Here is a 57,671-nt window from a genome sequence, read left to right as displayed (position 1 = left end):
GGTCGTTCCCGCCAAGAACGCGATGCTCCGTCAATTTCTTCAGATCTCAGCTTTGTGCAGCAATGCCGTCCTGTATCAGGAAGAGCTGGAGTCCTCGTCCTCCAAGAAGAAAAAAACCAAGGAGGAGCGACCGGATACGGTGTGGAGTATCAAGGGTGATCCTACGGAAGGGGCTTTGGTCGTGCTTGCGGCAAAAGCGGGCATGACTGCTGAAACGCTGGGTCCGCAATTTCAGCGGGTAGCGGAATTTCCTTTTGATTCCGATAGAAAAATGATGTCCGTCGTCGTTAACCACGCGGGACGCCGGCTGGTCCTAACCAAAGGAGCACCGGATGTGCTCATGCAGAACTGCTCGTATATTTTGTGGGACGACAAAATTATTCCGTTCACTTCGACGCTCAAGGCCAAAGTTATGGCCGCTAATGAAGGAATGGCCCGCTCGGCTCTTCGTGTGCTCGGGACAGCTTACCGGGAGCTGAAGTCAACGGACAAGTGCGAAGAGCAGGAAGATGCCGAATGCGGCCTTGTATTCGTCGGACTCGGCGGCATGATTGATCCTCCTCGCCGGGAAGTGCGCGAAGCCATGGCTAAGTGCCGCAAAGCCGGTATCAAAACGGTGATGATCACAGGGGATCATCTCACAACTGCTGAAGCCATTGCCAAACAGTTGGGTATGCTCCCGGCTGGCGGTCTGTGCATCAGCGGACATCAATTGGCCGTTATGGATGATGAAGCGCTGGAGAACAGAGTGGACGAGATTTATGTCTACGCCCGGGTATCGCCGGAGCACAAACTGCGCATAGTCAAGGCGCTGCAGAAGAAAGGGCACGTCGTAGCCATGACCGGCGACGGCGTAAATGACGCCCCGGCGATCAAGGCGGCGGATATTGGAATTGCAATGGGCATCAGCGGAACGGATGTCTCCAAAGAAGCTTCCTCGCTCATACTCAGCGATGATAATTTTGCGACGATTGTAGCGGCTATCGAGGAAGGGCGGGGCATCTACGAGAACATCCGTAAATTTATCCGCTATCTGCTGGCCTCGAACGTCGGTGAGATTTTAACTATGTTCCTGGCTATGATGGCTGGCCTGCCGATGCCTCTGATCCCGATTCAGATTTTGTGGGTTAATCTGGTGACGGATGGTCTTCCCGCCATGGCCCTTGGGGTTGATCCCGCCGAGAAGGATCTTATGCAGCACAAACCTCGTTCGGCCAAGGAAAACATATTCGCACGAAGGCTCGGGTGGAAAATTATTTCCAGAGGATTTTTGATCGGCATTTGTACGTTGGGAGCTTTCTGGCTTGTCCTGCGGCAAAACCCGGGAGATGCCGAACATCTTGTCAAGGCGCAGAGCGTAGCTTTTGCGACGCTGGTTATGGCGCAGCTTATTCATGTATTCGACTGCCGCAGCTCACGCTCGATTTTTCACCGCAATCCGTTCCAGAACAAATACCTTGTGCTCGCTGTCTTATCCTCACTCGTTCTTATGCTGGGCGTGATGTATATCGAGCAGCTGCAGCCAATCTTCAAGACGGTTCCGCTCGGTCTGGAAGAATGGATTATCGTTCTGATTGCCGCAGGAATTCCGACATTCCTGATGGGCATCGGCAGCATTATGCAGTCCCCATCCAAGAAAAAAACGATGAAGTACAGCTCAAAACCAAGCTTACGTTAACCCGTTAAAATTCTGGAGAAGTTAGCGTGAGGAAAGAGATCAGTTTCAGAACTTTCCATGCTCGTTCTTAACATCCGTGTGCGGCGCCCCGGCGTCCTGCCGGGTGTTTTCTTTTTCAGCGGGCAAATTACGCTAGGCACCGATTTTCATTTACGCTATGATATGAACAATGACTATCTTAAGCAAGGTGTGTGGACACATATGGAATTTACGAAAATGAACGGACTCGGCAATGATTTTGTTGTGATATCGGGGTATAGCGAGCTTCCGGAGAATGCATCGCAGCTGGCAGTCCAGTGGTGCAACCGGTTTTTCGGCATCGGAGCGGATGGACTGGTCTTCATTCTTCCGTCCGACCGGGCCGATGTCCAGATGCGGATTATCAACTCCGACGGTACCGAAGCCGAGCAGTGCGGCAATGCGGTCCGCTGCGTAGCTAAATATGTGTATGACCGCGATGAGAATAAACGGGCTGCCATTACCGTGGAAACCCTTGGAGCGGGTGTGCAGGAAGTGCAGGTAGAAGGAGAGAGCGGCAAAGCGGCCGCCATTCGGGTGGATATGGGAGAGCCGGTCCTGCAAGGGCTTGAAGTGCCGACGACTATCGATGCTGACGTTGTCCTGAACGAGCCGGTGGAAGTCGATGGCGTAACTTTCCGTTTCACGGCCGTTTCTATGGGGAATCCGCACTGCATTATTTATGTGGAAGACGCTCCGAATTTCGATCTGGGTGAGTGGGGTCCTAAACTTGAGAAACATCCGCTGTTCCCGAATCGTACGAATGTTGAGTTCGTGACTGTCCGGTCCCGGGAGTATGCGGATATGCGCGTATGGGAACGGGGAGCGGGTCCTACGCTGGCCTGCGGGACGGGGGCATGTGCAACCCTTGTCGCTTCCGTGCTGAACGGCTACACAGAGCGCACAGCCGTCATTTCCCTAAAAGGCGGAGAGCTGGCTATCGAATGGAACGAAAGCAACAACCGGGTATATATGACGGGTCCTGCCGAAGAAGTGTACCGGGGAATAATTAGTCTTTAGATTTTACTTCTCCAATTGCAAGACATCCGGCTGTATACGAGATTATTTGCGTTCTTAGAATTGCCTTTAAGTTTGCAGGTGGTTTGTGTTAAAGTAAATGTACTATTTTGATGGGTGGGAAGAACATGAAACCGGAACTCCGCCAGGCGTTGAAACAGAATGTATTAATCGGGGACGGAGCGATGGGAACCTATTTGTATCAGCAGGGCTTCCCCGTCGGGATCTCCTATGAGGAGCTTAACCTAGTCCAATCCGAAGTAATTGCTGACGTGCACCGCCGATATTACGAAGCAGGCGCACGGATTATCGAAACGAATACTTTCTCCGCAAATAGGGAAAAATTATCCAAATACGGACTCGAGCAGGAAGTGGATTCCATTAACCGCGCAGGTGTAGAGCTTGCCCGCAGTTCCGTAGGCGAAGACGCTTATGTCGTAGGAGCAATCGGATCGATCCGTGCAGGCAAGCGGAAGAATGTGCGCACATCGGAAGTCGAAGTTGCGCTGCGGGAGCAGATTCTCGTGCTGCTGGATACACCTGTGGATGGGCTGCTCCTTGAGACGTTCTATGACCTCGATGAGCTGCTCATCGCACTGAAGCTGATTCGCCAGCTGAGTCCTTTGCCTGTTATCTGCCAGTTCGCAACGGAAGGCACGGATGCCACACAGGACGGTGTGCCGCTCCACGAAGCGTTCCTCCGTGTCCGGGACGAAGGAGCCGATGTGATCGGCTTTAACTGCCGGACCGGTCCCAACGGTATTCTTCGTTCGCTGCAGAACGTTGCGCCGCTCGTTGACATGCCGTTCTCGGTATTCCCTAATGCGGGAATACCGGATTACGTGGATGGCCGTTATTCGTATGCGGCCACCCCGGAATATTTTGCCGAGAGCGCACTGCGCTTCGCCAATCTCGGAGCCAGAATAATCGGCGGCTGCTGCGGCACCACGCCGGAGCACATTGCAGCTATGGCTAAAGTGCTGCAAGATTATACGCCTGCCGAAGAGGCGATCAACGAGCTCCGCGCCGCCGCGCAGGCGGTCGTGACCGAGAACGCGCCGCAGGGCAGCACGAGCCAGCCCGCAAGCGAGCCGAGCCTCGTAGACCTGGTCAAGAAGCGCCATACCGTCATTGTGGAGCTGGACCCGCCGAGAGATCTGGATATCGCGAAATTCATGGAGGGCAGCAAGGCGCTCCAGGATATGGGAGTTGACGCCATTACGATGGCGGACAATTCTCTTGCTGTGACGAGGATGAGCAACCTCGCTATGGGCATGCTGGTTAAAGAACAGCTGAAGGCCCGTCCGCTCATACACATTGCCTGCCGAGACCGCAACAGCATCGGTACCCAGTCTCATCTGATGGGACTGCACGCGCTGGGGATCGATCATGTCCTGGCGGTTACAGGCGATCCGGCCCGGTTCGGTGATTTGCCGGGATCGAGCTCCGTCTACGATCTGACATCGTTTGAAATGATCCGGATGATCAAGCAGTTGAATGAGGGGATTGCTTTCTCCGGGAAACCGCTCAAGAAGAAAGCGAACTTCATTATCGGTGCCGCCTTTAACCCGAATGTCAAACACCTGGACAAGGCTGTGCACCGGTTAGAGCGCAAAATCGAAGCGGGCGCCGATTATATTATGACGCAGCCGGTATACGATCCGCTTCTGATCGAGCGTATGTACGAAGCGACCAAGCATTTGAAAGCACCATTGTTTATAGGTATTATGCCGCTGGCAAGCGGACGGAATGCCGAATACCTTCATAATGAGGTGCCGGGCATTCAATTGTCGGATGAGGTGCGCGCGCGCATGGCGGGTCTCGAAGGAGAGGAAGGCCGGCGTGAAGGTGTGGCTATTTCTCAAGAGCTTCTGGATGCTGCCATGCCGCTCTTTAACGGCATCTATTTCATGACGCCATTCCTTTTCTATGATATGAGTGTCCAGTTGACCAAGTATGTATGGGAAAAAGCGGGGCGCCGGGATTTACTCTTGTCCCCCCTAGTAAAATGAATTACAATAGGTTAATGGATGTGAACCGATAATGATACGAAGTATGACCGGATTCGGACATGCCTCGCTTTCTTCGCATGGCTACCGGGTGTCGCTCGATATCAAGACTGTGAACCACAGATATTGCGACATCTCCGTTCGCATGCCGAAAGAATGGATGGCATATGAAGATACCGTCAAGAAAGCGGTGCTTCGCTACATTAAGCGTGGACGCGCGGATTGTTTTGTGACGATTGAACGGGAAACCGTATCGAATAAATCGGTGTCTGTGGATTGGGCACTTGTTGACGGATATATGCAGGCAGCTGAGCAGATTCAGAAGCGCCATGGCATTGCTGGCGGGCTGGTTGTGTCAGACCTGCTCAGATTGCCGGATCTGCTTTCCATATCGGAACAGCGGGCGGCTGCCGACGATGCGCTTGTTGACCTCCTGACTTCCTGCATGGAAGAGGCTTTGAAGAGCCTCAACGGCATGAGGGAAAGCGAGGGAGCCCACCTTGCTGGAGATTTGACCGCCAGACTGTCGTTAATTGATAGCTTGAACAACGAAATGATGCGGTATGCGCCTGAAGTTGTGCGGGACTATGCCGCTAAGCTGCGTCAGCGTATTCAGGATCTTTTATCTGATCAGATTCCCGCTGACGAACAGAGGCTTGCAGCAGAAATCGCGCTGTTTGCAGATCGTTCCAACGTTGACGAAGAGATGACACGGCTGCAAAGCCATATCAACCAATTCAGACAGCTGCTCGGTTCCCGGGAACCTGTCGGACGCAAGCTCGATTTTCTCATTCAAGAAATGAATCGTGAAGCAAACACCATCGGCTCCAAAGCTGGGCATATAGAAGTGTCCAATAGAGTAATCGAGCTGAAAGCCGAGTTAGAAAAAATGAGAGAACAAATACAGAATATCGAGTGAACCGCTGACGGTATCACGAGGAGGAAACGTAATGGCCATCAAACTAATCAACATCGGATTCGGAAATATCGTTTCGGCTAATCGCATCATTTCCATTGTTAGCCCCGAATCTGCTCCTATCAAAAGAATTATCCAGGAGGCGCGCGACCGTCACATGCTGATTGACGCGACGTATGGAAGAAGAACTCGTGCCGTCATCATTACCGACAGCGACCACGTGATCCTGTCTGCGGTTCAACCGGAGACTGTTGCACACCGACTTTCGAACAAGGACGATGATCATGACGAGTAGCACAAACACTTTGGAGCGGGATAGAGGAATTCTGATCGTACTTTCCGGCCCTTCAGGTGTCGGCAAAGGTACAGTATGTTCGGCGCTTCGCAAAATGTCGCCGGAACTGGTCTATTCCGTTTCAGCAACAACCCGTAAGCCTCGTGAAGGCGAAGTAGAGGGTCTTAATTATTTTTTCAAAACAAGGGAACAATTCGAACAATTGATCTCGGCTGACGAAATGCTGGAACATGCGGAGTATGTCGGTAATTATTATGGAACTCCACGCCGGTTTGTTGAAGAAACGCTTGCTTCGGGCAAGGATGTTATCCTTGAGATTGAAGTGCAGGGCGCGCTGAAGGTGAAAGAAAAATTCCCCGAAGCGACTTTTATTTTCCTGATCCCCCCTTCTTTGGCTGAGCTGGAGAATCGGATTGTAACCCGGGGTACAGAGACGAACGAGATCATACGCAGCCGGATGTCAGTAGCTCTCGATGAGATTCGTTTGATGCGGCACTACGATTATGGTATCGTCAATGACGAGGTACATAAAGCCTGCTACAAAATCCAGTCCATTCTTACTGCGGAACATTGCAAGTGCGATCGGATTTTACCTAGATTGGAACAATGGATCGGAGAGTGAAACAAACATGCTGTATCCTTCAATTGATAAACTGCTCGATAAAGTGGATAGTAAATATTCGCTGGTTGTGGCTGCTGCCAAACGTGCAAGAATGCTCAGAGATGGTACCCACACACAGCTTCATGATGCTAAATCCCATAAGCAAGTCGGGGTAGCGCTTGAGGAATTGTACGGGGATTATGTGAAGTACGAGAAGATCGAAAACAAAGAAGACGCTGAATAATCCGCAGGATTATTTGGCAGCGGCGGCAGTCCTTGTGACTGCCGCTGTTTATACAGCGGCATCCGGGAGGCCCTAAGCGGGAACTCTGGAACGCGAATAATCGGACAACCCTTAGTGGTTGTTATTTTTTTCTAATCTGGAGGGAAGCGCAGATGTTAACAGGGAAAACGGTTGTAGTGGGCGTGTGCGGCGGGATTGCCGCTTACAAGGCGGCAGCGCTCTGCAGTAAATTAAGTCAGGCTGGCGCTGATGTTCGCGTCATTATGACTAGGTCTGCAGCCCAGTTCATAACACCCTTGACTTTTCAATCCTTAACTCGTAAGCCTGTAGCTATAGATACGTTTGATGAAAAAGATGCGGCTGTAATCTCTCACATTGATCTGGCCGATCGTGCCGATCTGGTTGTCGTTGCACCGGCGACAGCTAATATGATAGGAAAAATGGCACATGGATTAGCGGATGATATGCTGAGCACTACCCTTCTGGCCACGACGGCTCCCGTGATGGTAGCTCCTGCCATGAATGTGCATATGTACACGCATCCTGCCGTTATCGATAATATGAATAAGCTCAGAGAACGCGGAGTCCGGTTCGTGGAGCCCGGTACGGGTCAATTGGCATGCGGATATGTAGGCCAAGGCCGGCTGGCGGAGCCGGAAGAAATTTTTGACCGGATTGCCGCTTTCTTCAAAGCGGATGCGCCTTTGCAAGGAAAGCGGGTGATCGTTACGGCCGGAGGCACGGTGGAGCGGATAGATCCCGTGCGGTACATCACCAATGATTCCTCCGGCAAAATGGGCTACGCCCTTGCGGAAGCCGCCCAAGCTTTAGGAGCGTCCGTTACGCTGATCAGCGGACCGACAGCTCTGCCGGTACCGGCTGGAGTAGAGCGGATAACGGTTATATCTGCCGAGGACATGCTTCAGGAAGTCATGGCCCGTTATGACACAATGGACTTCGTTTTTAAGGCCGCAGCCGTTGCGGATTACCGTCCTGCTCAGCAGCGGCCGCAGAAAATGAAGAAAACAGGGGAGACCCTTACGATCGACCTGGTTAAGAACCCGGATATCTTGCAAACGCTCGGCAAGATTAAAAAGCACCAGTTCCTCGTAGGATTCGCAGCGGAGACGGAGAAAGTCGATGAGTATGCGCTCGATAAGCTGATCCGTAAAAATTGCGACCTTCTCGTGGCGAACAATGTGTCGCTCGAAGGGGCCGGATTCGGGACGGATACCAATATCGTGCGGGTGTTTGACCGCGATGGGCTGGTAGAAGCACTGCCGGTTATGAGCAAGAGAGAAGTTGCCGAGTACATCGTGCGTCTTGCTGCCAGCCGTAAACAAGCCGCAGCCATTCCTGCATCCACTGAAAATGTTGAGGCAGCGGGAGTCGGCCAGGTTCCAGGAGCAAAGGAACATCAAGAGGAACATCAAGGGGACGCTTCATGTACGCAAAGGTAATAGTGGATGTCCCTGCCAAACAAACAAACCGGGCATTCGATTATTCGGTGCCTTCCTCTATGAAGGGATGGATTGAAGTAGGAAGCCGTGTAGGAGTGCCGTTCGGCCCCAGGGTTCTTCAGGGCTTCGTCGTGGAACTGCACGATACGACATCGGTGGATCCCAAACGGCTCAAGGCCGTACGGCATATTCTGGACCCTGCTCCGCCTCTGACAGAAGAGCTTGTCGAACTGGGACACTGGATGAGTGAAACCTATTTATGTCATGAAGTAACAGCGCTGCAGGCGATGCTTCCAGGTGCGTTGAAGGCTAAATATGAACGGTATGTTCAGGTTGCGGACATCGAAGCGGACGGAAGTCCTTCTATGCTGCTGTTGCTCCCTTCACAGGAACGGATAATAGACTATTTGCAACGTAAAACGAAAGTGAAAATGGAAGATTTGCTGGAAGCTTTTCCGGAAGACGGCGGATTAATCCGCGATATGCTCGAGGAAGGCCTTCTTCTTGAAAAGCAGGGTATGAAGGATCGCGGTTCAGCTAAGAAGGCTCTGACCGTCTTCCCACCGGGTATCAAAATAAAGCAGAATGAGGCAGCTTCCGTGTCCCACCACGAAGAAACCCGGAGCGAGGCCGGCAGTCCTGTGCCCGCAGCAGAGTCTCCCGCAGACTCTGCTGCTTCGCGGGAGCCTTTAAATCTCGCCCGGTTGGCGGACGAACTTCCTGCCCGCTCGCATAAGCAGAAAGAGGTGCTCCTCTACCTCAGTGAAAATTTGAAGCCGATCCGTTTGACCGAGCTGATGGATAAACTCCAGGTTGGGGCCAGTACCGTCAAAGGATTGGCTGACCGGGGTTGGATCGAACTTCGGGAAGTGGAGGTTATGCGGGATCCATACGCCAATCGGCATTTTGAGGAAACCAAACCGCTTCCTTTAACCGATGAGCAGCAGTCTGTATACGATACAATCGCGGCAACGCTCGACAGACGAGAGCATCAAGTGTATCTGCTTCAAGGAGTGACGGGAAGCGGCAAGACGGAAGTTTATTTGCAGGCGATCAGCCGGTGTCTGGAGCAGGGGCGTGAAGCGATTGTACTTGTGCCTGAAATTTCGCTTACTCCCCAAATGGTAGAGAGATTTAAGGGGCGGTTCGGGGACGAAGTAGCCGTTATGCACAGCCGTCTATCCGCCGGTGAACGCTACGATGAATGGCGCAAAATTATGCGCAGGCAGGTGCGCGTCGTTATTGGCGCCCGCTCGGCGGTGTTTGTACCGTTTCGTAAAATCGGCCTGATTATTATCGACGAAGAACACGAGTCTTCCTATAAACAGGAAGAAAGCCCGAAATATCATGCAAGAGATGTCGCTGCATGGAGAGCACGCTATCACGGTGCGGCTGTTGTGCTGGGCTCGGCGACCCCTTCGCTCGAGAGCATTCAGCGCACACGGCCTGCTGCGGGGGCCGGAAGCGAATATAAGCTTCTCATGATGCCCTCGCGCGTCGCGGGACGTCCGCTTCCTCCCGTGCATATCGTAGATATGCGGGAGGAGCTTAGGAGCGGCAACCGCTCTATGTTTAGCCGGGCTCTTCACCGGGGATTGGAGCAGCGGCTCCAAAAAGGGGAGCAGACGGTGCTGCTGCTCAACCGGCGCGGTTATGCCACGTTCGTTATGTGCAGGACGTGCGGCTTTGTGGCGGGTTGTCCGCACTGCGACATATCGCTCACGTACCATCAGGTATCGCGTACGCTCCGCTGCCATTACTGCGGCTATGCGGAGAGACAGATGGAGCTTTGTCCCGACTGCGGGTCCGAGCATATCCGGCATTTCGGAACCGGCACCCAGCGGGTAGAGGAAGAACTCGTGAAGCTCTTTCCCGGGATCCGGGTCATCCGCATGGATGTCGACACAACGACTGAGAAAGGCTCTCACGAGAAATGGCTCACCATGTTCCGCAACAAGCAAGCGGATGTCCTGCTGGGCACCCAAATGGTCGCCAAAGGGCTGGACTTCCCGGATGTGACACTGGTCGGTGTTATTGCAGCCGATACGGTGCTTAACCTTCCGGATTTCCGCTCGGCCGAGCGGACATTCCAGCTGCTGACACAGGTAGCGGGCCGGGCAGGCCGGCATACACTGCCGGGCGAAGTGTTCGTGCAGACGTATACGCCGGAGCATTACAGCGTCATCACAGCCAGCAGACATGATTATGACGCGTTTATAGCGGAGGAGCTGCCCCACCGCAGGCAGCTTGGATACCCGCCTTACTGCCGGCTGATCCTGGTGACGATTACCCATGAGCAGATTCCGCTTCTGGTCCGTACGGCTGAGGCCTTGACTATGCGCTTGCGGGAACTGGGCGCTATGGAGCAGGGGAGGGCCGCATCCTGCGGAGAAGATTTTTTCATGGATGTGCTGGGTCCCGTCGCTTCGCCCATTCCTCGGATCAAGGATAGATATCGGTTCCAATGCGTGGTAAAATATCGTGGAGAGGCATCAGCCTCCCGTATTGTAAGCCGTGTCCTGGATGAATTCGCCGAGCGAGCGGCAAAGGAAAAAATGCTCATCAGCGTAGATGTGGACCCTCAAATGCTGATGTAGCTTAAGCCGGAATACGTATATAGAAGGTGGCACTGACCCTTTCAAATAGAGGATAGGAATACTTTCCATCGACGTCACATAAGCAGAAATGGACTCTGATGATATCGGAAATGATGTCCGAGTCGACTTGAAGATTTTACTGCGTGTAAAGAGAGAAGCGGCACTTTCCGCTTATCGTTTTAATCTGGGGTGAACTTCTTGAGGAGTTTATTCCCTTAACTACAAAAAAAGGCAGGTAAATGGTATGGCCATTCGAATGATTGTAAAAGAAGGAGATTCAGTCCTGCGCGAAACCGCCAAGCAGGTGACGAAGTTCAATTCCAATCTGCATAAATTGCTGGATGATATGGCGGATACAATGTACGACGCTCCGGGCGTAGGTCTGGCTGCACCGCAGGTCGGCATTCTTAAGCGCGTGATTGTAATGGATGTAGGGGACGATAACGGCTTGATCGAGCTTGTGAATCCCGAAATCGTTGCGAAAAGCGGGGAGCAGATCGGACCGGAGGGCTGCCTGAGCATCCCGGGTCTGGAAGGGGAAGTGAAGCGCCCTCTGCATGTTACCATCAAAGGACAGGACCGCAACGGCGAGGAAGTGGTTTATGAGGGGGAAGGACTTCTTGCGCGCTGCATGATGCATGAAGTGGATCATTTGAACGGTGTTCTTTTCACTGATCTTGCTATCCGCCTATACCGGCCGGAGCTTGAAGAAAATGAAGGTAGCGGCAAGTGAAAATAGTTTTTATGGGAACGCCGGACTTTGCAGTGCTGCCGCTTCAAACATTGCTAGAGGGCGGGTACGAGGTAGCAGCCGTCATTACGCAGCCTGATCGTCCCAAAGGCCGTAAGCGTATTTTGACGCCTCCTCCCGTCAAGGTAGAAGCTGAAAAGCACGGAATTCCGGTATTTCAGCCCGAAAAGCTCCGTACATCCGATACCGTAGATGAAATCCGCCGGATTCAGCCCGATCTGATCGTAACAGCCGCTTACGGCCAAATTCTGCCCAAAGCCGTGCTGGATATTCCGCGTCTGGGCTGTATTAATATCCATGCATCTCTGCTGCCGAAATACCGGGGCGGAGCTCCGATCCATCATGCGATTATCCGAGGTGAACAGGTAACCGGCGTGACGATTATGTATATGGCGGTGGGCCTGGATACAGGAGATATGATTTCCAAGATCGAAGTTGCCATCGGTGACGAAGATACGACTGGCACCATGTTCGAGAAGCTTAGCCGGGCGGGTGCGGATCTGCTTAAGCGGACCCTTCCCGAACTGTCAGCGGGGACGGTTACCCCGGTCGTTCAGAACGAAGAGGAAGCGATCTATTCTCCGAACATCGGCCGTGAAGATGAGCGGATTGACTGGACGAAGCCTTCCAGGGCAATCTGGAATCAGGTAAGAGGCCTGAATCCGTTTCCGGGTGCGTACACGACATGGAACGGCGAAGTTCTCAAAGTGTGGTCCTGCGCGAAACCGGAAGACGGAGAAGCCGGGTCAGCAGCTGCAGCGGCGGGCACGATTATTCGTGCAGACGAGAACGGCATCGAAGTAGCAACGGGTGACGGCAGCGTGGTGCTGTTAACCGTACAGCCTTCCGGCAAAAAAGCGATGGACGTTGCGCAGCTCGTGCGGGGGACCTCTATTGCGCCCGGTACGAAGCTTGGTGAATAAGTCGACAATTAGCGATACGCAGGAATTTTCGGTGCTTGTACCGTCTGTTCCTGCGTTTTTCCGTGAAAAATAGATGGTAAGACCAGGATGAGATGAACCACTACTATACAGCAAAGGATGTGGCTGAACCTATGAAACGGGAGACCACAGAGAACGGCCAGAAATCTAAAGCAGACAGCCGCCGTGCTGCGAATAAAGCGGCTTACCCTGCTTCCAGGCCTGCCGGGACCCCTAAGCCGGCTTCGAAGAAACCGGGATTAGGGGGAAGCGGTTCCGCTTCCGGACGCGCTGCACTCAAACCTACGGCGCGCGATGCGGCGCTGAAAGTGCTGACTCATGTTGAGGAAGCGGGGGCTTACAGCAATCTTAAATTGAATCAGATATTGAAGGAAAGCGATTTGCCGCGTCAAGATGCCGCGCTGGCAACCGAGATTGTATACGGAACTATTCAAAGGCGGAATACAATTGACTATTATTTGGCGAAACTGGTAACAAAGGGGGACAAGGGCCTTAGTAAACTCCAGCCATGGGTGCTGAGCTTGCTCAGAATGAGTCTGTATCAGCTGCTCTACCTGGAAAGAGTCCCGGATCATGCGATTGTGAGCGAGGCTGTTAATATTGCCAAGCGCAAAGGCCATCAGGGAATATCGGGAATGGTGAACGGCGTATTGCGCAGCGCAATTAGACGCCGTGAGGAGCTCATTCTCCCGGAGGGATTAGATGATACTAAGCGTATCGCGCTGCAGTATTCCCATCCGGAGTGGCTGGTCCGCCGCTGGATCGCGCAGCACGGCGTGGATGCGTGTGAACGCATATGCGCCGCGAACAACGAGGCGCCTCACGTGAGCATACGCGCGAACGTCCTGCGCGGCGAAGCCGCCGGTCTGCTGGAGCAGCTGCGCGGAGAAGGACTGGACGCGCAGCTGTCGGCTCTGTCGCCGGCCGGGATCGTCGTCTCTTCGGGCGGCAACATGGCGCTTGCGGCAGGCTTCGCCAAGGGCGACTATTCCGTCCAGGACGAGAGCTCCATGCTCGTTGCGGAGGCCCTTGAACCGAAGCCGGGCATGAAGGTTCTGGACTGCTGCGCCGCGCCCGGCGGCAAAACGGCCCATATCGCCGAGAAGATGGGCGACACCGGCGAAGTGTGGGCCTGCGATCTGCATCCTCACAAGCAGAAGCTGATCGACGAGCAGGCTGAGCGTCTTGGCCTGGAGTCGGTCCGCACTTTCGTGAAGGATGCGAGGGAGCTGCGCGAGGAGTTCGCTCCGGAGTCATTTGACCGCATTCTGCTCGATGCCCCTTGCTCGGGATTCGGCGTTATCCGCCGCAAACCCGACTTGAAGTGGAGCAAGCAGGAATCGGACATCAAGGAGATCCGCAGTGTCCAGAAGAGCATTCTCGAAGCGGTGCACGGGCTGCTGAAGCCCGGCGGGATTCTCGTATACAGCACCTGCACGATTGAAAGAGAAGAGAACGAAGCGGCGGTCGAGCAGTTTCTAAAGGCTCACGCCGAATTCAAACTCGATCCGATTCCCGCAGAAAATTGGCCGGATTCCGGGCTGGGCGTGCAGGCACCATCCGGTATGATCCGGATTACACCGGATCAATATGGTACGGACGGCTTTTTTATTGCCCGTTTGAGAAAAGAATAAGGGTGCCGGGAATAGAAGCTGGCCTGCAGCGTGCCGCAGGCTAGCAAGTTCAGGCGGTTTGGAAGTGTCGTAGTTGTCAGGTCAGGCCCTGTTCATCTCTGCAAGGAGGTGGTCTTTATTATAGAGACAGGCCCTGCTTCTTAGGGCAGAAGGGCATGTATAGTGTGTTCCGCTTTTTTTTATGATAAAATAGGTAGGATTCGGATATAATTCGGATCTTCATTTGCATATAAGTTAGGTGTGAAACTATGAGAAACAAAACTTTACAGGTAGATAAACCTTTTGTTTACGACTATAGTCTTGAAGACTGGAAGCAGTGGACAGAGGAGAATAGAGAGCCGGCTTTCCGGGCCGGACAAATTTTTGATTGGCTGTATGTGAAACGTGTCACGGACTTTGAGGAGATGACGAATCTGTCCAAAGCGCTGCGCGAGAAATTGAAAGCCAGTTTTTCTTTCGTGACTTTGTCGGAAATCGCTAAGTATGAGTCCAAGGACGGAACAGTGAAATTCTTGTTCGAGCTTGCCGATAAGAATGCGATCGAAACGGTCATTATGAAACACAGTTACGGGAACAGCGTATGTGTGACTACACAGGTCGGCTGCCGGGTCGGCTGTACGTTCTGTGCATCTACACTGGGCGGGCTCAAACGCGACCTGCGTCCTGGCGAAATTGTCGCCCAGATCGTAAAAGCGCAGCAGCTGCTTGATGCCAAAGGCGAACGTGTAAGCTCAATCGTCATTATGGGAATCGGCGAGCCGTTTGAGAATTATGATGCGATGATGAAGTTCTTGAACATCATGATCCATCCGAAAGGGCTGAACATCGGTCAACGCCACATTACGGTTTCTACGAGCGGGATCGTCCCGAATATTTATCGTTTTGCGGATGAGGATACCCAGATTAACCTGGCCATCTCCATTCATGCGCCGAACAATGCTTTGCGTACGAAGCTGATGCCGGTTAACGTACGTTTTCCGTTTGAGGACCTGATTGAATCCTGCAAGTACTATATGGCCAAGACGGGCCGCCGTATTACGTTCGAATACGCCTTGATGGGCAATGTAAACGACCAGGCGGAACATGCCGAGGAACTGGCGCAGGTGCTTAAAGAAATGCCGATGTGCCACGTAAACTTGATTCCGGTCAATTATGTGCAGGAACGTAATTATGTCCGGACGACCCGTGACGATATTTTTAACTTTCAGCGCATTCTGGAACGCAACAAAATCAACGCGACCATACGCCGGGAACAAGGCAGCGACATTGCTGCAGCCTGCGGTCAACTGCGGGCAAAGCATATGGAAACGAAGTAACGGGGTGATTGCCGATGAGAATGGTAAGTGCAACCGATATCGGACGCGTCCGGTCGGTTAATGAAGATCGGGCCGTTTTTCAGCAGGGCATAGACGGCTTTTCCCTGGCTATAGTGGCTGACGGGATGGGAGGCCATCAGGCTGGCGACGTCGCCAGTCAGATGACGATCGATATGATCCTGGAAGAGCTTCAGTCTCTGAATGCGGCGATGTCGGTACAGGAATGCGAAGAAGCTGTGCAAGAGGCAATCCGCCAGACTAACCGCAAGGTGTTCGAGTATGCGTCCGGGAGCGATGATTTGCAGGGGATGGGTACCACTGCGGTTGTTCTGCTGGCTTCGCGGCAGATCGCTATTGTGGGCCATATCGGAGACAGCCGCGCCTACAAAATTAGCGGACCTTCCATCCTGCGTTTGACGGAGGATCATTCGCTTGTCAATGAACTGCTCAAGAACGGTCAATTGACTCCGGACGAAGCGGATCGTCATCCGCGGCGCAATGTAATTACAAGGGCGCTCGGTACCGAACCGGATGCACAACCGGACATTCAGCATTTGCTGTGGGAAGAAGGAGATATCATTCTTTTATGTTCGGATGGACTCAGCGGAATGGTCGATGATCAGACGATGCTGTCCATTATCCGCCAGGGGCCGGATCTGGAAACGATGGCGCAGGGGCTGCTGCAGGCTGCTCTGGATGCCGGCGGAGACGATAACATTACGCTCATTCTTATAGCCAATGAACCCGAGCCGGCTTCAGGGGGGGATGAGGCATGATCGGAACCAAACTTGGCGGCCGCTATGAAATTCTGGAACGAATCGGCGGCGGCGGAATGGCCCTTGTTTACAAAGGGCTCGATATTCTGCTGCACCGCAAAGTCGCCGTCAAAATGCTCCGCCAGCAGTATGTGAACGACGAAGAATTCATAAGAAGATTCCGCCGGGAGGCGCAGGCGGCTGCTTCCTTGTCTCACCCGAACGTAGTAAGTATTTATGACGTAGGGCAGGAAGGCGATGTTCATTACATCGTTATGGAATATGTAGAAGGCAGTACGCTCAATGAGCTGATCAAAGAGCGGGCACCGCTGCCTGTTGAGGAAGCGGTCCACTACGGCGCTCAAATTTCGGATGCGCTTGAGCACGCACACCAGAATGAAATTATTCATCGCGATATTAAACCGCACAATATTTTAATCGGCAAGAACGGGCGCGTGAAGGTGACGGATTTCGGAATCGCAAGAGCGGCGACTTCTTCGACGATTACACAAACCGGTTCGGTCGTCGGCTCGGTTCATTATTTTTCACCGGAGCATGCGAAAGGAACGAATACAGGAGAGAAATCAGACCTGTATTCTCTTGGCATCGTTCTCTATCAGATGCTTACCGGAGAACTGCCGTTTCACGGGGAAAGCCCGATCAGTGTTGCGCTCAAGCATCTGCAGGAAGATATACAGGATCCTCGGAATCTGAACCCGACTCTTCCTCAGAGCGTGGAGAATATCATTCTGAAGGCTGTGCGGAAGAAGCCGGAGGAGCGCTACCAGTCAGCCCGTCAGATGACGGAGGATCTGGAGACTTGCTTGCAGCCGAATCGCCGCAATGAGCCTAAAATCAGCTTTTATAACGACATTCATCATGACGATGATGAGAATACAATTGTCATCCCCGCTATCCGTCCTAACCAGAGCGTGCATGTTTTTGATGACGAAGACGATGAGGAAGAAAGCCGACAGGAGGTCCCCAAAGCGGCGGCCTCTTCCAGGACAGACTCATTGCCTAACAAAAAAAACAGTAAAAAAGCTGGGATATGGATCGGAATCCTGCTGGTTATCGCCGTCCTTCTCGGGGCCGCCATCTATTTTATTCAAGACAAAGCGGTTATTGCCGAGGTACCCGTGCCTGATGTGATTGGCAGTACGGTAGAACAGGCCAAAGCCAAATTGACGGCAGCCAAGCTTGGTTTCGAGGTGGAAGAGGTCTTTGACCCTAAAGCCGCAGGCACGGTGACGGACCAGACCCCGAGGGGCGACGGAATTAAGCTGAAAGAACAGTCCCAGGTACGGCTTAAAGTAAGCAAGGGGCCTGAGCTTAAGAAAATGCCGGCTTTGACGGGACTCAATGCGGAAGATGCGAAAGCGCAGCTGATGCAGGGATTCGGGCTTAAAGAAGAGCAAATTAAGATCACGTACGATTTCTCCGACAAGGCGGAGCCGAACACGGTCTTGGAGCAGACTCCGAAGGAGAATGAAGAGTTCGATGCGGCGGCAATATCCGTGAAGCTCGTAGCCAGTAAGGGCAAGGAAACAATCAAAATGCCTAACTTGGTCGGTCTTTCCAAAGAGGAAGCGGTCAGCCGGATCAGTGTAAGCAAACTCAAGGTCGGTGCTATCACGGAAGAGCCGAATTACAAGGTTGCCAAAGGCAAAGTAATCAAACAATTCCCATACGAAGCGGATAATGATGTGCCAATCGGTCAAACCATCGGTTTGATCGTCAGCTCCGGAATGCCGCAGGAAGCCGGGAAAATGGTCGTAAACCTGCCGCTTGTTCCTGCTGCTCCCGGCAAAACCTCTACGTTTAAGGTCATTGTTACGGATGCACAAAGGGACAATGAACAGTACCGGGCTGAAACGATCAGCCAGGCATTGGCTGTAGATGTCACGGTCATTGTCTCACCCGAGAAAAACGCCGTAATAACGGTTAAGGAAGATGACAAAATCGTTAGCGTTACAACAAAGACGTATCAGGATTATCTGAATCAACAGAACGGCAGTCCTTCTCCCACACCGTCCAGCAGCGCAACTTCTCAGCAGCCGCCCGGGAAGCTTGTAACGGAATCCGGCGGCAAGGACAAGGGAGACAAGAATAAGGACAAAGACAAGGACAAAGAAAAGGAAGACCATGACGAGTAATTGAAGGGGGATACAGATTTAATGCCTCAGGGATTGATCGTCAAAGCGCTCAGCGGATATTATTATGTGCTGCCGGAGGGCAGTAAACTGGGACAGGATGATCTTGTCCAGTGCCGGGCAAGAGGAGTTTTCAAAAAAAGAGGGATCTCTCCTCTAGTCGGTGACAGCGTGAAGTTCGAATTGACGGAGAACGGTGAAGGTACGGTAACGGAGATTGATAAACGTTCCTCCGAGATGATCCGGCCTCCGATTGCCAATGTAGATACGGCCATGCTCGTTTTCTCGATAGTGGAGCCGGTACTGAACTTACAGCTTCTGGATAAATTTCTCGTGCACATTGAGAATACCGGACTCGAAGCGGCCATCTGCCTGACCAAGGCCGATCTTATCAACGGAACGGCCGAAACCGGCAGCGAAGCGGATTCAGGGGATGACTCTCCTGAATCCTTAACAGCGGGCAAGGAAGACGAGGCGGCCCTGCTTGCTTCTATGCCAGAGTGGCTGCAGGAGGCGATCGGTTTGTACCGCCGCATCGGCTACCCTGTTCTCTTGACCAGCTCAAGACGGGCGGAAGGCGTGGAGCAGGTCGCGGAGTATCTCAACGGCAAAATCAGCGTATTCGCCGGTCAATCCGGCGTGGGCAAGTCTTCACTGCTCAATGCCATCGTCGCCGGCCTGGATCTCCAGACGAACGAGATCAGTCATAGACTCGGACGAGGTAAACATACCACCCGCCATGTTGAATTGATTCCTCTTGTCAAAGGCGGCTATGTAGCGGATACGCCGGGGTTCAGCCAGCTGGATTTTGTTGAACTGGAGGCTGAGTATCTCGGATCCTGTTTCCGTGAGTTCCAGCCTTTTGCAGAGAAATGCAAATTCCGTGGCTGCGTGCATCTCCATGAACCGGACTGCAAAGTACGCGAAGCAAGCGAGCGTGGGGAGATAGCTCTTACGCGCTATGAGCATTATCTGCTGTTTCTGAATGAAATGAAAGAAAAGAAAAGGAGGTACTGAGATGCTGCGAATAGCTCCATCCATCCTATCTGCCGATTTTGCCAAATTGGGTGAGGAAATACGGGAGGTAGAACAAGCGGGTGCAGATTGGATACATGTCGATGTGATGGACGGGCATTTCGTGCCCAACATTACGCTGGGACCGCCTATCGTATCGGCCATTCGTCCCCACACGTCTCTGCCTTTGGACGTTCATCTCATGATCGAGAAGCCTGAACGCTATATTGCGGATTTTGCAAAAGCGGGCGCCGATTATATCTCGGTTCATGCAGAAACCTGTCCACACCTGCACCGGACGCTGCATCAGATCAAGGAACAGGGGGTTAAGGCCGGGGTTGTACTGAATCCGGCGACTCCCCTGACTGCGATCGAGCACGTCCTGGAAGAAAGCCTGGATCTGGTATTGATTATGACGGTGAATCCGGGTTTTGGCGGCCAAGTATTCATTCCGGGCATGCTCGCCAAAATCCGTGCGCTCCGGAGCAGCCTGAGTGAACGGGGGCTGAATCATGTTGTGATTGAAGTGGACGGCGGCATTAATGTCCAGACCGCTCCTCTGGTCCATGAGGCGGGCGCTACGATGGCTGTAGCGGGCAATGCGGTGTTCGGTCGTCCGGACCGTACCGAAGCCATACGCGCAATCCGGGAAGCTTCTGAAGCCTGATTCGCGCAGGTCTTCCCTTTCGTCCGTGACGGCAACAATGCGCCGAAGCGTCATATAACTCCGAGTAGGAGCATACACTGGGTTACGAGAATTCAAGAATTCTTGTAGCCCTTTTTTTGTCGGGTTATAAGAAGGAAGTGGTGCCGATGCAGCAAGGAACGGAGCAGCATATTCGTTCTTGGCCAAGCACGTTTTTGCCCATGTGCGAATATACTAGAGATGATGACGAGACACGGCTTGCTGGCAAACATGAAGGAGGGGTAGAGGATGAAATTCTACACAGTCAAACTGCCGAAATTTCTGGGCGGATTTGTCAAAGCGATACTAAACACCTTCAGCAAGAACTAATATGAAGCTTCCGTTCCAGCTCTATGAAGGCACGAAAAAAAGCACCCCTCAAGGTGCTTTTTGTCTTTGATGAGCAATCGATTATACGCGCTCCACTTTGCCGGATTTCAGGGCACGGGTGCTAACGTAAACGCGCTTTGGTTTACCGTCCACCAGGATGCGTACTTTTTGTACGTTAACGCCCCATGTACGCTTGTTCTTGTTGTTTGCGTGAGAAACATGGTTTCCGGTCTTCGGGGATTTGCCAGTAATAAAGCATTTGCGAGACATGAATGACACCTCCTTATAAGTATACGAAACCGCCAGCATGGTAAGCATAAGCCTAGTACAAGCAAGGCAGCTTGTTGTAAACATGTGGCTCGTCGCCTGTAAATTCAGGGCATCGGTTTGGGTTCGTTCTACCGCATTCAATAAACACACTTAAACATAATAGCATAGCGAAAAAGAGATAGTCAACGAATAGACGCCATTTTTGTCATTTATTTATTTCATCGGTTATAGTACAATGAGGATTAGTCCTATTGACCTTTTTTGAAGGAGTTGGTATTTCCATGCCAATCGAAGTTACGAATGAGTTAGGGAAAATACATGTAACCGACGAAGTTGTCGCAGTACTTGCCGGTTCTGCCGCGCTGGATTGCTACGGCTTGGTAGGGATGGCCTCACGCAAACAGCTTAAAGACGGTATTGCTGAGCTGCTCGGACGTGATAATCTGGGGCGTGGTGTAGAGGTTCGCCGAGAACAGGACCGCGTAGAGATTGATTTATACATTATTGTAAGCTACGGAACTAAAATATCTGTCGTAGCCCACAACGTTCAGACCAAAGTGAAGTACGTGCTGAATGAAGTTGTTGGTCTCCATGTTGACGAGGTTCACATATTTGTTCAAGGGGTTAGGGTATCCCGGTAATCAGGAAGGAGAATACCATTGAGTAAGCGCTTTAACACAATAAATGGCAATGATTTTATGCAGATGGTGTTTGCTGGAGCTGACAACCTGCGCAGAAATGTGGAACGGGTGAACGGATTGAACGTTTTCCCGGTTCCTGACGGTGATACCGGAACGAATATGAACCTCACTCTAACTTCAGGCGTCGAGGAACTGAAACGCAAGCCTTCTACGCATATCGGCAAAGCCGCTGAGGCGTTGTCTAAGGGACTATTGATGGGCGCAAGAGGAAACTCCGGCGTTATTCTGTCCCAACTATTCAGAGGCTTTGCTAAATATGCACACGATCTCGAAGAAGTGGATATGCAGCAGTTTGCAGCGGCGCTTCAGCAGGGGGTGGATACGGCCTACAAGGCGGTTGTCAAACCTGTGGAGGGTACCGTTCTCACGGTCTCCAAAGAAGCCGCCAAGCACGCCGTGCAGATAGCAAGACGCACCTCGGATATAACGGAACTGGTCGAAGAGGTGCTGAAGCAGGCCAATGAGACGCTGTCCAAGACTCCGGACCTTCTTCCCGTTCTTAAGCAGGTCGGTGTTGTTGATGCCGGCGGTCAAGGGCTGGTTTGTATTTATGAAGGCTTCGTAACGGCGCTCAAAGGTGAACAGGAAGACTCGGCATCGTTAATGGCGGGGGATGCTCCCGTACTGGAGCAGCTGACCAAGGATAAGAACATCGAGTCTTTACAGCTTGCGCACGAAGCGCATCATATGGACAGAACGAGCCCTGCTCAACTTCACATGTCTACCGATGATATTGAATTCGGCTATTGTACCGAGTTTCTTTTGAAAATAGTGCCGGGCAAGACAAAAGGCCTTGATTTCAATGAAATCAATTTCCGCAGCCAGCTGGGGGATCACGGGGACTCCCTGCTCGTTGTAGCGGATGACGAACTGGTGAAAGTTCATATTCATGCGGAATATCCGGGTGAAGTCATGAATCTGGCTATGGGCTATGGCGATCTGACACGCATCAAAATCGAGAACATGCGGGACCAGCATTCGCATATTCTTGAAGAGGCTGCTGAGGTTTACGAACGCGAAGCGGAAGCGGAGGCGGAACGCTCCGTTGTTCAAGCGCCTGTTGAGTTGAAGCCTTACGGATTCGTAGCCGTCGCACTCGGCCAAGGAATCAATGAGATTCTGACGAGCGTGGGTGTGGATGTTGTCTTGTCCGGCGGCCAGACCATGAATCCGAGTACCGAGGACATCGTCAAAGCGATCGAGCAGATTCATGCGGAAACGGTCTTTATTCTCCCCAATAACTCCAATATCATTATGGCTGCCAAACAAGCCAAAGATCTTGTAGAGGACAAGCGGATCGTCGTCATACCGACGAAATCGATTCCGCAGGGGCTTGCTTCTATTCTTGCTTTCCAGGAGAAAGCGGATGCCGAAGAGAACGAACAGACCATGAACGAAGCTATTCAGAATGTCCGGTCCGGACAAGTTACATTTGCGGTCCGTGATACTTCCATTGATGGCATTGAGATCAAGGAAGGGCATTTTATCGGTATTCAGGACGGGAAAATCGTTGTGTCCGAGCAGGATCTTATTGAAGCGAGCTGCAAGCTCATGGACCATATGATCGGCGAAGACGCAGAGATCGCCACGATTCTGACGGGTGAGGATGCGGATGAGGAACACACAGCCCGTCTTACCGCGTACATTGAAGAGCGTCATCCTCAGATTGAAATCGAGCTCCATCCGGGCGGGCAGCCGCTTTACGCCTATATATTTTCCGTAGAGTAAGAGAGGGGTACGCATATGAGCCGTGTTCGCATTGTAACGGACAGCACATCAGATATTCCCGCAGCCACACGTGAAAAGCTGGGTATTGAAATGGTTCCGCTCAAAATTCATCTCGATGGAGAGACGTATTTGGATGCGGTCACGCTTCAGCCTGACCATTTCTATCATAAGCTGGTTACCGCCAAAAGCATGCCTTCCACTTCCCAGCCGTCACCGGCGGAGTTTCTTACTCTCTATGAAAAGCTGCTTGCGGAAGACCCGGAGGTTCAAATTATATCCATCCACCTGTCTTCGGCCATGAGCGGAACGTACCAGTCCGCGCTGCTTGCCAAATCCATGCTTGAAACGGACAGAGTGGAAGTGATTGATTCCAAGTCGGCTTGTTACGGCATAGGAGCACTCGCAGTCGCCGCAGCCGAAGCGGCCCGAGAAGGCAAGAGCGTGGAAGAATGTACGAAGATCGTACGCAGCATGCGGGAAACGTTCGCTATTTATTTTTTAGTAGATACGCTTGAATTTCTGCAAAAGGGCGGGAGAATCGGCAAGGCATCCGCTTTGATCGGTTCTCTGCTCAATATTAAACCTATTCTATCGGTTGACCCCGAAGGGGAAATTGCATCCGTAGATAAGGTGCGGGGGCAGAAGAAGGCAATGGCCCGCATCATTGACATGCTGCGCCGGGACGTACCGAGCGGCGCTCTTCATGTCAGTGTGGCACATGCTAACAATATGGAAGCGGCGGAAGAGCTGCATCGCCTGATTGAGCAGAACTTTACGGTTAAAAGCATGCAGTACATCTCAATCGGTCCGGTTATCGGTGCCCATGCAGGTCCGGGTACGGTCGCTGCATTCGTGAGTCCTGCCTAGTCATGGATTTAAATCATATACCGGTGACAGATGTCCGTGGTATCGGCGGACAGAAGGCCGAAGAATTGCAGGCTCTTGGCATTACCCGCGTTGCCGATCTGCTTGAGTACTACCCGTATCGTTATGAAGACTATTCCATCCGCGATTTGACGCTGGTTAAAGACGGGGAAAAGATTACGGTGCAGGGTAAAATCATGTCCCAGCCCGTCTTACAGCGGTTCGGCCGCAAAAATAGACTCAGCTGTAAAGTGGTCATTGACCACTTTTTTGTTACCGCCGTGTGGTTTAACCGGCAGTTTCTCAAAGATCAGCTGATTCCTAACCGTGATATTGTATTGACTGGAAAATGGGATCAGCGCCGTCATCAGATGACGGTGGCGGATTCCGAATTTCCGGATAAGGGAACGACCAAAACCGGCACATTGCAGCCGGTTTATTCGATTGGCGGGTCCCTTACGCAGAAATGGATGCGCAAGGCTACTGCTCAGGCGCTTGCGCAGTACAGCGCGATGGTAAGTGAAATCATTCCTGCCGAGTTTCTGCGCAAATACAGGCTGCTTCCACGCAGAAGGGCGATGGAGATTATCCACCGGCCCGAGGGGATGGAAGACGGGAACGAAGCGCGGAAACGGATGGTGTATGAGGAGCTGTTCCTGTTCCAGCTCAAAATGCACGCTTTTCGCGCGATCACCCGTGAGCGCATGAGCGGGCTTGCCCAGGAAGTGGACCTGCCTAAGGTCCGCGCTTTTGTCCGCGCTCTGCCGTTCACTCTGACGCCTTCGCAGAAGAAGGTTATCGCGGAGATCCTGCATGATATGCAGGAGCCTTTCACGATGAACCGGCTGCTTCAAGGCGATGTGGGCGCCGGCAAGACGGTTGTCGCGGCAGCTGCGCTGTATGCGGCCGTAACAGCCGGCTGCCAGGGCTCGCTGATGGTGCCGACGGAGATTCTGGCCGAACAGCACTCTCGCTCGCTCAAAGCGATGTTCGAGCCTTACGGTTTCCAGGTGGCTCTGCTTACAGGCAGCACGACCGCCCGGCAGCGGAGGGAAATTCTGGCCTCCCTCCAAATGGGGATGATCGACATTATTGTCGGCACGCATGCCCTCATTCAGGAGGATGTGTATTTCCGCAAGCTGGGGCTTGTCGTTACCGACGAGCAGCACCGGTTCGGAGTCAATCAGCGCAGCATCCTGCGGCGCAAAGGAATGAACCCCGATGTGCTGACGATGACGGCGACGCCGATTCCACGGACGCTTGCGATTACGGCCTTCGGCGATCTGGACGTCTCGACGCTCCGTGAGCTGCCCAAAGGCCGTAAGCCGATCAAGACATACTGGGTCCGTCACGAGATGTTCGACCGTGTGCTTGGTTTCATTCGCCGCGAAGCCGATGAAGGCAGACAAGCGTACGTGATTTGTCCGCTTATCGAGGAATCCGAGAAGCTGGACGTGCAGAATGCCATTGACGTCCACGTGCAGCTGCAGCAAGCATTTCCTGATCTGCGGGTAGGCCTGCTGCACGGGCGGATGAGCGCGGCCGAGAAGGAGGATGTGATGCGCCGGTTCAAGGACGGCGAAATCCATACCCTTGTCTCGACTACGGTCATCGAGGTCGGAGTTGATGTGCCGAATGCGACGCTGATGGTGATCTACGATGCGGACCGGTTCGGATTGTCCCAACTGCATCAGCTTCGCGGACGAGTGGGACGCGGAGAGCATCAGTCTTTCTGCGTCCTGATTGCCGATCCGAAGACAGAGGTCGGCAAGGAGCGGATGCAGGCGATGACAGACACGGTAGACGGCTTCGAAATCGCCCGCCGGGATTTGGAGCTTCGCGGTCCGGGAGACTTCTTCGGGACGAAACAGAGCGGTCTGCCGGATTTTCGGATCGCCGATATGATGGTCGATTTCGAAACGATGGAGCTGGCCCGCGACGATGCGGCCGAGCTGGTAGCCCGGCCGGAATTCTGGACGGCTGCGGAGTATATGCCCCTGCGGGACTTCCTGCAGCGCGAGCTTATTTTTGATGGGGATGTTATGGATTAAGTCTGTACCGATCGGCCTCGGGCCGGTCGGTTTTCTTTTTGTGAGAGAGAAATTGGATTAAGACAGGCACGATTAGGCAGGTTCCCACATATGCTAGCACGGATGGGATATCGGGAGGTGTTAAAGTGAGCTATCAGCAATACGGAATAGACCCGGCTCTGGTGGAGCGGATTAAAACGAAAATGAAAAAACCGGAAGTCAAAGAGCGGGTTAAAGGACTGCTGCAAGGCGTCACAAAATCCGATTTGCAGAACCGGCAGAAGGTAGCTTCGTTCGTGTCTCAACTGTCTAAGATCGTGGGAGAACCGCTTACTCAAGGGCAGGCAGCCGTACTGATTGATTTCGTTATTGCACAGAAAATAGACCCGAACAATACGTTTCATCTGCTCAAACTGTGGGGGATGTTTCGTTAAACAGAAAAGAATCTTGCAAGCTTTTTTTGATGGAGTCCGCTTATTAACGCCAACTGTCTTTGTGCAGATGCTGCATGAGGGTGAACGGTGTTTTTTTTTATTTTATTTACATATTCCGGAAGTGTGCAATAAAAGCCGGTTTTTTTACAAGATTAACCGCTTGATTAACGAATATATGTTCGGTATTATGAGTATAATAGATAAGGGAACATACATTCTTATTGGAGTGATCTTATGTCACGCTTGGTATTGCTATCGGATTGTCAGTCATTCTATGCAAGCGTGGAGAAGGCTGCGCATCCGGAATATGCGGAATATCCGGTCATTGTAGCGGGAGACCCGGAGAGGAGAGCCGGAATTGTGCTTGCGGCCTGCCCGATGGCCAAGTCATGGGGGATTACGACGGCCGAGACAGTGGGGACTGCTGTAGCCAAATGTCCCGACGTTGTCGTCCTAAAGCCGCGGATGCAAACGTACATCAACTGTTCTTTGCTGATTACGGAGATTTATGAGAAGTTTTCGGATCTGGTGGAGCCGTTCAGCTGTGATGAGCAGTTCATTGACATTACAGACAGTACGGGAATATTCGGTACGGCTGTCGAGATTGCCAAACAAATACAGGAACGGGTGCTGGTATCGACGGGTGTGTTTGCGAGGGTGGGCATTTCCGAAACGAAGATTCTGGCCAAAATGGCGACAGATATTTATGCCAAGAAATCAGACGAAGGAATCTTCGTCCTGCCCCGATCGGAGATCGCCGATTTGCTGTGGCACCAGCCGGTGAACAAGATGTACGGGGTAGCCAGCCGGATGACGGCGCATTTTGCACGGATGGGCATTTATACAATAGGAGATATCGCCAAGCTGTCTCTGCCCGAGTTTAAGAAGAAAATGAAAGTACGTCTGGGGAAGAACAGCGATATCCAGGCGGAAGTTTACTGGCGCACTGCGCACGGACTTGATGATTCACCGGTATCGCCGGGAACCTTCGATCAATCCCAGCAGGCAATCGGCCATGGCATGACGCTGCCGAGGGATTATACGAAGAGAGAAGAGATTGATGTCGTCCTGCTTGAATTGGCGGAAGAAGTATGCCGGCGCTGCAGATCCAAAGGCTTCGCAGGAAGAGTGATACATACTGGAGCGATGGGGGCGGACTATGACATGCCCACGGGCTTTCATCGCCAGGCTACACTGCCGGATCCTACCAACATGACCCGCGAGGTCTATGAAGGTGTCCGGCGTATATTTTATAAGCATTGGAACGGGCATCCTGTACGTAAACTATCCGTCACTTTATCGGATCTTACGCCGGATAATGTGTACCAGCTTACTTTTTTCGGGAACAGGGAGAAGACCCGTAAACTTGAGCATGCAACAGACGAAATCAAAAATCGGTTTGGAACGACTTCGATTCTGAGGGCTTCCTCTTACCAGGCATCCGGTCAGGCGATAGAACGGTCGCACAAAATTGGGGGGCATTACAAGTGAACAGCAAAAAATTATCGGGAAATGGATTATGGGAATCCAGTAGAATGCTTTTGCCTGAGCACCGTGAAGCTCTTATACAAAGAAGAAAGGAGCACCCCGAGCAAAGGAGCCAGATGGCTGTATTGGAAGAGCTCGTGCTCATAAAGAACTATGCCATTCTTCCGATTATGCTGACGGTCGTGGAAACGAGCCTGCGTAAAACTCAAACCCAAGTAACGGATAATGCCCTGAAGAAGTTGTATTTAGTAGCTGCCAATATTCTGATCGACCGGATTGTGCGGGATATTTCCGAAACGAAGAAATTACTTCGCGAGCAGGGGATTAAGGTCTATGAGGATGAGAAAATAGACGGGAACCTGCGGGTTAAGTTTATTTGCCGGGGGTACGAGGATGATATTGCCATTGTCCGGGACGTAGTCAAGTCGGAGATATCCATTAAGATCCAAAGATATATTGAAGAGATAGCTCAACAGCTGTCTGCAAGGGGGAAGTCTTGAGAGGAGATATTCATTCCCCGCTCCCGTCCTGAAATCAAAACACCTTGCAATTGTATGCGGCCAGTCGTCGGAAATCAACCGGCGACTGGTTATTTAGTTTGGTTTGAATGCGATCTTAACATGTTTAACATTGTGGCGTTGAAACTATTTCTCTATCCGCTACGAATATATAAACGGATAGACAAAAAGGAGGTGGTGCCGCCTGGACGAGCTGCGCCTGATAAAGAAAATCCAGCGAAACGGCGACCGCGCCGCCGCCGATGAACTGGTGCAAGGCTACTATGACGAGATTTACGGCTTCGTGAGGAAACAAGTTTCAAATGCAGATATTGCTATTGAACTGACACAGGAGATATTTATCTCCATGCTCAGGACAATCGGGTTTTACGATAGGAAGCGGGGTGCGGGATTCCGGACGTGGCTGTACAGGATTGCCGCAAATAAGGTTGTTGATTGGTTCCGCTCACGCGCCTACCGCACGATGACCAGAACCATATCGCTTGACGAGGTGGAGCCCATTGATGAAGCAGACTTTATTCGGCAATTTGAAGACAGGGACTTCACGGAGAAGATATGCGCTTTTGTGGGCGGTTTGCCTCCGGATACGCAGAAAATCTTCCGGCTTCACATCTTCGGCGGGTACACGTTCTCTGAAATCGCAGGTATCGAAGGACTTCCCGAGGGAAGCGTGAAATCCAAGTATTACCGCCTTATCAACCTGATTAGAAAGGAATTTGCTGATTATGGATAAGAAAACAAAGAGTGCAAGCATTGAATACATTCTTTCGCAAGGCTTAGTCAAGCCGCAAACGACGATAGAACGGATTGTGGAAATGCTGCGCACCCTGGGCCTGCGCACCATATTTTGGGATACGGGGTACAGCTTGGTTTTCTCCGCTGTCACTCTCGCAGTTGTTCTCGTGCTGTTCGGCTTTGCGCCTGATGATTACCGCTTCTCCGCTGCCATCGCTGTTGCCCCGCTAGTCTTCCTGCTGATAACCATGTTTGCCGAAACAACGGAGCGGACAGGCGGGCTATACGAATTAAAACAGACTTGCCGGTACACCATCCGGCAGATAACCGCACTGCGGGTGATTTGTTACTCGGTCCTTGGCTTTGTGTTCACTACGGTCATCACGACAATCAGCACAGACAGCGGCTATGAATTTCTTTCATTGTTTCCGATTTGCCTGTCCGCCCTGTTTCTCTGCGCTACCTTGAGTATATCCTTTCTGCGTTTTCTTCACGGCAAATGGGTAAATGCGTTGTTCTCCGCGGTGTGGGTGTTCGTAAATATCGTAATCCCATTCTCGTTAGGGGAAAAATGGGAGACAACACTACGAGAAATGCCGATTGCTTTTTCGGTTGTGCTTGCCGTTCTCGGAGGGGCAGCACTCTCTTATCAAATCTCAAAAATGATGGCGGGGGTAAAGAAATATGCTATTGCTTAACAATGTGACTAAGAAATATGGGGATTTCACTGCATTGGAGGATATTAACCTCGAATTCTCTGGCGGTGTCTACGCCTTGCTTGCCCCAAACGGCGCGGGCAAGACTACATTGATCAAAATGCTCACGACACTCATCTTCCCCACAAAGGGGGAAATCCTTTGGAACGGAGATGAAATCGTCGGGCTTGATGCTTCGTACCGCGACATTATCGGCTATTTGCCGCAGGACTTCGGCTATTATAGGAACCACTCGCCGAGAGAGTTCCTTCTATATATGTCAGCGTTAAAGTGTCTCGATCGGGACAAATCAAAGCGCAAGACTGACGAACTCATTGATCTTGTGGGCTTGTCGGACGTGAGAGACAAGAAGATGAAGAAGTTCTCAGGTGGTATGATTCAGCGCGTCGGAATCGCCCAGGCTATGCTGAACGATCCCAAAATCCTGATTCTCGACGAACCTACCGCAGGGCTTGACCCAAAAGAACGCGTCCGCTTCCGCAACCTGATCTCGTCCCTATCCAAAGACCGCATTGTCATACTTTCAACGCATATTGTGTCGGACATTGAGACGATTGCAAGCAGGGTTATTATGTTCAAAAATCACAGATTGTTTACCAACGAGTCACCTGCATCGATATGCAGTACGCTCATGGGCAAAGTCTATGAAACAGACGACATAGCCGATATCCATACGCCTTATCTAGTGCTAACTGAACACCAGGAGAACGGCAAAACCGTTACTCGCTTCGCGAGTGAGATCGACTGCGGCGATGTCGCGCGAAGCGTCAGCCCCAACCTGGAGGACGTGTTTCTATACATATATCGGGATGAGGCCATGTGAGGTGAGAGTTATGCTACTCGGGTACGAGCTGAGAAAACTTGTGTTTTCACCCGCGATGGTTGGAATCGTTGCCCTCTGCATCGTTTTTAACGCTGTTATTGCGATAGTCGGCTACAACGATTACCGCCCGGATTACGAAGCAGAAGCTGTCAATATCTTCGAGGGATTGAAGGCAAGCGAAATCGGTGAGGGATATATAAGGAAGTACAACATCACGGGCGAAAACGCCGAGAATATACGCAGCAAGTATACAAAACTGCAACCTGTCATTGATGAGAAAGCCGCTAACGGCGACGCTTTGTCCACTTACTTCGGCGGACAGACTTATTACCGCCACAGCCTGTTGTTCGAGACCCTGTTTATGGCCATTATCGCGGAAAGCTGTTTGCTGGCGTTATTTGCCGCGCTCATATCGGTAACTTACGAAAACTTGAGAGGGACCGAACCTATTATTTACGCTTCAAAAATTGGAAGAGGGATACTCCGAACAAAACTGTGTGCCTCACTGATGGCGGCAGCAGCCATGACTGTCGTAATCCTGGGAGTGAGTCTGTGCGTTTTTTTCCTCCGATTCAATTTTGGGGATGTATGGAACGATAACGTATCAAGTACGTTTAACTACGCTGTGAATGAATACGGCAAGCCATTCATCACATGGCACAGCTTCACGGTCGGGGGATATCTTTGGGCCACAATCGGAGCCACTTTTGGTCTGGCAGTTTGCTTTGTTTTGTTAGGATACGCAGCGGGGGTATTTGTCCGTAACGGATACGGAGCATTTATTATCGCTGCATCGGTAGTCGGTGTCACATTTCTTGCGAAACCCCTTTTTCCGATCGGCTCGGTTTCACGGGGCATTTTTACCCTTACTCCCGTCTGGTTATGGGAAAATAGCGGAGCATGGTTTACCGACGGCGGAGTGGATATTATATGGGCGAACTTTGAGAGCTTGGGGCTTGTTGTCTCCCTTGCTGTACTTTCCGTCGCCGCATTCATTTCCACCCAACTATTTAAGAAGAGGGAGCTATTATGAGAGTCTTTGTAAATGAACTCAAGAAATTATGGAATTGGCGCATTGTTGCGCTGATCACTGCGATGGCTGCCTTGACATGGTTTGCATTCTTGAGCGAAGCAATACGCTCCTATGATAGTCTAACCACCCATGGTAAATACGGTTCCTATCAGAATGAAATGTTTGCACTTTACGGCGATACGCTTGAACCGGAAGAACTGGCCGATTATGATATTCCCGGCAAAAAGAATGCCCTCATTTCTAAAATGGATGAAATTATCTCAAACGAGGCGATTTTTACCGAAAACAATATCTATAGCTACGCTGATTATGAAGATTTTGCCGATAACGGCAACTCCACCGACCTAAGCGAGGAGGAAAGGGAAATCTTCAATGATACCAATTCCGCCATGCGGAGCAAGCTTGATTATGGCACCAGCGTACAAACCCTGGATGAATGGTATGCTTCGCCGCTAATAAGGTTGCAGACGCTGGGGGCGCTCGAACACACCTATGTCGACTATGAGGCTTCTCTTAGCCGCTATATAGACAACGATTCCCGCCCTGTGGTCGTCCGCACCGCTGAGAAATTACTGCAAATGCGCAATGCAAACTTGATCCGATACGACCTTATTACGGGCTTTTCGCTTTATACCGCTACTATTGGGGTGTTTACCGTAGTTGCCGTACTCATTCTTATTGCACCCTTGCTGACAACCGATCGCATGCGGAAGGTAAACCTAATGCAGTATTCGTCAACGATCGGCCGCAGGATTTTTAGGCTGCAATTTGCTGCAACTATGGTAAGCACCCTCGTTTTAGCTATCCTTTTGATTGCTACCGCCTATATTCCGTTCCTTGCAGCGGGCGCAGGGGATTATTGGAATACGCCTATCATGTCGTTTACTATTTCGGAAATGCAGCTGTATAACATTACCTTCGGGCAGTATGCTCTCATACTTGCGGGAATGATCCTTGCACTAAGTGTCGGTACGGCATGTTTCGCGTTTATACTTGCGAGGTTCAGTACGAATATTGTGATGATGCTGATTAAGACCGTTCCGGTCGTTGTTGCGGTTGCGGGAATAGCCGTACTTTCCATCAACATGGCATTATCGTATAATAACATCGTTTTCAATACGATCTATGGCAGATTTGATGCGCCGGAGGTTATCGTATGCGGCTTCGTTGCCGTTATCGGAATCATTGCAACGGTAGTTGTAATAATACGGGAGAAGTATGTTGATGCCGTTTAAAAATCTAACCGCCAATCTCATCAAGATGTCGGTTGAGGGATGCGGGGCACAGCCGGATCCTGTACAATGAAAGAAGCAGAAACGAAACGCAAGGAGGCTCCCCGGATGTGCGGAAGATATACGATAACGGTTACGCTGGAGGAATTGATGGCCCGGTTTGATCTCGACGGCTCTCACATCCCTTATCACATACCCAAATATAACGTGGCTCCGGGCCAGATGGTGCTTGCCGTTATTCACGACGGGAGCCGCCGCCGTATCGGTGAACTGAAATGGGGGCTTGTTCCCGAATGGAGCCAGGACGAAGGAATGGGCTCCAAAATGATCAATGCCCGTGCCGAAACGGCTGCGGATAAGCCTGCCTACCGCGTTCCGCTGCGGCGCAGGCGCTGTCTGATTCCCGCGGATGGCTTCTACGAATGGAAGCGTACGGCAGGAGGTAAGCAGCCGCTGCGGATTACGCTGAAACACGGCGGATTGTTTGCGATGGCAGGGCTGTACGATACATGGACATCCCCGGAGGGCAGGAAGGTCAGCACCTGCACGGTTCTGACAACAGCTCCGAACCGTCTCGTCGCCGATATCCACGACCGTATGCCGGTTATTCTTCGCCCGGAGGACGAAGGATTATGGCTGAACCGGGGCGTTCGGGAGCCGGAGCCCCTGCTTCCGCTGCTCCGTGCCTATGATGCCGAAGAAATGGAGGCTTATCCAGTCTCTCCGCTGGTCGGTAGTGTCCGCAATGATAGTCCCGAATTAGTTGCACGGATAGACCTGAACGCATCTCCTGGAGGGACTGATTCGCGGGGAGGGGAGCCTACGAAGACCGGGGGCCCTATCCAGCAAAGCTGGCTGTTCTAGAGGAATGAATGAAGGGATGCTCTGCCGCTTTCGTTTCTTATTCCAAAGTACGAGCACAAAAAGCCGATATCCTTCTTCAGGATCCCGGCTTTTCTTTATACAAACGATTAGTCTAGTTTCGGAGAGGGTTCGGCCGTGTCGGCAATATTCTCGAGCTTCTCATAGATAGCCAGAAGGACTTCCAGCTCGCTTGGGTCCAGACGAAAGTAATAGTTCCTGATACTCTCTGTAGCCCGCTTCCGCGCTTCTTTGAGGATTTTGAGGCCATGCTCGGTTATGGAAACCATCACCACCCGCCGGTCTGTTTCATCATGATGCCGGGTCACGAGCTGGTTATTTTCCATCCGGTCAATCATGACCGTAATCGCACTCGGTTTGACTTCCATTATTTCGGCCAGCTGTGTAATCTTACCGGGTCCTTCTTCGGCAATCCAGTTGAGTACATGAAATTGAGGCGGGGTTAGCCCCATTTCTTTGAAGTGAGACGTTTGCGGACCAATCTTCCGGTAAAAGGACATGGTTGTCTTCAGAATACGATTGACAATCATTTCGTTATCCGTCATGAAGAGTCGCTCCTCCCTTCGGCTAAAGGTATATTTTACTAATGAGTATTTAAATACACTTAAATATTAAGTGCTGCGTAAAAAAAAGTCAATGATCCCCTCTTCAACCCTTGATAAGAAACGGAACAAAAACTATCCGTCCCTGCCAGGGAGAAAAGAAGCTTTTTAAAGAGCCGATGTGATACAATAAAAAGAGCGGACTAGCTTGCGGAGGTAGAGATGAGAAGGACAATAAACCCACACAGGAAACCCGTATGGATCGGCTCTCTACTGGCACTGTTGACCGGCTGCATGATTCTCGGACAAGCGTATGCTTTTCTATGGACAGAGCAGCAGAAGCTGAATAGTAGAAACCATTTGTTCTGGGATTCGTATTTAAACGCCATGTACGGTGTTGATAAAAGCTGGTCCCCGGTTATTAAGCGGTTGAAGGATGATGCCGATCCGCAGCAGACGGGGAATAATTCGGGCTTACGCCTGTATAATGCGGACCAGAGACTCTTATTTGACGCTCGTACACAAAGTGCAGTTGGGGGAGATGCCTCGAAGCCCTTGAATGTGCGTCCGTTAAAAAGCGGCGATGTTACAATCGGCTTCTATAGCATTGATGAACCGGGGCTCCTGCACCCGGAACCGCCTTTTTGGGCAGCCGCAGCCGTAGGCTCGCTCGTGGTAGGATTGATTGTCGGCCTATCCCTCAAACGGGGAAATAGAAGAATTCAGGCGCTGCTCGAACGGATCTCGTTTCGCTTGGCTATCCTGGCAAGAGGAAATGGCGGGGAAGAGCCATCTAGACGAAGCAGAGAGACAGGGTTCTTGGATTGGGAAGCAAGAGCCGCTGAGGCGGATGAACTTTTGAAGGGGATCGAAGATAAACTTCGTCAAATGGAGAGTGTGCGTCCCCGCATGATTGCGGATCTGACTCAAGAGCTCCGGCGGCCGCTTACGCTGCTGAAGTCCCAGCTTGAGCAGGCTTGTATAGACGAGGCGCGGTTAACGACCGATAAGGCAGCTGTCCTGTTCGAGGAAGTGAGCCGAATGTCGTTTCTCGTCACGGATATGCAGCAGCTCATGCTGGCAGAAGCGGGCCGTCTGGAGATGGAGAAGCAGTGGTTCTCGCTCAGAAGCATCCTAGACCCGCTAATTGAGCAGCATACGCAGGAGGCTGGAGCAGCCGGAATCCATCTCCGCTACGCCGCTTCCAGAGAGGTGAGCATCTATGGCGACCGATACAAGCTGGAGCAAGTATTTATCCATCTGCTCGGGAATGCTCTCCGTCAAGCCCGCTCGGAAACCGTTGTATCCGTTACGGCCAATGATCTGGAAGTAGTCGTTACCGTGCGGGATGACGGGGCAGGCTTGACGGGTGAAGAAATACCGCATCTATTTGAACGTTTTTATAGGACCGCATACGATGGCGCGGCCGCAGCTGCTCAGCCGGGTCTTGGATTCGGGCTGGCCATCGTAAAACAGTATGTCGAAGCCCACAACGGGAGCGTTTCCGCGGCCAGTGCGGTAGGCCGTGGGGTAACTTTTACCGTGAGGCTGCCTATTTTTTCACAAACGCAATAATAATTAGCCAATACAGCGGCATACCTTCAGACAGGAGGGACGACGATGAGATATCTTAAGCTTCTGCAAATTTACGAGAATGACGGAATGACGCCCAAGCGGCACACTTCCTTCAGTTACGATCAGCTGACCGGCAGTCTGCTTCAGGAAATGAAACCTACGGAAGTCGGAAGCTCGATGCTGCTCAGCCGGGTAGACGATTATCGCTCCTTTCAGACAACCCGTGTTCAAGCCATAGATCGGGACGGCCAGGATTTCCGGGTGCTGACCCGCAATACCATTTATCACTTTGAAGTAGTCGAGCAGCGCCGGATGAACAAATGGCGGGGTCCTGCTCTGTACGAGACGTGCTGATTGCGCGGGGCTTGAAATTCAGAGGAACGAAATAAGGTCAGGCCCCAGAGGGTCTGACCTTATTTCTATAGAATCAGCTGATTAAACGGGGCGGCGACGGTTATGACGTTTACTGATGATAATAGCCTTTTGACCGGGTTTAAGGAAAACCACAACAGGTTTGTGCTTATGACGACGGTTATGACGGTTATCTCCCATATGAGAAACCTCCTCTCCGCTATCAGGATACTGTATTCTATGCCAGATCCTTCCGCATGTAGTGGACGTTGGTCTATAGGTTGTGAATCCAGGCGATCCGTCATGGTCTATACAGAAAGAAGGTCATATCTGACTATAGCTGGGCCTAAAAGCTTATACTCCGAAGCTCCCTAAGTCTGAGCTTGCTTGGTTAAACATAATCATTGCCGCTCGAAACAATGGCGTTACTACCTAATCAGGTCACGAAATAAAAAAGCCCGAAGAGAATTCCTTCGGGCTTAATTCATCTTGCTAAAGCTGCATTTGCAAATGCTGAGTGCGTAGAAGTTTCTTTTCTATCACTACTCATGTATATAATTAGCGCCGTTACTAAAATTGGTAAATGGATTGTCATTAGTGTGAAAGAAGTGAGAGCAGAGAATTGAAGGGCCATAATGGCGATTATGGGATAAAGCACTTCAAAACGAACAAGTAAATTTTGAAGGAAACGCAGGGCAACACCTACAAAAAATGATACGACCACTAAACCAATGAATCCGAAATTTAAAATTGATTCTACTTGGAATCCAAAAGCATATCCCCAGTCAAGCTCCGACACATCAGATACCCCATAGAGCGTGTATCCCATTTGTGGCGATATATTAAGCGTGAACCATTGAGGAGAATTGTAACCCTTGAATGGTGCTATGCTCCGCGGCACATAGCCTAAGAGTGTATACACATAGCCCGATCCCCGATAAGGGAGTAATTCTGATTTAGTTAGACTCGCGTTATCAATAGCGGCCCATGTTACCCAATTACGATCAAAGTCATCTTCGATCATTTTTATAGCGGTTTGACCGTATCCTTCGTCATTGTTTATGTGGGTGACTTTAAAATTAGCCGAGTATATGGACAAGATGATTGAAATAACAACAATGCCAACGATGATGGGTTTTGCGGTCTTTTTGTAAAAGTACCAAGCCAGGAATGGGAATAAGGCGATAAAAACTAAGTCAGTCCGTTCGCCCCGTATAAACGTTGTCATAAGAGCAACGATCATCCAAATTGTAGCCAGCTTGTAATTTTCTTTGTATTTGGCAGCCCGATATATGTAATACAAGGCTAAACCGTTTGGTATCTGGAGCAATACTGCGAATGGTCCAAGTCCACTCAATAACTCCCGTAATTGCATGTTGTGTTCTAAATTCGAAAAATCAATTTTTGTGATGTAGATCCAGATTATGTAGAAAAAGATTGCTATGCTTATAACCCCAATAAACTGCTTAAACACCGGAAACAGTTTCAAATCTGCAACCCTTAATAGCTTCACTTTATTGGTCATTTTATAACCGACTAAGGCTATCAAAGTTGATACAAAGATCACGAGGAATGTGTAAACTTTTGTCTCTACTGTTGTTTGAAATGTATTTCTGTCAGGCAGAAAAATTTCTGTTGCTGAGAAAGGAATAAGGTAGTACACAATAATACCGATAACGAAGAAATCAAACGCTGTAAATAGCTTCTTCTTAAAAAACTTCACGCCTAAAACAAACGCAAGTAAGGCCATAAAAGATAGGTTGAGAATATTTAATGCAATCATTAAGTGTCATCACCTCTATTTATTAATAGTTCAAAGAAGTCATCAAATGTGTTTAGTACAAAAAAGAATAACAATAATCCGATAAACGAGAACGCATTTGTGAAGCCAAAGATGATACAAAGAATTACAAACACACAAATACCCAAAATGATGGACATAACATTTCTTGACTTCATTCGCTTATTCACTCCTCTGATACGTAATGTATCATATGAAGTATTAAGAAATCACAAATTTTTAGGCAATCATTCCATTAGCATCTCAAGATAAATACTTAGTGTTAGGAGTAGTCCGCCTCCAAGGTATAAAACATGAACAGAACTAAATGAGGTTAGGAATGATATTCAAAAACTGCTTAAAAAGTTGCAAGCTCGGGGGCGAGATATGTAAGGATTAGTCTTTAAATGGTAAAGTGCGTGTTAAATTCGTTGTTTGGGACCGCTAGTGAAGTGCAAAAAATTAGAAAGGGCACAGCTTTGGTCTAGTTTGATAAAAACAACATAAACCCGTTCAAGGGGAAACAAAAAGGCCCAAAGTATAACCCTTGGGCTTCTTGTTAATTATCAAAAAATGATAGTCGAACCACCTGAATTAAACCAAATGAGACATTGTTGGCGATAATAAATCATTAAGACTGTACTACCAAAAAAAATCGGCCCCCGTTTCGCAACGAGGGCCTTTCATGGGAGAGGAGAAACCGGACGAAGAGCTTATGGGGAAACGTAAGTCTTCTCCGCGGTTGTCTACGACACTTTCGATGTCGATAATTCCATGATGTCCCTCAATCAGGAAGTTTATACGTAAACTTTGGAAAATTTTTCGTCCCTTTTGTGCAGAGAAGTTAGATTGTGGTACGATAACAGAAAACTGACACAAGTAAATGGTGGGGAAAGTATGAGAGTCATATCAGGAAACGCCCGGGGTCGGGCACTAAAATCCGTACCTGGCATGAGCACGCGCCCGACGACCGATAAGGTGAAGGAAGCGATCTTTTCTATGATCGGCCCTTACTTTGACGGTGGGAAGGCGCTGGATTTGTTTGCCGGTACCGGTGGCCTGGGCATCGAGGCGCTGAGCCGCGGGCTGGATAGTTGCATTTTTATTGACCGTGAGAAAAAAAGCTTAGATACGATCCGTTACAATCTGGAAGTGACTAAGCTTGCGGAACGGGCAGAGATTTACCGTAATGATGCGGGAAGAGCGCTTAAAGCGCTCGGAAAACGGGGCATAAAGTTTGATCTCGTTTTTCTGGATCCGCCTTACCGGTTTAAAATCATACAAGAACTGATGGAAACGATGCGGGAATTAAGCCTGCTGGAAGAGAGCGCAACGATCGTGGTCGAACATGACGCCGATGATGTGCTTCCGGAGGTTATAGAAGGTTTTGTCCTGCAGAGGCGCTCCGATTATGGGGATACGGCTATTACGATTTATGTTTGTGAAGAGACTAATCTGGTGGAGACCGACTTATAAAAGGAGCTGACACAGCTGTGCTTCAGGAAAAACCTAATTTGAAAATTGCTGTCTACCCGGGTAGTTTCGATCCCGTAACCAACGGCCATCTGGATATTATCCGCAGATCTGCTAAAGTGTTTGACAAGTTAATCGTCGCGGTTTTGAATAATACGTCCAAAAACCCGCTTTTTTCTCTGGAAGAGCGTATTCAGTTATTAACGCAAGTGACGCGGGATATTCCGAACGTTGAGGTGGACGGGTTTCGCGATCTGCTGATCAGTTATATGAAGTCCAAGGATGTTCATATCATTGTCCGGGGGCTGCGCGCGGTCTCTGATTTTGAATATGAATTGCAGCTTGCGACGATGAATACGAAATTGAATGATGATGTGGAAACGTTCTTTATGACGTCATCGCCGCAATATTCATTCCTTAGTTCCAGTATTGTAAAAGAAATCGCGCGCTTCCACGGACCGGTTTCGCATTTTGTCCCGCAGGAAGTGGAGAAGGAACTGAAACTTAAATTCGCTGCAGGTTCGGTTCAATCATAAATTTGCTGGAACATCCGGCTGCATATGTATAAGTGCAGGAAGGTCCCCTTGCCGTTATCGTCTGGCTGTGTATTTGAAGCGATAGATTGCTGCAGAGATCAGGCAGGCGCTCGTAATAAGAACGAGCAGCATGCCGAGCTGGATTCCGGAAAAGGCCAGCAGGCTGGCAGAAGGAAATGGATACAAGTTGCCTGCGGACGGCACATAAGGGGCTCCGGATACCTCGATAAGCTGAGGTGTGCCGCTTAGGAGCGGACCTTGGATCGTTCTCCACAGCAGGAGGGCAAGCACGTACGAGATTGATGCATGGAGCAAACGGGCGATAAGAAACGGCAGGTAGCGCAGACCCGTGTCTTGCAGGGCACTTACTGCCTGAGCGTGGGAAGCAAGCCCGCCGAATCCGAGCAAAGCCGCAATAGAGGCAAAAATGACTCCCGCAGGTACTTTGCCTGCCTCCGGGCCTGCAAGCCCGTAAGTGCCCAAATGAATCTCGAAGAAACCCGAGGCGAGATGGTGAACAAGGTCAGAGGCAAACGTGATTCCGGTCCAGCGGCTGACCCCGTCCGTTATTTCCGGGAATGTAATCATATGGATGAGGACGGAGAAGATCATCATGTAGCCCCCCACAATCATCAGAGATTGTACGGAGTTCACCACGGAATCTCCCAGCAATTGGCCGAAGGCCCGGCCGTCTTCTTGGCGTGCGCGGAGCAGGGTGCGGGCCGATCTTTTCCACAGCGGCGGTACTTGAGGCCCGCCGCCGCGCGGCTGACTGGCGCCAGCGGGCCCGTCTGCGCCAGCGGAATCCCCCTGAGCGCTGGCATCAGAGCGATCCGTTTTCCCTTTGGGCGCCCCTGGTAAGGCCAAAGCCAGAAGCAGCGCGGCTCCGTAATGGACTGCAGCGAGCATTAGGCCCAGCCGCGGGCTGTGCAGGAAGCCGGTGCCGATCACGGTAATGATCAGCACCGGGCTTGCCAGATGCGACAGCGCGAGCAGCCGTTCTCCCTCGCGGCGCGTGATGAGCTGCTCTCTTCGCAGCCGGGCTGTGAGGGTCGCTCCTGCCGGGAAGCCGCCTAGGGTTCCCGCAGCCAGTACCCACCCGCTTACGCCGGGGAGACGCAGTAGAAGCTTCGTAAGCGGGTCCAGCAGAGTTCCGAGTGCATGGACGACTCCCAGGCCAGTCAGTAGTTCGGAAAGAATCAGGAACGGCAGCAAAGCCGGGAAAACGATATTCCACCAAATCGTAATGCCTTCCAAGGAAGCCTGGAGGGCTTTGTCGGGAAAAGCAATAATGGAAATAACCAGTGCGGCGGCCATAGCCCCGAGCAGCAGCGTAGTCCGGTAGCCGCTGCCGTTGGTCTGGCGCGTCATGGATCTGGGCATAATTAACACCTCAATAATTCATTTGGTACATGTGTACGCCTGAGCGGGGATGTTTAGACCAAGCCTGGCAAGCATACACTAATCTGCATCCATAAATTTATCAGGACCGTACGGGAGGGAACCCTTGAGATGACCGAGAACGATTTAAACGATAAGGATATGGTGCGAAGGCGCCCCCCCAGACGTTCCAAAAGGTTCGTCACTTCACTGCTTATTGGCTTAATTACTTTTTCTGTGTTGTTCTATGTGCCGCTTCCCTTCTTTATTTACATGCCGGGTACCGCTGAGGCCATTCACCCGATGGTTCAAGTTCCCGATGAGACGAATACGGAAGAGAAGGGAGATCTTATGCTGGTTACCGTGCGGGTGGCTAACGCGAATATTGTCACTTATCTCTGGTCGCTGGCGAATCCGTACGATGAGCTCCAGCTCAAGAAGGATGTTCTCAAAGGAATGTCGGAACGTGATTACTCCCAGCAGCAGCAGTTCGTTATGCTGACTTCTCAAAGCGAAGCGATCCAGGCTGCTTACCGCAAGGCGAATATCCCTTACCGTATAAAGGGAGAAGGAATCCTGGTTACCGGATTAACGGCAGGAATGCCTGCAGAGAAGCATCTTCAAACCGGCGATAAGATTCTGAAAGCGGATGATAAAGAGATCCTGAGTTCCAAGGATTTACTGAGCTACATCGAAGGCAAAAAGGAAGGCGAGATGATTGAGATCACTTACCTTCGGGGAGATAAAACGATGAAGGCTTCCATGCCGCTTGGCGTTCTCCCTCCTGATAAAGATACGGGCACAAGACGGGTCGGAATCGGGATTTCACTGGCTGAAATGCAAAGCGTCCAGGCCGAGAAGGAAGATAAGCAGGTGGTCATCAAGGCGGGCGAGATCGGGGGTCCATCGGCCGGTCTGATGTTTTCCCTTGAAATTTACAATCAGCTGATGCCGGGGGACATCACCAAAGGACATAAGATAGCCGGAACCGGAACGATTAACCCGGATGGCACGGTAGGAGTAATCGGCGGGATCAAACACAAAATTATCGCCGCCGACAAAGAAGGTGCCGAAATCTTTTTTGCCCCGCAGGATCTCAAAACCGATAAAGGGACGATTTATAATTATACCGCTGCGGTAGAGCGCGCCAAGGAAATCGACTCGAAGATGAAGATTGTTCCCGTGGCTACAATGGAGGACGCTCTTAAATATTTAGCATCCTTGCCGCCGAAATGATTGACAAGAGTAAGCAATAGTGGCTATAATTATCTTTGTTTGTTTGAGGTGATAAAACATGTGGATTTATTTAAAGGACATTACTGCCAAAGGACAATCCGTCAGTCAAGAATCGCTGAGCAGCGACTTCCTGCTGAAGGGCCGCAAGGATATATTGTCAGCAGGACCGATAGTGACAGATCTGGAAGCAACTGCGGCGGTTGACGCTGTGGAAGTTACCGGCAAGCTTTCCGTCGAGATTGAGTTTGGCTGTTCCCGTTGTTTGGAGCCGTTCAAGCAGACGCTGAACATTCCCTTCAGGGAAATTTTTACTTCGAAACCGGACATCGTGGCTCAAGCTCCGGAGAGTGATGAAGATGATATTCATCTGGTTCACGAAGATAAAGTAGATTTGAAACCTTTTATTGAAGAGACGATCGAGCTGGAGCTGCCGCAGGTGCCGGTTTGCCGGGAAGACTGCGAGGGGCTGTGCCCTGAATGCGGAACGAACCGCAACCAGAATCCATGCGGCTGCAAGAATGAGCGGATTGATCCGCGATTGGCCGGTTTGGCTGACTTTTTCAAATCATAAGGAAGATTGGAATTACGTTAAGGAGGTGGAATTCATGGCAGTACCGTTTAGAAAGACATCCAAAACCCGCCGCGACAAGCGCCGTACCCACTTCAAATTGGAAGTTCCGGGCATGGTTAAATGCGAGCAGTGTGCAGAGCTTAAACTGTCTCACCGCGTTTGCAAGAACTGCGGAACTTACAAAGGCAGAGAAATCGTACAAGCTTAATTTCGTTTCAGGTACAGATAGTACTTCATCTTTGGTGAAGTGCTATTTTTTTTGCCCGCAAGGTTTGTTTTAACAGTTTTAGGTTGAGATGGCTTCCCTTTTGCCCGCAAATTATATATACTACATTTAGTACTAGGTAATAAGAGGAGGCTATACCTTTAAAGTCGACTCTACAAGCAGGGTGGTGCTTGTCATCGAACGTCTTCCTAAGCGCAGCCGCCAGCAGCAGCTGCTGGAAGCTATTGAAGATAATCCGTTTCTGACGGATGATGAACTGATGAAGAAGTTTCAAGTGAGTATTCAAACTGTTCGCCTGGATAGGCTGGAGCTTGGAATTCCCGAGCTTCGCGAACGGATCAAACATATGGCTGAACGTTCCTATGATCAGGTGCGTTCACTGCCGATTGATGAAGTTTTTGGGGAAGTTATTGATCTTCAGCTCGATAAAAGCGGTATTTCCATGTTCCAGCTTAATGAAGAGCATGTATTTTCAAGAACTCAAATAGCCCGCGGACATCATCTTTTCGCTCAGGCTAACTCTCTTGCAGTAGCGGTAATCGACGATCCGATTGCATTAACCGCCTCAGCAGATATCCGTTTTATACGATCCGCCATGCTTGGAGAGAAGTGTATCGCGAAAGCATATGTGCGTTCTCTTTCCAAAGGCAAGGCTAAGGTGGACGTACAGACTTTTATTGGCGATGAAGTGGTGTTCGAAGGCAGCTTTGTTATTTTTCATTCCAGAAAAGAACAGCACCGGACAGAAGGAGGAACGACACATGCGGATCGCAATTGACGCAATGGGCGGTGACCATGCCCCCGGAGTCGTCGTTGAAGGGGCGGTCGCGGCAGCCAAGGAATACAAGGATGTGGAGCTGACACTTGTCGGCGACAAAGCCAGAATTGAGCCGCTCTTAACCGAGCAGTTGCCCAATCTGCACATTATGCACGCTTCGGAAGTAATCGAAGCGGATGATGAGCCGGTCAAGGCCGTACGCAGGAAGAAAGACGCGTCCATGGTGGTTGCAGGCCGTCTCGTCAAGGAAGGCGCAGCCGATGCCATGATCTCAGCGGGCAATACGGGCGCCTTGATGACGACAGGCCTGCTTATTGTCGGGCGCATCCCAGGTATCGACAGACCCGCACTGGCGCCGATGATCCCGACTCTTGATGGAGTCGGGGTGCTTGCCCTGGATCTGGGGGCGAATATGGATGCTACCCCGGAACATCTGCTCCAATACGCCATTATGGGCAGTATTTACCGGAGCAAGGTGCATGGAATTGAGCGTCCGCGGGTTGGTTTGCTCAATATCGGAACAGAAGCTATGAAGGGGAATGAGCTGACGAAAGCGGCGTATCCATTGTTGGAAGGGGCACCTATTCATTTCGTCGGGAACATTGAATCCCGTGATATTTTGCAAGCGGAGTGCGATGTCATTGTTTGTGACGGCTTTGCCGGCAATATTATGCTCAAAACTTTGGAGGGAACCGCTTCGGTCATTTTCTCCGCTTTGAAGACAGAATTCACACGAAGCACACTGACTAAATTGAGTGCCGCTATTCTTAAACCGGGACTCGCCGCGTTCAAGAATAAGTTTGATTATACGGAGCACGGCGCCGCCCCTCTGCTCGGACTAGGAGGGTTAGTGCTCAAGAGCCACGGCTCTTCCGATGCTAACGCCTTCAAGAACGCGGTACGACAGGCTAGAACGGCACTGCAGAACAATTTGGTTGGAGCAATTGCTGTGGAAATCAAGAACGGGAAGTGAGTGGAACGACATGTATGGCATTCCAGTAGGCGTTCTAGGAACCGGTAAATATGTACCCGAGCGGGTTTTAACTAACAAAGAACTGGAGACGATGGTAGAAACAAACGACGAGTGGATCGTTACGCGGACCGGCATCCGGGAACGGAGAGTGGCCGCCCCTGATCAGGCGACTTCCGACTTGGCTCTGGAAGCTTCCCGCATCGCTATAGAGAACGCGGGCATCACAGCGGACCAGATTGATCTGATCATCGTGGCTACCATCTCCCCGGATATGGCTTTCCCTTCTGCATCCTGCATCCTGCAGGACAAACTGGGAGCCAAGAATGCAGCTGCCTTTGATCTGGCGGCAGCTTGTGCCGGATTTATTTACGGCCTGGCCAATGCGGCTAATTTTATCGCAACGGGAACTTATAAATATGCACTTGTAGTGGGAGCGGACACGCTTTCGCGGATTACGGATTATACCGATCGCAATACCTGTATTTTATTCGGTGACGGTGCGGGCGCTGTGGTTATCGGTGCTGTACCGGAAGGACGCGGGTTTCGTTCCTTTGAACTGGGCGCAGATGGCTCAGGGGGGAATCTGCTTAAGATCGCAGGCGGCGGATCCCGCTTCCCGGCATCAGCCGAAAGCATTGATCAACGCCTGCATTACATCCATATGGCGGGCAATGAAGTGTTCAAATTCGCAGTCCGCATTATGGGTTCGGCTGCTGAAGATGCGCTGGCCAAAGCGGGGCTTGAGAAGAGTGACATCGATCTGCTCATTCCGCATCAGGCGAATATCCGGATTATTCAATCCGCGCTTAACAGGCTGGGGCTTACGGAAGACAAGTGCATGATCAATCTGGATAGCTACGGCAACATGTCCGCGGCCTCCGTTCCGGTGGCTCTGGCTGAAGCCGTAGAGCAGGGAAGGCTCAAAGAAGGCGACACCACGGTTCTCGTTGGTTTCGGCGGCGGTCTTACCTGGGGCGCATCCGTATTGGTCTGGTAATAGACAGAGAGGAACCTGACACACATGAGTAAAATCGCTTTCGTATTTCCGGGTCAAGGGGCCCAGGCTGTCGGAATGGGCAAGGATGCTTATTCCGCTCATGCCGGAGCTAAGTACATATTCGATGAAGCCGACAAGGCGTTAGGCTATTCGTTGTCTTCATTAATTTTTGACGGACCCGAAGAAGAACTGAAAATGACGTATCACACGCAGCCTGCGCTGTTAACCACGAGCATGGCATACCTGGAAGTGCTTCGTGAGAAGGGCATCCAGCCGGATTACACGGCCGGTCACAGCCTGGGGGAATATTCGGCGCTTGTGGCCTCGGGTGTCCTAAGCTTCGAAGAAGCGGTCCGTGTGGTCCGTGCCCGTGGAGAATTTATGGAACAGGCGGTGCCTAACGGACGCGGAGCCATGGCGGCAGTTCTGGGAGCAGATCGTGCGGCTTTGGACGAGCTGTGCCGGCGGATCAGCAGTGAAGGAAGCGTTGTTGAGCTTGCTAACGTAAACTGCCCGGGGCAGATCGTGGTCTCCGGCACACGTGAAGGTGTGCAGTCTGTCATCGAGCGCGCCAAAGAAGCGGGAGCCAAACGTGCTATAGCGCTTGATGTGAGCGGACCTTTTCACTCCTCGCTGATGAAGACGGCCTCTGAGCAACTGGCGCATGTTTTGTCGGATATATCGTTAGCAGAGGCGGCAGTTCCTGTAGTGGCGAACGTTACAGCAAGACCCGTATCAGCTCCCGATGAAATCCGGGAACTGCTGGTCCGTCAAGTGTACTCCCCCGTTCTGTGGGAAGATACCGTTGTCTGGCTGATTGAGCAGGGGACGGATACATTCTACGAAATCGGCTCCGGCAGCGTGCTCGCCGGTCTGATCAAGAAAGTGGACCGCAGCGTCAAGGTGATTTCAATTAACAGTCTGGAAGCTGCCTTGCAGGCCGGAATGTAGCCTTTTACAGTTCAATAAATGGATGGGGGGATAAGGGATGCTTAAAGGTAAAGTAGCGCTCGTTACGGGAGCTTCCCGCGGCATAGGCCGGGCAATCGCTCTGGAACTTGCTGCCAAGGGAGCCGATGTAGCCGTTAACTACTCAGGCAGCGAACAGGCTGCTGAAGAGGTTGTCAAAGAGATCGAGGCTCTTGGACAGCGGGCGGTTAAAATCCGTGCGGATGTCAGCAAGTCGGCAGAAGCCGAGGATCTCGTCAAACAAACGATTGAAGCACTGGGTAATTTGGATATCCTCGTGAATAATGCGGGCATTACAAGAGATAATCTTATCATGCGCATGAAAGAGGAAGATTTTGATGCCGTGATTAACACGAATTTGAAGGGCGTTTTTAATTGTATCAAGGCAGCAACCCGACCTCTGATGAAACAGCGTTCAGGGCGGATTATCAATATATCCTCCGTTGTCGGTGTTTTGGGCAACCCGGGCCAAGCGAACTATGTGGCCGCCAAAGCAGGCGTCATCGGGCTGACCAAAGCTTCTGCGCGCGAGCTTGCTTCACGGGGTATCACGGTGAATGCGGTAGCGCCGGGCTTTATCTCAACCGACATGACCGACAAGCTTCCTGAGGAGCAGAAGGCTGCTTTATTGCAGCAAATTCCTTTGGGCAAGCTGGGCAAGCCGGAGGATATTGCCACGATCGTCCGTTTCCTCGCATCAGAGGAAGCTGCCTATATGACAGGCCAGACGATTCATGTCGACGGGGGCATGTACATGTAGCAGGGCTCTTTTCGAAGGGCGCCGCTCAGAGCGTGCTGCACCCGGTTAGACAAGTATGGCAATTTGTTTGGGATTCTCGTATAATACCAAGGAGGAGGTGAGCCGGATGTCCGACGTACTGGATCGCGTGAATAAAATTATCATCGACCGCTTAGGGGTAGAAGAGTCTGAAGTTACCCTCGAAGCGTCTTTCAAAGATGATTTAGGTGCTGATTCTCTCGATGTTGTAGAATTAGTTATGGAATTGGAAGATGAATTTGATCTGGAGATTTCCGACGAAGATGCTGAGAAGATTACGACTGTGGGAGAAGTAGTGAATTACATAAAATCTCATACGTAACATTCCTTCAAGTCCCGTTCTAAAAGAGTCCCGTTCTCAAAGGCGGGACTTCTCCTCATTTTCTGATCCTAGAAAAACGAGAGAACACCCTTAAACTTCAGAGGTGGTACACGTGAATAGAGTCGTAATTACTGGTGTAGGAGTTATCAGCTCCTTAGGTCAAGATGTGGATACGTTCTGGGGTAATCTGCTTGCAGGCAAGTCCGGTATCAGCGAAATCGAAAGTTTCGATGTAAGCCAGTATCCGACAAAAATCGCCTCATCCGTCAAAGATTTTAACCCCGAAGATTATATAGATAAACGTGAAGCAAGAAGAATGGACCGTTTTGTACAGTTAGCTGTGGCAGCAAGCCTTAATGCTTTGAAAAGCTCCGGGCTGAACATACAAGAAGACGCGGATCCGGAGCGGGTTGGCGTGTATGTGGGTTCCGGGATCGGCGGTTTGTCGACTTGGGAGGAGCAGCACAAAATTCTGCTTGAGAAGGGTCCTAAGCGGGTTAGCCCGTTCTTCATTCCGATGATGATCGCGAATATGGCTTCCGGCCAAATCTCGATGATTACCGGAGCGAAGGGGCCGAACTCCACGGCAGTAACCGCCTGTGCCACAGGCACACATTCCATCGGAGACTCCTACAAGCTTATCAAGTACGGTGAAGCCGATGTCATGATCTGCGGCGGTGCGGAAGCGACCATCAGCCCTACGGGAGTGGCCGGCTTCTGTGCCATGCGTGCGATGTCTACCCGCAATGACGAGCCGGAGAAAGCAAGCCGGCCTTTCGATAAGGACCGGGACGGATTTATTATGGGTGAGGGAGCAGGCATTCTTATTCTTGAATCGCTGGAACACGCGCAGAAGCGCGGTGCCCACATCTATGCCGAAGTCATCGGATATGGCATGAGCGGCGACGCTCATCACATGACAGAGCCCGATCCCGCAGGTGCAGCGCGCTGTATGGTCAAGGCTATCAAGGATGCAGGCATTGCGCCCGAAGAAGTCGACTATATTAATGCGCATGGAACCAGTACACCAGTTGGCGACAAGTCAGAGACAATGGCCATTAAGAAGGCGTTCGGCGATCACGCTTATAAAGTAGCGGTGAGCTCAACGAAGTCGATGACCGGTCATCTGCTTGGAGCAGCCGGCGGTGTTGAAGCCGTTATTTGCGGTTTGACTCTGCAGAACGGCATCATTCCCGCAACGGTTAATCTGGATAATCCAGATCCTGAACTGGATTTGGATTACGTTCCAAACGTTCCGCGTAAAAGCGATGTACGGATAGCCATGTCCAATTCCTTTGGATTCGGCGGGCACAATGCTACGCTTATTTTCAGAAAATTCGAAGCCTAACAAGCGGCCGGTGGTGAGAACATGAACCGAGATGTTAACCAGCTTCAAGCCGACGTCAATATCCGTTTTCAAGATCACGATTTGCTAAGGCAGGCGTTTACTCATTCTTCTTATGTGAATGAGCATCGTATGGCCAACTATCAGGATAATGAGCGCCTGGAGTTTCTGGGAGATGCTGTCCTGGAGCTGACCGTTTCCGAATACTTGTATTTCAAGTATCCCCACCGTACGGAGGGGGAGCTCACGAAACTGAGGGCATCGATTGTGTGTGAGCCTTCACTAGTGAATTTTGCAGAGAAACTTAATTTTGGCATCTATGTACAGTTAGGCAAAGGTGAAGAGATGACCGGTGGACGTTCGCGTCCTGCTCTACTCGCCGATGTGTTCGAAGGTTTTATCGGAGCACTGTACCTGGATCAGGGGCTTGAAGCGGTCAAATCATTTTTAAATCAGCACGTTTTCCCTTATGTTTCGGCAGAAGGCAAATTGCTGATCATTGATTATAAGACCCAATTACAGGAATACACCCAGCACCACAACATGGGTTCGCTTGAATACCGGATTGTGGAAGAGCGCGGACCTGCTCATGAGAGAGAATTTCTCTCTGAGGTATGTATGGACGGGAAGCAGCTTGGCAAAGGCGCTGGACGCTCTAAGAAAGAAGCAGAGCAGCAGGCAGCTTCACAGGCATTAACCAAGTTGAACGTCTTAATGGACAACTAGCCGCTATGCAGTTTAGCGACAGCTGTGCCCCGGCACAGTTCGAAGCGGCAAGATATAAATGAGATGAAGAGCAGCCGAGCTGCTCTTTTCTTTTGCCCTCTGCTTTGAACGCGGGTTATGATACAATAGAGCCTGGGCTATCTTAGGGTGGCCGGTTTGTTGATCCTTGTGAAGGATCGGATAGTCTACGAAGTAACTTTTCCTATGAAAAGTTTTGAGGTGAAAAATAGATATGTTCTTGAAGCGGATTGAATTATCCGGGTTTAAATCATTTGCAGACCGGACGGAGCTGGAGTTCGTAAAAGGGATAACAGCGGTCGTCGGTCCTAACGGAAGCGGCAAGAGCAATATCTCAGACGGCATCCGTTGGGTGCTTGGTGAAACGAGCGCCCGCAGTTTACGCGGCGGTAAGATGGAGGATGTTATTTTTGCTGGAAGTGATGCGCGCCGGGCGGTTAACTACGGAGAGGTTTCCCTGACTCTCGACAATACCTCCCAGGCCCTTCCTCTTGACTATAATGAAGTCACGGTCAGCCGGCGGGTACACCGCAGCGGCGACAGTGAGTATTTTATAAACAAGCAGTCCTGCCGTCTGAAAGATATTACAGAATTGTTTATGGACACCGGGATCGGTAAAGAAGCCTATTCGATTATCGGGCAGGGCCGTATTGAAGAGATTTTGAGTACGAAGTCTGAAGAGCGGCGCAGTATTTTTGAAGAAGCGTCCGGAATTGTCAAATATAAATCACGGAAGAAAGAATCGGAAAAGAAGCTAAATGAAACGGAGCAGAATTTGCTGCGGATTCATGACTTGATTACCGAGCTTGAAGATCAGATTAACCCTTTAAGAGAGCAGGCGGAGAAAGCTGTCCGCTACAAAGAGCTGAAGGAAGAGCTGAAACATAGCGAGATCGCGGTCTACGTTCATCAGATTGATCAGATTTATGTATCCTGGTCGGAGACGAATGAGAAGCTGACGGTGCTGAAGAAGGAACAACTTAGCTTGTCTACGTTTGTAAGCCAGCATGATGCGAAGCTGGAGAAACACCGCTGGGAAACGAAGCGGCTGGAGGAAGAGCTGGAGAGGCTTCAGGGGACACTGCTCGATATTAGTGAGAATCTGGAGAAGTGCGAAGGACACGGCGAAGTACTCAAAGAGCGGAAGAAGAATTTTGCCGCCAATGAGCAGCAGTTAGATCAGACGATTACGCTTCAAGAAAGCAGGCTTGCTGAGAAGGAAACGGAGCTTTCGGAGCACCGGGACAAAATCGTACATATCGGCGCGCAGCTTTTTGAATACCAGGCTAAATTGTCGGAAGAAGAGAACCGACTGCTTGGCGTGAGCGGCGGCCTTAAATCAGGGGTAGAAGACCAGCTTAAGTCGGAACTCCTGGATAAAATGAATGCGATGGCGCAGTGCCGCAATGAAATTCGATATGCGGAGCAGCAGCTTGAGAGCCTGACTAAGCGCCTTGACCGTCTGGAAGAAGAAGGGCAGAAGCGTGCTGCTATGCAGACGGACATCGCCACCCGGCGCAAAGATCTGCAAAAAAAACTGGATCAGACACGTAAGGAAGTCGAGAAGATCCGTTCCGCTTACCTTGATCTGAGCGAGAGTCTCAAAAAGAAACAGAATCTGCTGGAAGAGTCGGCAGGCATGCTGCGCAAGTGGGAGCAGAAGATCGATGCGCTGACATCCAGGCGAGATACAATGAAAGAAATGCAGAACGATTACGACGGCTTCATGCATGGCGTCAAAGAGGTGCTCAAGGCCAAAAGCCGGTCTGACGGTCTGAAGGGCATACACGGGGCTATCGCCGAGCTGGTAAAAGTGCCGGCTGAGATCGAGGTTGCGATTGAAACAGCTCTCGGCGGGGCGCTGCAGAATGTCGTCGTAGAGACGGAAGCTTACGGCCGTGAGGCCATTGCCTTCCTCAAACGGCGTCAGCTCGGGCGTGCTACTTTTCTGCCTATGGATGTTATACGGGGCCGGTCTATCGGAGACGGAGAGCGCAGTTCCTTGCATTCAGCAAGCGGATTCGTCGGGATCGGTGTCGATCTCATCAAATTCGATCCGCAGTACCACAATATCTTCTCAAGCCTGCTTGGGACGGTCATTATCGCGAATAGTCTGGAAGATGCGAACCGGATCGCGGCAAAAGCAAACTACCGTTACCGGGTCGTAACGCTTGAAGGGGATATTGTCAATCCCGGCGGCTCGATGACAGGGGGCAGTCTGCAGAAGAAGACCTCTAATCTCCTGGGACGCCAGCGTCAGATCGAGGAGATGGATAAAGACATTCTGACCTCCGAAACTCAGCTGCAGCAGTTGAAATCGCGCGCCGCACAAGCCCGCAAGGAGATTGTCGAAGACAATGCCAAACTTGAAGAGCTGCGTGAGCGCGGTGAGCAGAAGCGGATTGAGGAACAGCAGATCCGTGCGGATTTGACGCCGCTTGAAGCGGAAGTCCGCCGCATCGAAGAACAGCTGACCCTGGAGCAGGACGACCGCTCCACCCTTCTTGAAGAGCGCAGCCAGTACCTGCGCCGCGCTGAAGATAACAAGCGGCAGCTTGATGAGCTGCAGCAGGAGGAAGAAGCGCTCCAGCAGGCGATTCGTGATGCGGAACTATCGCGCCGAGCGAATGAATCTGCTAAGGAGGAACTTCAGAATCAGCTTACCGATCTGAAGGTGCGCGTGGCTTCCGCTTCACAGCAGAAACAATCGCTGCAGGATCAGCAGAGGCGCCTCCAGCAGGATCTCTCCGATGCCAAGGAGGAACTGGAGATGAACCGCCGCCAGCTCTGGCAGCTTCGCGCCGAGATGGAATACCACACCGAGGAATCCGTAAAGCAGGTCGAACTGATGAACTCCTTAAGACTCCGCAAGCAGAAATGCACGGAGGAGATTGAATTCAAACGCTCCGAGCGCACGGTTTGGGCGGACAAGCTCGAACAGGCAGAGAACGAAACCCGTGAGCAGAGGACACGCCTTAAACAGGTGGAGGAGCAGTCTGTTCAGCATGAAGTTCGCGTGAACCGTCTCGATGTGGAGCTGGAGAACTTGCTTAAGAAGCTTGGCGAAGATTATGAGATGAGCTACGAGCTTGCCAAAGAGCGCTACCCGGTACCCGAGGATATTACCGGTGCCCAGAACAAGGTCCGTGAGCTTAGGCGCTCGATCTCAGCACTCGGTGATGTCAATCTGGGCGCAATCGAGGAATTTGCCCGGGTGTCTGAGCGCTATGACTTCCTGTCTGTTCAGAAGGATGATCTGGTTGAGGCCAAAACTACTTTGTATCAAGTCATCCGTGAAATGGATCTGGAGATGTCGAAACGGTTCAAAACGACCTTCGATGCGATTCGCTCCCACTTTGTCGTCGTTTTCGTGAAGCTGTTCGGCGGCGGCAGAGCCGATCTGATTTTGTCGGATCCGGAGAACCTCCTGGAGACGGGGATCGAGATCGTAGCGCAGCCGCCGGGCAAAAAGCTTCAAAACCTGCAGCTGCTTTCCGGCGGCGAACGGGCTTTGACCGCGCTTGCGCTGCTGTTCTCCATTCTGTGCGTCAAGCCGGTACCGTTCTGTGTCCTTGACGAGGTTGAGGCTGCGCTGGATGAAGCCAACGTTACCCGTTTCGCTGAATATTTGCGTGAATTCTCGGAAACGACACAGTTTATTGTCGTTACCCACCGCAAAGGTACGATGGAAGAAGCCGACGTCTTATATGGAGTTACGATGGAGGAAGGCGGCGTATCGAAGCTTGTTTCCGTGCGTCTTGAGGATGAGGAAGCAATGATTTCTGCTTCATAAAATGCATATCTGAGCTGTGCGGGAACAATTCCCGGACTTTGGTCTGAAGCGCTTAAAGCCCGGCATCGGTTATAACTTAGTAGATGAGCAGGATAAACTCTGACAAACTATGGAAATAGGAAAGCGAGGAACAACTGAGTATGAGTTTTTTTAAAAAATTAAAAGAAAGCATCTCCAGTAAAACGGAGGCCGTTACGAATAAATTCAAAGAGGGTCTGACGAAGACCCGCGACGTATTTGTTGACCGGGTAGACGATTTGTTCAGCCGCCGCAAAAAAATCGATGAAGAATTTTACGAAGAGCTGGAAGAAATTCTGATCGGCGCCGATGTTGGCGTTAATACCGTAATGGAACTGATTGAACAACTGCGCAGCGAAGTGCGCAAACGGAAAATCGAAGATCCGAATGATCTCCAGCCGGTTCTATCGGAGAAACTGACGGAGCTGCTAAAAGGCAGTGAGGACAGTTCCATGAGTATGGCTGCGTCGGGTCCGACCATTATTCTTTTTGTCGGCGTTAACGGTGTCGGCAAGACCACCACAATCGGTAAGCTGGCGCACCTGTACAAGTCCCAGGGCAAGAAAGTGCTTTTGGCTGCCGGGGATACGTTCCGTGCCGGTGCTATCGAGCAGCTGGAGACGTGGGGACAGCGGGTTGGAGTGGATGTGATCAAACAGCAGGCCGGTTCAGATCCGGCGGCTGTTATGTTCGACGCTGTGCAGGCGGCTAAAAACCGCGGCGCAGATATTCTGCTGTGTGACACGGCAGGACGTTTGCAGAATAAAGTGAACTTAATGGAAGAACTCAATAAGATCTACCGGGTTATCCGCCGTGAAGTACCCGAAGGTCCTCATGAAGTTCTGTTGGTGCTTGATGCTACGACCGGTCAAAATGCGCTCCAGCAGGCCAAAATGTTCGGTGACAAAACGGGTCTTACAGGCCTGGTGCTTACCAAGCTTGACGGTACTGCCAAAGGCGGAATTGTCGTTGCGATTCGCCAGGAACTTAACATCCCGGTTAAATTCGTAGGTCTTGGCGAGAAAATGGACGATCTTCAAGCGTTTGATTCCGAGCAGTTTGTTCATGCGCTTTTCGGTAAATGGATAGCGGAAGAGAAGGAAAAGGCGGAGTAATCCAGCGGATTTTTATCTTTTTACTGCTGACAAGGTCAGACGCTTGACATCCTCTCCGGCATCCGTTATCATAAGGACTGTTGTTGCAGGTGTAAAGTGTAGAACCTTGACGGAGGTTGGGCTATGACGGAAGATCAAATTCTGGAGAAAACGAACCGAATCAATCTTCTGTTCGATTTTTACGAGCCTATGCTGACGGATAAACAACAGACCGTCTTGAAACTGTATTTTCACGATGATTACTCCTTGGGAGAAATCGCAGAGCAGTTTAAGATTAGCCGGCAGGCCGTTTATGAACATGTGAAGCGTGCCGAGGTTACGCTTGAAGACTATGAGAGCAAGCTTGCCTTGCTGAGCAAACACGAACGGCGGCTGAAGCTGCTGGGTGAAGCGGAAGAGAAGCTGAAGGATTCGCCTGAAGATCTCGCCGGCTGCGCTTCGGATTATTTGCGCCGGATCGTTCATATGGAATAACCCTTGTGAATGTGGGAATGAGAACGTTTAGAACAGAGATATAGATAGATGACGGGCATGAAAGGAGGCGGTTTACGTGGCATTTGAAGGTTTGAGCAACAGGCTCCAGGGTGTTTTCGACAGGCTGAGAGGCAAAGGCAAACTGACGGAAGAGGATGTCAGCGAAGCGCTTCGCGAAGTGCGGCTTGCCTTGCTTGAGGCGGATGTTAACTTCAAGGTCGTGAAGGAATTCATTGCCAAAGTTAAAGAACGCGCAATCGGACAAGACGTAATGAAAAGCTTCACCCCCGGCATGGTCGTCATTGATATTGTGAACAAAGAATTGACCGAGCTGATGGGCGGAACACACACGAAGCTGGCCAAAGCGAACAAACCGCCTACGGTTATTATGATGGTCGGTCTTCAGGGCGCAGGTAAAACAACTTCGTCCGGGAAATTGGCCAAAATGCTTCAGAAGCAGAATCACAGACCTTTGCTTGTAGCATGTGACGTTTACCGTCCCGCTGCGATTAAGCAGCTGCAGGTTCTGGGTGAACAGCTCAAAGTTCCGGTTTTCTCTATGGGAGATCAAGTAAGCCCGGTGGAGATTGCTAAGAATGGTCTCCAGCATGCCAAAGACAACAATAACGATTATGTTATTGTCGATACGGCAGGTCGGCTGCACATTGACGAAACGCTGATGGAAGAGCTCCAACAGGTACGCGCAGCAGTGGGACCGCATGAGACACTGCTCGTAGTTGACGCGATGACGGGTCAAGACGCGGTCAATGTCGCGGAAAGCTTCCATAAGCAGCTTGAGCTGACGGGCGTCGTTCTGACGAAGCTCGATGGCGATACGCGCGGCGGCGCGGCTCTGTCAGTCAAAGCGGTTACAGGCTGTCCGATTAAATTCGCCGCAATGGGCGAAAAGATGGACGCGCTTGAACCTTTCTATCCGGAGCGGATGGCTTCACGGATTCTCGGAATGGGGGACATGCTCACCCTAATCGAGAAAGCGCAGGCCGGTATCGATACGGACAAGGCCAAAGAAATGGAACGCAAAATGCGCAATGCGGAGTTCACATTCGAGGACTTCCTTGAGCAGATGGACCAGGTCAAGAAGCTCGGTCCGCTGGACCAGCTGCTGGATATGCTTCCGGGTGCCGGCAAGATGAAAGGCATCAAAGATGTGAAGGTAGACGATAAGCAGATGGGACGCGTCGAAGCGATCGTCAAGGCGATGACGAAGGAAGAGAAGCGCAAGCCTGAGATCATTAACGCCAGCCGTCGTAAACGCATTGCTTTAGGGAGCGGGAATTCTGTGCAGGATGTGAACCGGCTCATCAAGCAGTTTGATGATATGCGCAAGATGATGAAGCAGTTCTCGGGTATGATGAATCCCAAAGCAATGAATAAGATGAAGAAAATGGGTAAAGGTTTTAAGTTCCCGTTCGGCTAAACCGGCGGGATCCACATATAAGTGTCCGTTATTGGCGGCACACATTTGTTTATTCTATGATGGAGGTGATAGTTCATGGCAGTTCGCATTCGTTTGAAGCGTATGGGTGCTCACAAAGCTCCTTTTTATCGTGTAGTTGTTTCCGATTCCCGCTCTCCGCGTGACGGACGTTTTATCGAGGAGATCGGTTACTATAACCCGGTTGCTCAACCTGCAGTCGTTAAAATCGACGAGGAAAAAGCACTGAAATGGCTCCAAAACGGCGCGCAAGCGTCTGATACCGTTCGTTCCCTGTTCAGCAAAGCAGGTCTTATGACTAAGCATCACGAGCTTAAGCTGAAGAAGTAATCCTGCTCATTTTCGGAGGTCTTTATGAAAGAGGTCATTAC

Annotated in this window: 56 protein-coding genes (2 of these 56 cut by a window edge); 52 read left to right on the top strand and 4 right to left on the bottom strand. The window is 51.1% G+C overall.

Features of this window, described 5'->3' with window-relative positions; translation table 11 throughout:
• From EDM21_RS06805 to spoVM, 18 genes are all read left to right on the top strand, one after another.
• Nucleotides 1–1,678 carry the 3' portion of a calcium-translocating P-type ATPase, SERCA-type gene (locus tag EDM21_RS06805; protein ID WP_157334125.1) on the top strand. It extends 1,109 nt beyond the left edge of the window, so the window shows 1,678 of its 2,787 coding nt (coding positions 1,110–2,787); the start codon falls outside the window, past its left edge; its stop codon occupies nucleotides 1,676–1,678.
• A gap of 201 nt (nucleotides 1,679–1,879) precedes the next feature.
• Complete coding sequence (gene dapF, locus EDM21_RS06800) at nucleotides 1,880–2,716, top strand: diaminopimelate epimerase (protein ID WP_157334123.1); 837 nt, start codon at nucleotides 1,880–1,882, stop codon at nucleotides 2,714–2,716.
• A gap of 125 nt (nucleotides 2,717–2,841) precedes the next feature.
• Complete coding sequence (locus EDM21_RS06795; RefSeq protein ID WP_157334121.1) at nucleotides 2,842–4,725, top strand: bifunctional homocysteine S-methyltransferase/methylenetetrahydrofolate reductase; 1,884 nt, start codon at nucleotides 2,842–2,844, stop codon at nucleotides 4,723–4,725.
• Between the two features lie 31 nt (nucleotides 4,726–4,756).
• Entirely contained in the window at nucleotides 4,757–5,641 is an 885-nt protein-coding gene (locus tag EDM21_RS06790; protein WP_157334119.1) for a YicC/YloC family endoribonuclease, read from the top strand.
• Nucleotides 5,642–5,672: 31 nt separating this feature from the next.
• Nucleotides 5,673–5,933: an extracellular matrix/biofilm regulator RemA gene (remA, locus tag EDM21_RS06785; protein ID WP_009672664.1), complete on the top strand. Its 261-nt coding sequence runs from the start codon at nucleotides 5,673–5,675 to the stop codon at nucleotides 5,931–5,933.
• On the top strand, nucleotides 5,923–6,555 hold the full coding sequence (gene gmk, locus EDM21_RS06780) for a guanylate kinase (RefSeq protein ID WP_157334117.1): 633 nt from the start codon (nucleotides 5,923–5,925) through the stop codon (nucleotides 6,553–6,555). Before remA ends, gmk begins: the two co-directional genes overlap by 11 nt.
• Before the next feature lie 7 nt (nucleotides 6,556–6,562).
• On the top strand, nucleotides 6,563–6,778 hold the full coding sequence (rpoZ, locus tag EDM21_RS06775; RefSeq protein WP_068774558.1) for a DNA-directed RNA polymerase subunit omega: 216 nt from the start codon (nucleotides 6,563–6,565) through the stop codon (nucleotides 6,776–6,778).
• A gap of 152 nt (nucleotides 6,779–6,930) precedes the next feature.
• Nucleotides 6,931–8,238: a bifunctional phosphopantothenoylcysteine decarboxylase/phosphopantothenate--cysteine ligase CoaBC gene (gene coaBC / locus EDM21_RS06770; protein ID WP_157334115.1), complete on the top strand. Its 1,308-nt coding sequence runs from the start codon at nucleotides 6,931–6,933 to the stop codon at nucleotides 8,236–8,238.
• Nucleotides 8,223–10,835 carry a primosomal protein N' gene (gene priA, locus EDM21_RS06765; RefSeq protein WP_157334113.1) on the top strand — a complete coding sequence of 871 codons (2,613 nt, stop codon included), beginning with the start codon at nucleotides 8,223–8,225 and terminating at the stop codon, nucleotides 10,833–10,835. Before coaBC ends, priA begins: the two co-directional genes overlap by 16 nt.
• 244 nt (nucleotides 10,836–11,079) lie before the next feature.
• Nucleotides 11,080–11,568, top strand: a complete 489-nt coding sequence (gene def, locus EDM21_RS06760) for a peptide deformylase (RefSeq protein ID WP_068774561.1) — start codon at nucleotides 11,080–11,082, stop codon at nucleotides 11,566–11,568.
• The gene (gene fmt, locus EDM21_RS06755; protein ID WP_166541870.1) at nucleotides 11,565–12,509 is read left to right on the top strand and encodes a methionyl-tRNA formyltransferase; all 945 of its coding nucleotides are present in this window, start codon (nucleotides 11,565–11,567) and stop codon (nucleotides 12,507–12,509) included. The genes def and fmt overlap by 4 nt, the downstream gene beginning before the upstream one ends.
• A 131-nt stretch (nucleotides 12,510–12,640) precedes the next feature.
• Nucleotides 12,641–14,161, top strand: a complete 1,521-nt coding sequence (gene rsmB / locus EDM21_RS06750) for a 16S rRNA (cytosine(967)-C(5))-methyltransferase RsmB (RefSeq protein ID WP_157334111.1) — start codon at nucleotides 12,641–12,643, stop codon at nucleotides 14,159–14,161.
• Nucleotides 14,162–14,409: 248 nt separating this feature from the next.
• A complete protein-coding gene (gene rlmN / locus EDM21_RS06745) occupies nucleotides 14,410–15,477 on the top strand; it encodes a dual-specificity RNA methyltransferase RlmN (protein ID WP_157334109.1) in 1,068 nt (355 codons plus the stop codon).
• Nucleotides 15,478–15,491: 14 nt separating this feature from the next.
• Nucleotides 15,492–16,253, top strand: coding sequence for a Stp1/IreP family PP2C-type Ser/Thr phosphatase (locus EDM21_RS06740; RefSeq protein ID WP_157334107.1), 762 nt, complete (start codon nucleotides 15,492–15,494; stop codon nucleotides 16,251–16,253).
• The gene (pknB, locus tag EDM21_RS06735; RefSeq protein ID WP_157334105.1) at nucleotides 16,250–18,388 is read left to right on the top strand and encodes a Stk1 family PASTA domain-containing Ser/Thr kinase; all 2,139 of its coding nucleotides are present in this window, start codon (nucleotides 16,250–16,252) and stop codon (nucleotides 18,386–18,388) included. The genes EDM21_RS06740 and pknB overlap by 4 nt, the downstream gene beginning before the upstream one ends.
• A gap of 21 nt (nucleotides 18,389–18,409) precedes the next feature.
• Nucleotides 18,410–19,402 carry a ribosome small subunit-dependent GTPase A gene (gene rsgA / locus EDM21_RS06730; protein WP_157334103.1) on the top strand — a complete coding sequence of 331 codons (993 nt, stop codon included), beginning with the start codon at nucleotides 18,410–18,412 and terminating at the stop codon, nucleotides 19,400–19,402.
• A gap of 1 nt (nucleotide 19,403) precedes the next feature.
• Complete coding sequence (rpe, locus tag EDM21_RS06725; RefSeq protein WP_157334101.1) at nucleotides 19,404–20,066, top strand: ribulose-phosphate 3-epimerase; 663 nt, start codon at nucleotides 19,404–19,406, stop codon at nucleotides 20,064–20,066.
• A gap of 267 nt (nucleotides 20,067–20,333) precedes the next feature.
• Complete coding sequence (gene spoVM, locus EDM21_RS06720) at nucleotides 20,334–20,414, top strand: stage V sporulation protein SpoVM (RefSeq protein WP_036658759.1); 81 nt, start codon at nucleotides 20,334–20,336, stop codon at nucleotides 20,412–20,414.
• 81 nt (nucleotides 20,415–20,495) lie between these two features.
• Here spoVM and rpmB read toward each other — a convergent pair whose 3' ends face one another.
• Nucleotides 20,496–20,684 (bottom strand): 50S ribosomal protein L28, encoded by a 189-nt coding sequence (gene rpmB, locus EDM21_RS06715; RefSeq protein WP_068774569.1) that lies wholly within the window; start codon nucleotides 20,682–20,684, stop codon nucleotides 20,496–20,498.
• A 281-nt stretch (nucleotides 20,685–20,965) separates the two neighbouring features.
• Here rpmB and EDM21_RS06710 point away from each other — a divergent pair, with 281 nt between their 5' ends.
• The 13 genes from EDM21_RS06710 (at nucleotide 20,966) to EDM21_RS06650 (ending at nucleotide 33,850) form a co-directional block, all read left to right on the top strand.
• The gene (locus tag EDM21_RS06710; RefSeq protein ID WP_068774570.1) at nucleotides 20,966–21,325 is read left to right on the top strand and encodes an Asp23/Gls24 family envelope stress response protein; all 360 of its coding nucleotides are present in this window, start codon (nucleotides 20,966–20,968) and stop codon (nucleotides 21,323–21,325) included.
• An 18-nt stretch (nucleotides 21,326–21,343) separates the two neighbouring features.
• Nucleotides 21,344–23,113: a DAK2 domain-containing protein gene (locus tag EDM21_RS06705; RefSeq protein ID WP_157334099.1), complete on the top strand. Its 1,770-nt coding sequence runs from the start codon at nucleotides 21,344–21,346 to the stop codon at nucleotides 23,111–23,113.
• A gap of 15 nt (nucleotides 23,114–23,128) precedes the next feature.
• Complete coding sequence (locus tag EDM21_RS06700; RefSeq protein WP_157334098.1) at nucleotides 23,129–23,980, top strand: DegV family protein; 852 nt, start codon at nucleotides 23,129–23,131, stop codon at nucleotides 23,978–23,980.
• Between the two features lie 2 nt (nucleotides 23,981–23,982).
• Nucleotides 23,983–26,028, top strand: coding sequence for an ATP-dependent DNA helicase RecG (gene recG / locus EDM21_RS06695; RefSeq protein WP_157334096.1), 2,046 nt, complete (start codon nucleotides 23,983–23,985; stop codon nucleotides 26,026–26,028).
• Nucleotides 26,029–26,153: 125 nt separating this feature from the next.
• Complete coding sequence (locus EDM21_RS06690; RefSeq protein WP_068774574.1) at nucleotides 26,154–26,441, top strand: stage VI sporulation protein F; 288 nt, start codon at nucleotides 26,154–26,156, stop codon at nucleotides 26,439–26,441.
• Between the two features lie 234 nt (nucleotides 26,442–26,675).
• Nucleotides 26,676–27,932: a DNA polymerase IV gene (locus EDM21_RS06685; protein ID WP_157334094.1), complete on the top strand. Its 1,257-nt coding sequence runs from the start codon at nucleotides 26,676–26,678 to the stop codon at nucleotides 27,930–27,932.
• Entirely contained in the window at nucleotides 27,929–28,429 is a 501-nt protein-coding gene (locus EDM21_RS06680) for a hypothetical protein (RefSeq protein ID WP_338043944.1), read from the top strand. Before EDM21_RS06685 ends, EDM21_RS06680 begins: the two co-directional genes overlap by 4 nt.
• A gap of 202 nt (nucleotides 28,430–28,631) precedes the next feature.
• On the top strand, nucleotides 28,632–29,180 hold the full coding sequence (locus tag EDM21_RS06675; RefSeq protein WP_157334879.1) for a sigma-70 family RNA polymerase sigma factor: 549 nt from the start codon (nucleotides 28,632–28,634) through the stop codon (nucleotides 29,178–29,180).
• Complete coding sequence (locus EDM21_RS06670; RefSeq protein WP_157334092.1) at nucleotides 29,173–29,880, top strand: hypothetical protein; 708 nt, start codon at nucleotides 29,173–29,175, stop codon at nucleotides 29,878–29,880. Before EDM21_RS06675 ends, EDM21_RS06670 begins: the two co-directional genes overlap by 8 nt.
• Entirely contained in the window at nucleotides 29,867–30,721 is an 855-nt protein-coding gene (locus EDM21_RS06665; RefSeq protein WP_157334090.1) for an ABC transporter ATP-binding protein, read from the top strand. Before EDM21_RS06670 ends, EDM21_RS06665 begins: the two co-directional genes overlap by 14 nt.
• Nucleotide 30,722: 1 nt before the next feature.
• Entirely contained in the window at nucleotides 30,723–31,754 is a 1,032-nt protein-coding gene (locus EDM21_RS06660) for a hypothetical protein (protein ID WP_157334088.1), read from the top strand.
• Nucleotides 31,751–32,989 (top strand): hypothetical protein, encoded by a 1,239-nt coding sequence (locus EDM21_RS06655; protein ID WP_157334086.1) that lies wholly within the window; start codon nucleotides 31,751–31,753, stop codon nucleotides 32,987–32,989. The genes EDM21_RS06660 and EDM21_RS06655 overlap by 4 nt, the downstream gene beginning before the upstream one ends.
• Before the next feature lie 105 nt (nucleotides 32,990–33,094).
• On the top strand, nucleotides 33,095–33,850 hold the full coding sequence (locus EDM21_RS06650) for an SOS response-associated peptidase (RefSeq protein WP_157334084.1): 756 nt from the start codon (nucleotides 33,095–33,097) through the stop codon (nucleotides 33,848–33,850).
• A 107-nt stretch (nucleotides 33,851–33,957) separates the two neighbouring features.
• Here EDM21_RS06650 and EDM21_RS06645 read toward each other — a convergent pair whose 3' ends face one another.
• Nucleotides 33,958–34,413 carry a MarR family winged helix-turn-helix transcriptional regulator gene (locus tag EDM21_RS06645; RefSeq protein ID WP_157334082.1) on the bottom strand — a complete coding sequence of 152 codons (456 nt, stop codon included), beginning with the start codon at nucleotides 34,411–34,413 and terminating at the stop codon, nucleotides 33,958–33,960.
• A gap of 219 nt (nucleotides 34,414–34,632) precedes the next feature.
• On the opposite strand from EDM21_RS06645, the gene EDM21_RS06640 reads away from it, so the two are divergent.
• The gene (locus EDM21_RS06640; protein WP_157334080.1) at nucleotides 34,633–35,985 is read left to right on the top strand and encodes a sensor histidine kinase; all 1,353 of its coding nucleotides are present in this window, start codon (nucleotides 34,633–34,635) and stop codon (nucleotides 35,983–35,985) included.
• 45 nt (nucleotides 35,986–36,030) lie between these two features.
• Nucleotides 36,031–36,339: a hypothetical protein gene (locus tag EDM21_RS06635; protein ID WP_157334078.1), complete on the top strand. Its 309-nt coding sequence runs from the start codon at nucleotides 36,031–36,033 to the stop codon at nucleotides 36,337–36,339.
• Nucleotides 36,340–36,820: 481 nt separating this feature from the next.
• Here EDM21_RS06635 and EDM21_RS06630 read toward each other — a convergent pair whose 3' ends face one another.
• The gene (locus tag EDM21_RS06630; RefSeq protein WP_157334076.1) at nucleotides 36,821–38,119 is read right to left on the bottom strand and encodes an oligosaccharide repeat unit polymerase; all 1,299 of its coding nucleotides are present in this window, start codon (nucleotides 38,117–38,119) and stop codon (nucleotides 36,821–36,823) included.
• Nucleotides 38,120–39,013: 894 nt separating this feature from the next.
• Between EDM21_RS06630 and rsmD the strand changes: the two genes are divergently transcribed.
• Nucleotides 39,014–39,592 (top strand): 16S rRNA (guanine(966)-N(2))-methyltransferase RsmD, encoded by a 579-nt coding sequence (rsmD, locus tag EDM21_RS06625; RefSeq protein WP_157334074.1) that lies wholly within the window; start codon nucleotides 39,014–39,016, stop codon nucleotides 39,590–39,592.
• Between the two features lie 17 nt (nucleotides 39,593–39,609).
• The gene (gene coaD / locus EDM21_RS06620) at nucleotides 39,610–40,125 is read left to right on the top strand and encodes a pantetheine-phosphate adenylyltransferase (RefSeq protein ID WP_166541869.1); all 516 of its coding nucleotides are present in this window, start codon (nucleotides 39,610–39,612) and stop codon (nucleotides 40,123–40,125) included.
• A gap of 54 nt (nucleotides 40,126–40,179) precedes the next feature.
• On the opposite strand, the gene EDM21_RS06615 is transcribed toward coaD, so the two are convergent.
• Nucleotides 40,180–41,508 (bottom strand): sporulation protein, encoded by a 1,329-nt coding sequence (locus EDM21_RS06615; protein WP_157334072.1) that lies wholly within the window; start codon nucleotides 41,506–41,508, stop codon nucleotides 40,180–40,182.
• A gap of 129 nt (nucleotides 41,509–41,637) precedes the next feature.
• On the opposite strand from EDM21_RS06615, the gene EDM21_RS06610 reads away from it, so the two are divergent.
• From EDM21_RS06610 to EDM21_RS06530, 17 genes are all read left to right on the top strand, one after another.
• Nucleotides 41,638–42,741, top strand: a complete 1,104-nt coding sequence (locus EDM21_RS06610; RefSeq protein WP_157334070.1) for a SepM family pheromone-processing serine protease — start codon at nucleotides 41,638–41,640, stop codon at nucleotides 42,739–42,741.
• 58 nt (nucleotides 42,742–42,799) lie between these two features.
• A complete protein-coding gene (locus EDM21_RS06605; protein ID WP_157334068.1) occupies nucleotides 42,800–43,312 on the top strand; it encodes a YceD family protein in 513 nt (170 codons plus the stop codon).
• A 34-nt stretch (nucleotides 43,313–43,346) separates the two neighbouring features.
• The gene (gene rpmF / locus EDM21_RS06600; RefSeq protein ID WP_068774586.1) at nucleotides 43,347–43,520 is read left to right on the top strand and encodes a 50S ribosomal protein L32; all 174 of its coding nucleotides are present in this window, start codon (nucleotides 43,347–43,349) and stop codon (nucleotides 43,518–43,520) included.
• 181 nt (nucleotides 43,521–43,701) lie between these two features.
• Nucleotides 43,702–44,316: a transcription factor FapR gene (gene fapR, locus EDM21_RS06595; RefSeq protein ID WP_338043943.1), complete on the top strand. Its 615-nt coding sequence runs from the start codon at nucleotides 43,702–43,704 to the stop codon at nucleotides 44,314–44,316.
• The gene (gene plsX, locus EDM21_RS06590) at nucleotides 44,300–45,289 is read left to right on the top strand and encodes a phosphate acyltransferase PlsX (protein WP_157334065.1); all 990 of its coding nucleotides are present in this window, start codon (nucleotides 44,300–44,302) and stop codon (nucleotides 45,287–45,289) included. The genes fapR and plsX overlap by 17 nt, the downstream gene beginning before the upstream one ends.
• 10 nt (nucleotides 45,290–45,299) lie before the next feature.
• Nucleotides 45,300–46,286, top strand: coding sequence for a beta-ketoacyl-ACP synthase III (locus EDM21_RS06585; RefSeq protein ID WP_157334873.1), 987 nt, complete (start codon nucleotides 45,300–45,302; stop codon nucleotides 46,284–46,286).
• 24 nt (nucleotides 46,287–46,310) lie between these two features.
• Complete coding sequence (fabD, locus tag EDM21_RS06580) at nucleotides 46,311–47,237, top strand: ACP S-malonyltransferase (RefSeq protein ID WP_157334063.1); 927 nt, start codon at nucleotides 46,311–46,313, stop codon at nucleotides 47,235–47,237.
• A 37-nt stretch (nucleotides 47,238–47,274) separates the two neighbouring features.
• Nucleotides 47,275–48,015: a 3-oxoacyl-[acyl-carrier-protein] reductase gene (gene fabG / locus EDM21_RS06575; protein ID WP_157334061.1), complete on the top strand. Its 741-nt coding sequence runs from the start codon at nucleotides 47,275–47,277 to the stop codon at nucleotides 48,013–48,015.
• Between the two features lie 106 nt (nucleotides 48,016–48,121).
• Nucleotides 48,122–48,355, top strand: coding sequence for an acyl carrier protein (acpP, locus tag EDM21_RS06570; RefSeq protein WP_068774592.1), 234 nt, complete (start codon nucleotides 48,122–48,124; stop codon nucleotides 48,353–48,355).
• Between the two features lie 112 nt (nucleotides 48,356–48,467).
• Nucleotides 48,468–49,703, top strand: coding sequence for a beta-ketoacyl-ACP synthase II (fabF, locus tag EDM21_RS06565; protein ID WP_166541867.1), 1,236 nt, complete (start codon nucleotides 48,468–48,470; stop codon nucleotides 49,701–49,703).
• 21 nt (nucleotides 49,704–49,724) lie between these two features.
• A complete protein-coding gene (gene rnc / locus EDM21_RS06560) occupies nucleotides 49,725–50,426 on the top strand; it encodes a ribonuclease III (protein ID WP_157334059.1) in 702 nt (233 codons plus the stop codon).
• A gap of 232 nt (nucleotides 50,427–50,658) precedes the next feature.
• The gene (gene smc, locus EDM21_RS06555) at nucleotides 50,659–54,237 is read left to right on the top strand and encodes a chromosome segregation protein SMC (RefSeq protein WP_157334057.1); all 3,579 of its coding nucleotides are present in this window, start codon (nucleotides 50,659–50,661) and stop codon (nucleotides 54,235–54,237) included.
• Nucleotides 54,238–54,377: 140 nt separating this feature from the next.
• Nucleotides 54,378–55,370 (top strand): signal recognition particle-docking protein FtsY, encoded by a 993-nt coding sequence (gene ftsY / locus EDM21_RS06550; protein WP_157334055.1) that lies wholly within the window; start codon nucleotides 54,378–54,380, stop codon nucleotides 55,368–55,370.
• Between the two features lie 123 nt (nucleotides 55,371–55,493).
• Nucleotides 55,494–55,844 (top strand): putative DNA-binding protein, encoded by a 351-nt coding sequence (locus EDM21_RS06545; protein WP_157334053.1) that lies wholly within the window; start codon nucleotides 55,494–55,496, stop codon nucleotides 55,842–55,844.
• Between the two features lie 76 nt (nucleotides 55,845–55,920).
• On the top strand, nucleotides 55,921–57,282 hold the full coding sequence (gene ffh / locus EDM21_RS06540; RefSeq protein WP_166541866.1) for a signal recognition particle protein: 1,362 nt from the start codon (nucleotides 55,921–55,923) through the stop codon (nucleotides 57,280–57,282).
• A 75-nt stretch (nucleotides 57,283–57,357) separates the two neighbouring features.
• Nucleotides 57,358–57,630: a 30S ribosomal protein S16 gene (gene rpsP, locus EDM21_RS06535; RefSeq protein ID WP_068774599.1), complete on the top strand. Its 273-nt coding sequence runs from the start codon at nucleotides 57,358–57,360 to the stop codon at nucleotides 57,628–57,630.
• 24 nt (nucleotides 57,631–57,654) lie between these two features.
• A protein-coding gene (locus tag EDM21_RS06530) for a KH domain-containing protein (RefSeq protein ID WP_157334051.1) crosses the window boundary here: on the top strand, nucleotides 57,655–57,671 show its 5' portion. Its footprint extends 214 nt past the window's final position; only the first 17 of its 231 coding nucleotides appear in the window; it begins with the start codon at nucleotides 57,655–57,657; its stop codon lies off the right edge, out of view.

The sequence above is a fragment of the Paenibacillus lutrae genome, assembly GCF_009757775.1.
Taxonomy (GTDB): domain Bacteria; phylum Bacillota; class Bacilli; order Paenibacillales; family NBRC-103111; genus Paenibacillus_F; species Paenibacillus_F lutrae.
Note: the sequence above shows the minus strand (reverse complement) of the source record. Positions and strands in the feature narration are given on the sequence as shown.

Coding starts and splice junctions, on each gene's coding strand:
- dapF (WP_157334123.1), top strand. CDS start 1,880: ATGGAATTTACGAAAATGAACGGACTCGGCAATGATTTTGTTGTGATA.
- EDM21_RS06795 (WP_157334121.1), top strand. CDS start 2,842: ATGAAACCGGAACTCCGCCAGGCGTTGAAACAGAATGTATTAATCGGG.
- EDM21_RS06790 (WP_157334119.1), top strand. CDS start 4,757: ATGATACGAAGTATGACCGGATTCGGACATGCCTCGCTTTCTTCGCAT.
- remA (WP_009672664.1), top strand. CDS start 5,673: ATGGCCATCAAACTAATCAACATCGGATTCGGAAATATCGTTTCGGCT.
- gmk (WP_157334117.1), top strand. CDS start 5,923: ATGACGAGTAGCACAAACACTTTGGAGCGGGATAGAGGAATTCTGATC.
- rpoZ (WP_068774558.1), top strand. CDS start 6,563: ATGCTGTATCCTTCAATTGATAAACTGCTCGATAAAGTGGATAGTAAA.
- coaBC (WP_157334115.1), top strand. CDS start 6,931: ATGTTAACAGGGAAAACGGTTGTAGTGGGCGTGTGCGGCGGGATTGCC.
- priA (WP_157334113.1), top strand. CDS start 8,223: ATGTACGCAAAGGTAATAGTGGATGTCCCTGCCAAACAAACAAACCGG.
- def (WP_068774561.1), top strand. CDS start 11,080: ATGGCCATTCGAATGATTGTAAAAGAAGGAGATTCAGTCCTGCGCGAA.
- rsmB (WP_157334111.1), top strand. CDS start 12,641: ATGAAACGGGAGACCACAGAGAACGGCCAGAAATCTAAAGCAGACAGC.
- rlmN (WP_157334109.1), top strand. CDS start 14,410: ATGAGAAACAAAACTTTACAGGTAGATAAACCTTTTGTTTACGACTAT.
- EDM21_RS06740 (WP_157334107.1), top strand. CDS start 15,492: ATGAGAATGGTAAGTGCAACCGATATCGGACGCGTCCGGTCGGTTAAT.
- pknB (WP_157334105.1), top strand. CDS start 16,250: ATGATCGGAACCAAACTTGGCGGCCGCTATGAAATTCTGGAACGAATC.
- rsgA (WP_157334103.1), top strand. CDS start 18,410: ATGCCTCAGGGATTGATCGTCAAAGCGCTCAGCGGATATTATTATGTG.
- rpe (WP_157334101.1), top strand. CDS start 19,404: ATGCTGCGAATAGCTCCATCCATCCTATCTGCCGATTTTGCCAAATTG.
- spoVM (WP_036658759.1), top strand. CDS start 20,334: ATGAAATTCTACACAGTCAAACTGCCGAAATTTCTGGGCGGATTTGTC.
- rpmB (WP_068774569.1), bottom strand. CDS start 20,684: ATGTCTCGCAAATGCTTTATTACTGGCAAATCCCCGAAGACCGGAAAC.
- EDM21_RS06710 (WP_068774570.1), top strand. CDS start 20,966: ATGCCAATCGAAGTTACGAATGAGTTAGGGAAAATACATGTAACCGAC.
- EDM21_RS06700 (WP_157334098.1), top strand. CDS start 23,129: ATGAGCCGTGTTCGCATTGTAACGGACAGCACATCAGATATTCCCGCA.
- recG (WP_157334096.1), top strand. CDS start 23,983: ATGGATTTAAATCATATACCGGTGACAGATGTCCGTGGTATCGGCGGA.
- EDM21_RS06685 (WP_157334094.1), top strand. CDS start 26,676: ATGTCACGCTTGGTATTGCTATCGGATTGTCAGTCATTCTATGCAAGC.
- EDM21_RS06670 (WP_157334092.1), top strand. CDS start 29,173: ATGGATAAGAAAACAAAGAGTGCAAGCATTGAATACATTCTTTCGCAA.
- EDM21_RS06665 (WP_157334090.1), top strand. CDS start 29,867: ATGCTATTGCTTAACAATGTGACTAAGAAATATGGGGATTTCACTGCA.
- EDM21_RS06655 (WP_157334086.1), top strand. CDS start 31,751: ATGAGAGTCTTTGTAAATGAACTCAAGAAATTATGGAATTGGCGCATT.
- EDM21_RS06650 (WP_157334084.1), top strand. CDS start 33,095: ATGTGCGGAAGATATACGATAACGGTTACGCTGGAGGAATTGATGGCC.
- EDM21_RS06645 (WP_157334082.1), bottom strand. CDS start 34,413: ATGACGGATAACGAAATGATTGTCAATCGTATTCTGAAGACAACCATG.
- EDM21_RS06640 (WP_157334080.1), top strand. CDS start 34,633: ATGAGAAGGACAATAAACCCACACAGGAAACCCGTATGGATCGGCTCT.
- EDM21_RS06635 (WP_157334078.1), top strand. CDS start 36,031: ATGAGATATCTTAAGCTTCTGCAAATTTACGAGAATGACGGAATGACG.
- EDM21_RS06630 (WP_157334076.1), bottom strand. CDS start 38,119: ATGATTGCATTAAATATTCTCAACCTATCTTTTATGGCCTTACTTGCG.
- rsmD (WP_157334074.1), top strand. CDS start 39,014: ATGAGAGTCATATCAGGAAACGCCCGGGGTCGGGCACTAAAATCCGTA.
- EDM21_RS06615 (WP_157334072.1), bottom strand. CDS start 41,508: ATGCCCAGATCCATGACGCGCCAGACCAACGGCAGCGGCTACCGGACT.
- EDM21_RS06610 (WP_157334070.1), top strand. CDS start 41,638: ATGACCGAGAACGATTTAAACGATAAGGATATGGTGCGAAGGCGCCCC.
- EDM21_RS06605 (WP_157334068.1), top strand. CDS start 42,800: ATGTGGATTTATTTAAAGGACATTACTGCCAAAGGACAATCCGTCAGT.
- rpmF (WP_068774586.1), top strand. CDS start 43,347: ATGGCAGTACCGTTTAGAAAGACATCCAAAACCCGCCGCGACAAGCGC.
- plsX (WP_157334065.1), top strand. CDS start 44,300: ATGCGGATCGCAATTGACGCAATGGGCGGTGACCATGCCCCCGGAGTC.
- EDM21_RS06585 (WP_157334873.1), top strand. CDS start 45,300: ATGTATGGCATTCCAGTAGGCGTTCTAGGAACCGGTAAATATGTACCC.
- fabD (WP_157334063.1), top strand. CDS start 46,311: ATGAGTAAAATCGCTTTCGTATTTCCGGGTCAAGGGGCCCAGGCTGTC.
- fabG (WP_157334061.1), top strand. CDS start 47,275: ATGCTTAAAGGTAAAGTAGCGCTCGTTACGGGAGCTTCCCGCGGCATA.
- acpP (WP_068774592.1), top strand. CDS start 48,122: ATGTCCGACGTACTGGATCGCGTGAATAAAATTATCATCGACCGCTTA.
- rnc (WP_157334059.1), top strand. CDS start 49,725: ATGAACCGAGATGTTAACCAGCTTCAAGCCGACGTCAATATCCGTTTT.
- smc (WP_157334057.1), top strand. CDS start 50,659: ATGTTCTTGAAGCGGATTGAATTATCCGGGTTTAAATCATTTGCAGAC.
- ftsY (WP_157334055.1), top strand. CDS start 54,378: ATGAGTTTTTTTAAAAAATTAAAAGAAAGCATCTCCAGTAAAACGGAG.
- EDM21_RS06545 (WP_157334053.1), top strand. CDS start 55,494: ATGACGGAAGATCAAATTCTGGAGAAAACGAACCGAATCAATCTTCTG.
- rpsP (WP_068774599.1), top strand. CDS start 57,358: ATGGCAGTTCGCATTCGTTTGAAGCGTATGGGTGCTCACAAAGCTCCT.